Source organism: Pseudomonas sp. FR229a (genome assembly GCF_030209115.1).
GTDB lineage: Bacteria > Pseudomonadota > Gammaproteobacteria > Pseudomonadales > Pseudomonadaceae > Aquipseudomonas > Aquipseudomonas moraviensis_A.
Genome location: NZ_JARVSP010000032.1, coordinates 1 through 57,671, shown reverse-complemented (window position 1 = coordinate 57,671; position 57,671 = coordinate 1). Strand labels below are relative to the sequence as shown.

Annotated in this window: 42 protein-coding genes and 3 pseudogenes (1 of these 45 running past the window's edge); 29 read left to right on the top strand and 16 right to left on the bottom strand. The window is 60.8% G+C overall.

Annotated features, from left to right (window positions below):
- The 3 genes in view from QRN33_RS23760 to QRN33_RS23750 are tightly spaced (at most 44 nt apart) and all read left to right on the top strand, a layout consistent with a single transcriptional unit that may run on beyond the window.
- Positions 1-286: the final stretch of an acyl-CoA reductase gene (locus QRN33_RS23760; protein WP_285410477.1), read on the top strand. The gene continues 2,117 nt to the left of window position 1, outside the view; the window shows 286 of its 2,403 coding nt (coding positions 2,118-2,403); its start codon lies beyond the left edge, outside the window; its stop codon occupies positions 284-286.
- Positions 287-330: 44 nt separating this feature from the next.
- Positions 331-1,641 (top strand): phenylacetate--CoA ligase family protein, encoded by a 1,311-nt coding sequence (locus QRN33_RS23755; RefSeq protein WP_285410476.1) that lies wholly within the window; start codon positions 331-333, stop codon positions 1,639-1,641.
- Positions 1,610-2,545, top strand: coding sequence for a GNAT family N-acetyltransferase (locus QRN33_RS23750; RefSeq protein ID WP_285410474.1), 936 nt, complete (start codon positions 1,610-1,612; stop codon positions 2,543-2,545). Before QRN33_RS23755 ends, QRN33_RS23750 begins: the two co-directional genes overlap by 32 nt.
- 45 nt (positions 2,546-2,590) lie before the next feature.
- On the opposite strand, the gene QRN33_RS23745 is transcribed toward QRN33_RS23750, so the two are convergent.
- Positions 2,591-3,118: a hypothetical protein gene (locus QRN33_RS23745; protein WP_042609880.1), complete on the bottom strand. Its 528-nt coding sequence runs from the start codon at positions 3,116-3,118 to the stop codon at positions 2,591-2,593.
- A gap of 350 nt (positions 3,119-3,468) precedes the next feature.
- Between QRN33_RS23745 and QRN33_RS26795 the strand changes: the two are divergent.
- From QRN33_RS26795 to QRN33_RS23655, 19 genes and pseudogenes are all read left to right on the top strand, one after another.
- Positions 3,469-4,599: pseudogene (locus QRN33_RS26795) on the top strand (HAMP domain-containing protein); the annotation flags it as partial.
- Between the two features lie 333 nt (positions 4,600-4,932).
- A pseudogene (locus tag QRN33_RS26790) lies at positions 4,933-5,460 on the top strand (methyl-accepting chemotaxis protein); the annotation flags it as partial.
- A gap of 214 nt (positions 5,461-5,674) precedes the next feature.
- Positions 5,675-6,121 (top strand): DUF411 domain-containing protein, encoded by a 447-nt coding sequence (locus tag QRN33_RS23735; protein ID WP_042609878.1) that lies wholly within the window; start codon positions 5,675-5,677, stop codon positions 6,119-6,121.
- The gene (locus QRN33_RS23730; protein ID WP_285410467.1) at positions 6,121-6,555 is read left to right on the top strand and encodes a YqaA family protein; all 435 of its coding nucleotides are present in this window, start codon (positions 6,121-6,123) and stop codon (positions 6,553-6,555) included. The genes QRN33_RS23735 and QRN33_RS23730 overlap by 1 nt, the downstream gene beginning before the upstream one ends.
- 86 nt (positions 6,556-6,641) lie before the next feature.
- Complete coding sequence (locus QRN33_RS23725; RefSeq protein ID WP_042609876.1) at positions 6,642-7,688, top strand: alpha/beta fold hydrolase; 1,047 nt, start codon at positions 6,642-6,644, stop codon at positions 7,686-7,688.
- A gap of 12 nt (positions 7,689-7,700) precedes the next feature.
- Complete coding sequence (locus QRN33_RS23720) at positions 7,701-8,654, top strand: D-2-hydroxyacid dehydrogenase family protein (RefSeq protein ID WP_285410465.1); 954 nt, start codon at positions 7,701-7,703, stop codon at positions 8,652-8,654.
- 590 nt (positions 8,655-9,244) lie between these two features.
- Entirely contained in the window at positions 9,245-10,831 is a 1,587-nt protein-coding gene (gene glgA / locus QRN33_RS23715; RefSeq protein ID WP_042609874.1) for a glycogen synthase GlgA, read from the top strand.
- A gap of 17 nt (positions 10,832-10,848) precedes the next feature.
- On the top strand, positions 10,849-12,651 hold the full coding sequence (gene treZ / locus QRN33_RS23710; protein ID WP_285410464.1) for a malto-oligosyltrehalose trehalohydrolase: 1,803 nt from the start codon (positions 10,849-10,851) through the stop codon (positions 12,649-12,651).
- Positions 12,648-14,726 (top strand): 4-alpha-glucanotransferase, encoded by a 2,079-nt coding sequence (malQ, locus tag QRN33_RS23705; RefSeq protein WP_285410462.1) that lies wholly within the window; start codon positions 12,648-12,650, stop codon positions 14,724-14,726. Before treZ ends, malQ begins: the two co-directional genes overlap by 4 nt.
- Positions 14,723-17,497: a malto-oligosyltrehalose synthase gene (locus QRN33_RS23700; RefSeq protein WP_285410460.1), complete on the top strand. Its 2,775-nt coding sequence runs from the start codon at positions 14,723-14,725 to the stop codon at positions 17,495-17,497. Before malQ ends, QRN33_RS23700 begins: the two co-directional genes overlap by 4 nt.
- A 21-nt stretch (positions 17,498-17,518) precedes the next feature.
- On the top strand, positions 17,519-17,866 hold the full coding sequence (locus QRN33_RS23695; RefSeq protein WP_285410458.1) for a DUF2934 domain-containing protein: 348 nt from the start codon (positions 17,519-17,521) through the stop codon (positions 17,864-17,866).
- A 242-nt stretch (positions 17,867-18,108) separates the two neighbouring features.
- A complete protein-coding gene (glgX, locus tag QRN33_RS23690; protein WP_042609869.1) occupies positions 18,109-20,268 on the top strand; it encodes a glycogen debranching protein GlgX in 2,160 nt (719 codons plus the stop codon).
- Position 20,269: 1 nt separating this feature from the next.
- Positions 20,270-21,268, top strand: coding sequence for an acyl-CoA dehydrogenase family protein (locus tag QRN33_RS23685; RefSeq protein ID WP_042609868.1), 999 nt, complete (start codon positions 20,270-20,272; stop codon positions 21,266-21,268).
- Positions 21,265-22,023 (top strand): PIG-L deacetylase family protein, encoded by a 759-nt coding sequence (locus tag QRN33_RS23680; protein WP_042609867.1) that lies wholly within the window; start codon positions 21,265-21,267, stop codon positions 22,021-22,023. Before QRN33_RS23685 ends, QRN33_RS23680 begins: the two co-directional genes overlap by 4 nt.
- Positions 22,020-22,619: an SAM-dependent methyltransferase gene (locus QRN33_RS23675; RefSeq protein WP_285410455.1), complete on the top strand. Its 600-nt coding sequence runs from the start codon at positions 22,020-22,022 to the stop codon at positions 22,617-22,619. Before QRN33_RS23680 ends, QRN33_RS23675 begins: the two co-directional genes overlap by 4 nt.
- Positions 22,616-23,275 carry a glycosyltransferase family 2 protein gene (locus QRN33_RS23670; RefSeq protein WP_042609865.1) on the top strand — a complete coding sequence of 220 codons (660 nt, stop codon included), beginning with the start codon at positions 22,616-22,618 and terminating at the stop codon, positions 23,273-23,275. Before QRN33_RS23675 ends, QRN33_RS23670 begins: the two co-directional genes overlap by 4 nt.
- 178 nt (positions 23,276-23,453) lie before the next feature.
- Complete coding sequence (locus QRN33_RS23665) at positions 23,454-24,212, top strand: PIG-L deacetylase family protein (protein ID WP_042609864.1); 759 nt, start codon at positions 23,454-23,456, stop codon at positions 24,210-24,212.
- Between the two features lie 189 nt (positions 24,213-24,401).
- A complete protein-coding gene (locus QRN33_RS23660; protein WP_285410453.1) occupies positions 24,402-25,184 on the top strand; it encodes an endonuclease/exonuclease/phosphatase family protein in 783 nt (260 codons plus the stop codon).
- Between the two features lie 379 nt (positions 25,185-25,563).
- Positions 25,564-26,616: an autotransporter domain-containing protein gene (locus tag QRN33_RS23655; RefSeq protein WP_285410451.1), complete on the top strand. Its 1,053-nt coding sequence runs from the start codon at positions 25,564-25,566 to the stop codon at positions 26,614-26,616.
- A gap of 116 nt (positions 26,617-26,732) precedes the next feature.
- Here QRN33_RS23655 and glgB read toward each other — a convergent pair whose 3' ends face one another.
- From glgB to QRN33_RS23640, 3 genes are all read right to left on the bottom strand, one after another.
- The gene (gene glgB / locus QRN33_RS23650) at positions 26,733-28,964 is read right to left on the bottom strand and encodes a 1,4-alpha-glucan branching protein GlgB (protein ID WP_123420190.1); all 2,232 of its coding nucleotides are present in this window, start codon (positions 28,962-28,964) and stop codon (positions 26,733-26,735) included.
- A 2-nt stretch (positions 28,965-28,966) separates the two neighbouring features.
- Positions 28,967-32,308, bottom strand: a complete 3,342-nt coding sequence (treS, locus tag QRN33_RS23645) for a maltose alpha-D-glucosyltransferase (protein WP_285410448.1) — start codon at positions 32,306-32,308, stop codon at positions 28,967-28,969.
- 178 nt (positions 32,309-32,486) lie between these two features.
- Positions 32,487-34,484 carry an alpha-1,4-glucan--maltose-1-phosphate maltosyltransferase gene (locus tag QRN33_RS23640; protein WP_064362180.1) on the bottom strand — a complete coding sequence of 666 codons (1,998 nt, stop codon included), beginning with the start codon at positions 34,482-34,484 and terminating at the stop codon, positions 32,487-32,489.
- A 217-nt stretch (positions 34,485-34,701) separates the two neighbouring features.
- On the opposite strand from QRN33_RS23640, the gene QRN33_RS23635 reads away from it, so the two are divergent.
- The gene (locus tag QRN33_RS23635; protein WP_165839195.1) at positions 34,702-34,860 is read left to right on the top strand and encodes a hypothetical protein; all 159 of its coding nucleotides are present in this window, start codon (positions 34,702-34,704) and stop codon (positions 34,858-34,860) included.
- A 121-nt stretch (positions 34,861-34,981) separates the two neighbouring features.
- Here the strand turns inward: QRN33_RS23635 and QRN33_RS23630 are convergent, their stop codons facing one another.
- Positions 34,982-35,494 (bottom strand): MgtC/SapB family protein, encoded by a 513-nt coding sequence (locus QRN33_RS23630; RefSeq protein WP_042609858.1) that lies wholly within the window; start codon positions 35,492-35,494, stop codon positions 34,982-34,984.
- A gap of 124 nt (positions 35,495-35,618) precedes the next feature.
- Here QRN33_RS23630 and QRN33_RS23625 point away from each other — a divergent pair, with 124 nt between their 5' ends.
- The 3 genes from QRN33_RS23625 (at position 35,619) to mapR (ending at position 39,141) form a co-directional block, all read left to right on the top strand.
- Positions 35,619-35,867 carry a DUF3203 family protein gene (locus QRN33_RS23625; RefSeq protein WP_258641375.1) on the top strand — a complete coding sequence of 83 codons (249 nt, stop codon included), beginning with the start codon at positions 35,619-35,621 and terminating at the stop codon, positions 35,865-35,867.
- A 195-nt stretch (positions 35,868-36,062) separates the two neighbouring features.
- Positions 36,063-37,493, top strand: coding sequence for a cytochrome c oxidase accessory protein CcoG (gene ccoG, locus QRN33_RS23620; protein WP_285410444.1), 1,431 nt, complete (start codon positions 36,063-36,065; stop codon positions 37,491-37,493).
- A gap of 238 nt (positions 37,494-37,731) precedes the next feature.
- Positions 37,732-39,141: a GntR family transcriptional regulator MpaR gene (mapR, locus tag QRN33_RS23615; RefSeq protein ID WP_285410442.1), complete on the top strand. Its 1,410-nt coding sequence runs from the start codon at positions 37,732-37,734 to the stop codon at positions 39,139-39,141.
- Positions 39,142-39,266: 125 nt separating this feature from the next.
- Here mapR and QRN33_RS23610 read toward each other — a convergent pair whose 3' ends face one another.
- The 7 genes from QRN33_RS23610 to tpx form a co-directional block, all read right to left on the bottom strand.
- Positions 39,267-40,013, bottom strand: a complete 747-nt coding sequence (locus QRN33_RS23610; RefSeq protein WP_064362173.1) for an SDR family oxidoreductase — start codon at positions 40,011-40,013, stop codon at positions 39,267-39,269.
- Positions 40,014-40,256: 243 nt separating this feature from the next.
- On the bottom strand, positions 40,257-42,338 hold the full coding sequence (locus QRN33_RS23605) for a putative bifunctional diguanylate cyclase/phosphodiesterase (RefSeq protein WP_285410440.1): 2,082 nt from the start codon (positions 42,336-42,338) through the stop codon (positions 40,257-40,259).
- 402 nt (positions 42,339-42,740) lie between these two features.
- On the bottom strand, positions 42,741-44,210 hold the full coding sequence (locus QRN33_RS23600; RefSeq protein ID WP_285410438.1) for an efflux transporter outer membrane subunit: 1,470 nt from the start codon (positions 44,208-44,210) through the stop codon (positions 42,741-42,743).
- Positions 44,207-47,314: an efflux RND transporter permease subunit gene (locus QRN33_RS23595; RefSeq protein WP_285410436.1), complete on the bottom strand. Its 3,108-nt coding sequence runs from the start codon at positions 47,312-47,314 to the stop codon at positions 44,207-44,209. Before QRN33_RS23595 ends, QRN33_RS23600 begins: the two co-directional genes overlap by 4 nt.
- A 142-nt stretch (positions 47,315-47,456) precedes the next feature.
- Entirely contained in the window at positions 47,457-50,558 is a 3,102-nt protein-coding gene (locus QRN33_RS23590) for an MdtB/MuxB family multidrug efflux RND transporter permease subunit (protein WP_042609850.1), read from the bottom strand.
- Positions 50,555-51,859 carry an MdtA/MuxA family multidrug efflux RND transporter periplasmic adaptor subunit gene (locus QRN33_RS23585; protein WP_285410434.1) on the bottom strand — a complete coding sequence of 435 codons (1,305 nt, stop codon included), beginning with the start codon at positions 51,857-51,859 and terminating at the stop codon, positions 50,555-50,557. Before QRN33_RS23585 ends, QRN33_RS23590 begins: the two co-directional genes overlap by 4 nt.
- Before the next feature lie 174 nt (positions 51,860-52,033).
- Positions 52,034-52,534 (bottom strand): thiol peroxidase, encoded by a 501-nt coding sequence (gene tpx / locus QRN33_RS23580; protein WP_039760445.1) that lies wholly within the window; start codon positions 52,532-52,534, stop codon positions 52,034-52,036.
- 243 nt (positions 52,535-52,777) lie between these two features.
- Here tpx and QRN33_RS23575 point away from each other — a divergent pair.
- A pseudogene (locus QRN33_RS23575) lies at positions 52,778-52,864 on the top strand (YciI family protein); the annotation flags it as partial.
- Between the two features lie 138 nt (positions 52,865-53,002).
- Here the strand turns inward: QRN33_RS23575 and QRN33_RS23570 are convergent.
- From QRN33_RS23570 to QRN33_RS23560, 3 genes are all read right to left on the bottom strand, one after another.
- The gene (locus tag QRN33_RS23570; RefSeq protein ID WP_042609848.1) at positions 53,003-53,680 is read right to left on the bottom strand and encodes a DUF3313 domain-containing protein; all 678 of its coding nucleotides are present in this window, start codon (positions 53,678-53,680) and stop codon (positions 53,003-53,005) included.
- Positions 53,681-53,809: 129 nt separating this feature from the next.
- On the bottom strand, positions 53,810-54,784 hold the full coding sequence (locus tag QRN33_RS23565; RefSeq protein WP_285410431.1) for a hypothetical protein: 975 nt from the start codon (positions 54,782-54,784) through the stop codon (positions 53,810-53,812).
- A gap of 407 nt (positions 54,785-55,191) precedes the next feature.
- Complete coding sequence (locus tag QRN33_RS23560) at positions 55,192-55,683, bottom strand: hypothetical protein (protein ID WP_042609846.1); 492 nt, start codon at positions 55,681-55,683, stop codon at positions 55,192-55,194.
- Between the two features lie 136 nt (positions 55,684-55,819).
- Between QRN33_RS23560 and QRN33_RS23555 the strand changes: the two genes are divergently transcribed.
- Positions 55,820-56,512: an aspartate/glutamate racemase family protein gene (locus tag QRN33_RS23555; RefSeq protein ID WP_285410428.1), complete on the top strand. Its 693-nt coding sequence runs from the start codon at positions 55,820-55,822 to the stop codon at positions 56,510-56,512.
- Position 56,513: 1 nt separating this feature from the next.
- Here the strand turns inward: QRN33_RS23555 and QRN33_RS23550 are convergent, their stop codons facing one another.
- The gene (locus tag QRN33_RS23550; RefSeq protein WP_285410427.1) at positions 56,514-57,032 is read right to left on the bottom strand and encodes a GNAT family N-acetyltransferase; all 519 of its coding nucleotides are present in this window, start codon (positions 57,030-57,032) and stop codon (positions 56,514-56,516) included.
- Between the two features lie 394 nt (positions 57,033-57,426).
- On the opposite strand from QRN33_RS23550, the gene QRN33_RS23545 reads away from it, so the two are divergent.
- On the top strand, positions 57,427-57,671 hold a 245-nt coding region (locus tag QRN33_RS23545), incomplete at its 3' end, for a hypothetical protein (RefSeq protein WP_285410425.1).

The window sequence follows — 57,671 nt, the reverse complement described above, 5'->3', positions numbered from 1 at the left end:
GCTGCGTATCGGCACTTACTTTATCTCTCTGAGCGAACTGGCGACACGACTGCAAGTCCCGTTTCAGTTGCGTCTGGACCACAGCGCCGAGGGCATCGAGCGGCTGCAAGTGCACAGCGAACTTGCAGCCGACGCGGTCAGGGCACGGCTCGCCAATAATTCGACCCTGATGAGCGCCGTCGACACCGGAGTACTGGTTCTGCACATAGAACAATGCTCGCCCGTGGCTTTCATTCAGAACAAATACAGCGGCAAGACGCCGTTGGTCATTGACTCTCGCCGCTGACGTTCGAACGTGAGCTGGCTTATTCGAAACAAGAAGAAGACATCGTGAAAAAAAACCACCCGATTGGCGAATTGATGGGCTTTGTCCGTCAGCATTCGCCCTACTACAAGAACTGTCTCGCCGAGGTTCCAGAGGCGCTCAACCGACTGAGTGAATGGCCTGTGCTCGATCCTGCAGGATTCTGGACTGGCAGCGAGAACCTTGATGAATGGGCAGTCTTGACTGCCCCCGTACGGGCTGCGCTGGTCTTCAAGACCGGCGGGTCAACCGGTGGCGGCCGACTGTCGGTCTATACGCGCGCTGAATGGCAACGCACGGCCGAGGACTTCGGCCGCAGTCTCAGCGCGCAATTCAACCCCGGCGACCGAGTAGCCAATCTGTTTTTCGCCGGCGACCTCTATGCCAGTTTCCTGTTTATCCACGATTCCCTGGCCCAAGTTACACCGGCTGTCACCGAGTTTCCGTTTACCGGTGACGTTGACCCGGCGAGGCTGGCCGATGCCATCGGGCAACACCGGATCAACGTGCTGGCCGGCCCGCCCGCGCAGCTATTGAGCTTTGCCGGCTGGCTCAAGCAACACAACCGGGCATTGCCGTTGATTGACAGCGTGCTGTACGGCGGGGAGAGCCTGTTCGCCTCGCAACGGCAACTGCTCCGGCAAGTGCTGCCCAACGCGCGCATTGCCTCCATTGGCTACGCCAGCGTCGACGGTGGATTTATCGGTGCCAGCCACCGTGACTGCATGGAGGGCGAACACCGCACGCCTGACGGCCACGTCCTGCTGGAGATCATCGACCCGCACACAGGGGCACGGATCGAGGACTGCGACAAAACCGGTGTGCTGGTATTGACCAACCTCCATCGCCGTTTGATGCCGCTGATCCGCTATCCCGTGGGTGACCTGGCGTGCTGGCGCGAACCGGAGGGCACGGCGCAACGCAAATTCGCGCTGAGGGGCCGCAGCTGTAGCAGCCAGCGCGTGCGGGTCGGGATCCTGTCGCTGATGACAGATGAAATCAGCGACACCGTGAGGTGCACGACTGGCAGCGACGATTGGCAATTGGTGATTGAACAGGCAGACGACAGGGATGTGCTGACGTTGAAATACGTGGCGAACGAACGATCCGCCGGCATCGACGTGACACTCGAGGCTCGTTTGATCGGACTTTACCCGCAGATAACCCCACTGCGAGACGCTCGACTGCTGGAGCTGCGTATCCACAGCTGCGGCTACGAGGATCTCGTGCGCCATCCTCGCGCAGGTAAAAGCCTGCGAATCGTCGATCATCGCTGCTATGACCAACATGACAGGGAGGTGCGCGATGGAACCGTTGATCCTGCGCAATTACCGTGAGAGCGACGCCACGGCCGTCAGCGAGCTGTTTCGCGAGGTGTACGGCGATCATTACGTACAAAGCGATGTGTATCTGCCCTGCCTGATCAGTCAGAACCATGCCAAAAAACGCTGGCACTCACTGGTGGCGGTCGAGGGTGAACGGATTCGCGGCCATGCCACCTTGTACAGGCAAAGCGAAACCTCCCACGACGCTGAACTGGCGTTGAGCGCCGTCCATCCTGACACTCGCTGTCAGAACATCGCGACACGCCTGGGCGAGCAACTGCTGACTCATGCGCAGGCTTTGGGCTGTCGCAGCGTGTCGATCAAACAGGTGACCCATCACCCTTACAGCCAGCGCATGGCGCTGAGTCTGGGATTCCATAACACCGGCCTGTTGCCTGACTTTGTCCGCTCGCCTTTCGGCAGCAAGAAACCGGAGTCGATCGTACTGGGGGTCCGCGCCATCGACGGCTATCAGCGGCCGCTGCCGGAGCAGGCGTGGCCAGCCAGTTGTCGTGCATTCATGGAGCATCTGATGGCTGTGTTCGGTGCCGGCGCCAGCGCAGGGCGCTGGCGCGGAGGCGCGTTTCAGGTTGAGCAGCACGGCAGTCGCCATGAAATGTTGCTGGAAAAACTCGACCCGGAACTGCTGAACCAATTGAGAACGCTGCCCAGGCACTGGCTGATTTCGATCCGTCTGCAACTGTCCCGACAGTTCGCCGTGGATCTGCACAGCCTGAGCGCCATCGGTTTTGCCTTTACCGGTCTGGCGCCGGCGCAAGATAACCAGGGCGGCTGGCTGGCGTTGTTTCATCGCGGCTACCGCCCGCGCAAACTGGACTTGCATTGCCCGCACATGCAAGCACTGCATGATCAGACGCAACGGCAAATCACGGGCCGTGATTTACCGCGGGTGTGATCGTGCGCTGGTGAACCGGCATGAGCCTGCTCATTGCGGGCGGGCTTATGCCTTGGCTTTGATGCCCTTGTCGGACGGCACGGCAGCATTGCCTTCGCCGTACGTCTTGAGGTTCTGCAGGACGTAAATGGCTTTTTTGAATTCGGGAATCAGGCTCTTGCCGTAATAGTTGCCGTTCAGACTGTTGGTCTGGATGGCATCGAGCTGCGTGGCGAAATACTCCAGAGCATTGAACTTGGCCTCCGGGTCTTTCTGCACACCGAAACGATCGAACTTGTCGCCAGCATTGAGCAAGGTGATCGAAGTGATCTCGGAGATCAGGCCACGCCCGCGCAGGAATTCGCTGAGGTTACCCAACTGCTTGACGGACACGTTGGCCGGGTCGAATCCCTTGATCTGCTTGCGCAGACCCTGTTTGTCCATCTCCGCGACGTTCAGCGCGTTCGGGTCGTTACCGACCAGCGTCAGCATCTGCTGCACTTTGACGCTCTGCGAAACCTGCTTTTTGGCGCCGGTGTCGCGGACCATAACGCCCGCCTTGCTTTCCCAGGCGCCGGTATAACCGATTGTCATGCGAGAATTCCTTGTGCGATGAGCATGAAATGTCCTTGTACCAGCCATTCGAATGCGCGCAAGTATCGGCCGGCAACATGACAGTACCAACCTTTTTGTGTGCTTTTTTACAACTTTCGTACATTCCCGATACAAAGCGGACTACCAGCAAACGTTGCGTTAGAGCGGTCACGGGGATGCAACAAATGTCGTGCGCCGTGGTTGTGTACCCAAGCTGATACCAACCGGTCATCGCCCCGGGTGGTTTCGGCGGGCGAGCAGCTAAAGCTTCCGCCCGAAACGACGATACGCTGTGAACCCCGCCCTGTTTTGTTCCTCTCCGCCAACAACGCCGCTCAAGGATCAGTTCCATGCCCGCACTGCGCACTATTCAGGCTCGCTACACGCTGTTTCTGGTTCTGTTTATCCTGTTGTTGTCAGTGCTGACCGTGGTCGGCATCAGTCAATTGGTGGCGCCTACCCTGCGCGATACCGAAGAGAAGGTCGTGCTCAACCGCATCGCCGAGGTCGCCGTGCAGATCCAGGGCGAACTGAACAAGGTACAGGCGCAGCAACGCAGCATTACCCAGACCATCCCGCTGCTCGACAGCGCCGCCATCGACACGGTGTTGCCGGGCCTGGTGGATCAGTACGGCGAGCTGAAAGTCTTCGGCGGCGGCATCTGGCCTTTGCCGGGCCAGCGTGAAGCCGGGCGCAACAAATTCAGTACCTTCTGGCACCGCGACGCCTCGGGCCAGCTGACGGTCAACACCTTCTGGAACAGCGACGCCGCACCGAACTACTACGACCAGAGCTGGCACAAGGGCGGCATGGCCACCCCGCGCGGCCAATGCGCCTGGGCCGCCGCCTATAAAGATGACGCCAGTGCCGAGCCGCGCACCAACTGCGCCATGGCCATCTACAAGAACGGCAGTGCCTGGGGCGTTTCGACCATCGACGTGACGCTGGGCTTCTTCAACGATCTGGTGGCGCGCAAGGAAAAAGACCTCAACGCCGAGATGCTCATCGTCGAGGCTGACGGCAAGATCATCAGCAACAGCTCGCGCATCAGCGGCCCGATCGTGTTGAAGAACATCAGCGAACTGGCGGCCAGCTCGACTTTCGTCAATCAGATCAAGACCGGCTTGCAGAATCGGGATAAAGCGCAACGTGTCGAGTTCGATAACAACGGTGAAGACGCTACATTTTTCATGCGCCCTATCGAGGGCACACCGTGGTTCCTCGCCACCGCCCTGCCGACCAAAATGCTCACTGCCCAGCGCGACGACGTGCTCCACAGCTTGAGCCTGATCCAGATTCCGCTGGTGATCCTGCTGGTGCTGTTGCAGGTTTACGCGATTCGTAAACTGGTGCAGCGCATGAAGGCGCTGAAGGCCAACATCGATTCGCTGTCCAGCGGCGACGCAGACCTGACCCGCCGCATCACCATTCGCGCTGAAGACGAACTGGGTGCCATCGGCCATTCGGTCAACACCTTCATCGCCTATTTGCAGAACATGATCGGCGAAGTCACCCAGGCCACCGGCGCCATGGCTTCGAGCCTCGACAATCTGCAACGCACTTCGGCGCACACCAGCCAGATCCTGCTGCGTCACGCCTCGGAAACCGACCAGACTGTCACCGCGATCACCGAAATGAGCTCGACCGCCGAAAGCGTCGCGCAGAATGCCGCTGAAACCGCTGCGTTCACTCAACGTGCCAACGAGAACGCCGATCGCTCGCGCGTCGTGGTCGGTGAAGCGACCAACAGCGTAGTCGCGCTGATCGACGAAGTCGCCAGCGCTACACACAAAGTTGAAAACATGCAGCAGGACGCCCAGCGCATCACCGAAATCCTCGGCGTGATCGGCGCGATTGCCGGGCAGACCAACCTGCTCGCCCTCAACGCGGCCATTGAAGCGGCGCGTGCCGGTGAACAGGGTCGTGGCTTTGCGGTGGTAGCGGATGAAGTCCGTGCGCTCGCCGCCCGAACCCAGGCCAGCACCTCGGAAATCAACGAGATGCTGACCCGCCTGACCCAAGGCGTGAGCTCTTCGGTTAGCGCCATGGAAAACACCCAGGCCAGCTGTCAGTCCGCCGCTGACGCCACGGCTCGAGTCAACTCCGGGCTGGACGAAATGGCCGGTTCGGTCAGCCACATCAACAGCCTCAGCACCCAGATCGCCACCGCCGCCGAACAGCAAAGCGCAGTGACCGAAGAGATCAATCGCAGCATGGTGCAGATCCGCCACATGGTCGATGAACTGGTGCAGAGCGGCCAGGCCAGCGAGCTGAATACCCGGCAATTGCTGGAAGCCAACAGCCGCGTGAGTGCGATCATGGGACGCTTCAAGGTTATTTAAAGCCAACCGCAATACCTGTAGGAGTGAGCCTGCTCGCGATGGCGATTTGTCGGCCAAGAACTTTGTCGACTGGGATACCGCCATCGCGAGCAGGCTCACTCCTACACTGGTTAGCGTGTCTTGTAGCAACTGGAAACACTCAGTTGATGCCGGGGCGAAAAAACCGGTCAAAATGGGTTCTTTTTGACCGCCACCCGAGTCGAGAGCCCTTTCCATGCGAAGCCAACTGCGTCTGCTCGCCCTGAGCACCCTGTTCATCTCCTCCCTGGCGCAAGCCGCCGAATTGATCCCGATCGAAGTGCACCGCGATGCCAATTGCGGCTGCTGCAAAAAGTGGATCAGCCATCTCGAAGCCAATGGCTTCAAAGTCCAGGATCACGTCGAAAGCGACATGAGCCGCTTCAAACAGCAGCACGGCGTACCACCGCGTCTGGCGTCCTGTCACACGGCAATCATCAACGGCAAATTCGTCGAAGGTCATGTACCGGCCGATCAGGTGCTCGCGTTGAGCAAGCGCGACGATCTGCTCGGGGTTGCCGCGCCGGGCATGCCAATGGGCTCGCCGGGGATGGAAATGGATGGCATGAGTGACGCATACCAGGTCATCGGCCTGAAAAAGGACGGCGCTGATGTGGTGGTGGCGGACTACCCGGCCCGTTGATGGGGGCGGCTTACTTCGGCCTGTTCTTTGCGGCGTTTGGGGCGGCGACATTGCTGCCATTGCAGTCCGAGGCATTGCTGGTCGGGCTGATCGTCAGCGAGCGCTATTGGCTGTGGGGCCTGCTCGGGGTGGCGACGCTGGGCAATGTACTCGGTTCGCTGGTCAACTGGTGGCTGGGCCGTGGCATCGAGCGCTATCAGGATCGGCGCTGGTTTCCGGTCAGCCCTCGACACATGGCCAAGGCGCGCAAACATTACGAACGCTACGGGCACTGGTCGCTGCTGCTCAGTTGGCTGCCGGTGATCGGCGATCCGCTGACCTTGATTGCCGGCGTCATGCGCGAACCACTCGGGCGTTTTTTGTTGATCGTCACGCTGGCCAAAGGCGCGCGTTATGGCGTGCTGGCTTTGCTCACGCTGGGCTGGCTCGGTTGAACCAACCCTGCGTGTGATTGCCTTTGTTTAACGTCGGCGTAATCCCGGCCTTTCACAGTCGGCCAATTTTCAAGGAGTTTGTGCTTATGTCCGTCACGCTTTCCCGCTGGCTGCCCGGCCTCGTCCTCAGCGCTGCGTTGCCGCTAATGGCGCACGCCGCCACTGAAACCGCCCCTGCCGAAGGGCCGGCCTACGGCCCGGAACTCCAGGGTTTCCAGTATCCCTACACGCTTAAACACTTCGCCTTCGAATCCCAGGGCCAGAAACTGCAAATGGGCTACATGGACATCGCCGCCAATGGCAAGGCCAACGGTCGCACCGTGGTGCTGATGCACGGCAAGAATTTCTGCGCGGCGACCTGGGACAGTTCGATCAAGGCCTTGAGCGATGCCGGTTACCGCGTGATTGCGCCGGATCAGATCGGTTTCTGCACCTCCAGCAAACCTGAGCACTATCAATACAGCTTCCAGCAACTGGCCACCAACACCCAGCAATTGCTCAAAGCGCTGGGCATCCAGAAAGCCACTCTGCTCGGCCACTCCACCGGCGGCATGCTCGCCACCCGTTATGCGCTGCTGTTCCCTGAACAGGTCGATCAACTGGCGATGGTCAACCCGATCGGCCTGGAAGACTGGAAAGCCCTCGGCGTTCCGTATCGCACCGTCGATCAGTGGTACCAGCGCGAGTTGAAGGTCACGGCCAAGGGCATTCGCGACTATGAGCGCACCACTTATTACGATGGCCGCTGGAAGCCCGAATTCGATCGTTGGGTCGACATGCTCGCCGGCCTGAGCAAAGGCCCGGGCAAGACCCAGGTCGCGTGGAACTCGGCGCTGATCTACGACATGATCTTCACCCAGCCGGTGTACTACGAGTTCAAGGACCTGAAGATGCCGACCCTGCTGCTGATCGGCACATCCGACACCACCGCAATCGGCAAGGACCTCGCGCCACCGGAAGTGAAAGCCAGAATCGGCCACTACGAGGTGCTGGGCAAAGAAGTCGCCAAGCTGATTCCACAGTCGACGCTGATTGAATTTCCGGGCATGGGCCACGCGCCGCAAATGGAAGAACCGGAAAAATTCCATCAGGCGCTGCTCGGCTGGCTGGGCAAGACTCCTTCCGTTCCTTGATGAGGTATGGCGATGACGGTGCAGATTGCAGTGATCGACGACTGGCAGGACGTGGCCCGCGATGTGGTCGACTGGTCAGTGCTCGACGGTATCGGTGAAGTAACCTTCGTGCACGATTACCCGGCCGACAACGCCACGCTGGCCGAGCGCTTGGGCAAGTATCAAGTGATCTGCGTGATGCGCGAACGCACGCGATTCGACGCCGATCTGCTTGGACGCTTGCCTGAATTGAAGTTGCTGGTCACCGGCGGCATGCGCAATGCCGCGCTGGACATGCCTGCCGCAGCGGCGTTGGGCATCAAGGTCTGCGGCACGGACAGCTACAAACACGCCGCGCCGGAGCTGACCTGGGCGCTGATCATGGCGGCCACCCGTGATCTGGTGAAGGAAGCCAGCGCCCTGCGCGCCGGCCAGTGGCAACAGGGTCTGGGCGGTGATCTGCATGGCAAGACCCTGGGCATTCTCGGCTTGGGCAGCATTGGCCAGCGGGTCGCGCAGTTCGGTCAGGTGTTCGGCATGCGGGTGATTGCCTGGAGCGAAAACCTCACCGCCGAACGCGCTGAACAGGCCGGCGTGACTTACGTCAGCAAGCAGCAACTGTTCGAACAGGCCGACGTACTGTCGGTGCATCTGGTGCTCAGCGAGCGCAGTCGCGGTCTGGTCGATGCCCAGGCACTGGAATGGATGAAACCGACTGCACTGCTGGTCAACACCGCGCGCGGGCCGATCGTCGATGAAGCCGCGCTGATCAAGGCGTTACAGAAGCGGCGCATCGCCGGGGCGGCGCTGGATGTTTTCGATCAGGAGCCTTTGCCGGCCCTGCACCCGTTTCGCACGCTGGACAACGTCCTCGCCACGCCGCATGTGGGCTATGTCAGCCGGCAGAACTATGAGCAGTTTTTCCGGCAGATGATCGAGGATATTCAGGGTTGGGCGGCGGGAGAGCCGCTCCGTCTGTTGAACTGATATCAGCTCCAAGCGCACCTGTGACTCGGCCGACGCCATCGCGAGCAAGCTCACTCCTACAATTTGAAATGCGTTCCCCTGTAAGAGTGAGCCTGCTCGCGATATCGTCCTCACTGCCCCAAAGAATCAAACTGACTGCACCAGAACAGTGCAGACACCCCATCCCCTAGCACAAAATCGTGACTACCCAGTCACCGTTTTAGCCCACTCCAGACGAAAAACATGCCCTTCGTCGGAGCATTCCCTCCGCTAAACCCTCACTTACATCCCGACACAACCGATTGTCGAACAATTTACCCATTTGCCCTTACCCGCTCTAGGATCTGGCCTAGACTGATTTTTCAGTGGTTAAACCACTCGGTCATACCGACGAAAAAAAGTCGAAACTTTTGCTTCACGCCACAGGTCATCAGAACAACTGGGCGAAAGCGACTGGTGTAATCCTTGCAACGGCCTCACCACCCATTCTGCTTGCGCGTGTTGGGTCAGCATTTGCTCACCGATGCGTGGCGCCTTTGCGCCCGGCCACAGGACTTGGCCACGTAACAGCTTGTTCGAGACAAGAATCAGATCACACACGGGAGATACATATGATCAGTGCGGCATTGGATATTCAGGGAGAGCGTGCTCACCAGTCGCTTGGAGAATCGAGCACCGTCAGTGTTCCCGGCAGCCGACAGATCAACGTACCCGGCACCAAAGCGCTTGCTCCGGTAGCAAGCCAGAACCCCAACAAGAAAAAAGTATTGTTCGTCACTTCCGAAATCGCCGATCTGGTCAAGACCGGCGGTCTCGGTGACGTCTCCGCTGCCCTGCCCCGGGCCATGGCCCACCTGCATGACGTGCGTGTGCTGATCCCTGGTTACCCGCAGGTGGTGCACAGCGAAAACCCGATTCACATCATCGGCGAACTGGGTGGCCACGCCGCACTGCCACCTTGCAAGATCGGGCGCATGGACATGCCCGATGGTCTGGTGATCTACGTGTTGATCTGCCCTGAACTCTATGAGCGTGAAGGTGGCCCATACGGCGCCAACAACGGCCGGGACTGGCCGGACAACCATATTCGCTTCGCCCGTCTGGGTCTGGCCGCTGCCGACATCGCCGCCAACCTCGCACAAATCCACTGGCGCCCGGATCTGGTGCACGCCCACGACTGGCCTGCTGGCCTCGCGCCCGCTTACATGCACTGGCGCGGGCAGCGCACGCCGACCCTGTTCACTATTCACAACCTTGCCTATCAGGGCGTGACCAGCCTCGGTTCCTGCCCGGAGCTTGGGATTCCCGCCCACGCACTGCAACAGGAAGGCATGGAGTTCTACGGCAAGATGTCGTTCCTCAAGGCCGGCATGGCCTATTCGAGCCACATCACCACCGTCAGCGCCACGTATGCCCAGGAAATCACCACCCCGGACTTCGGCTGCGGCCTCGACGGTTTCCTCGCTGCCAAGACTCAGCAAGGTCTGCTCAGCGGCATTCCTAACGGCATTGACGAGAGCTGGGACTCGGCGACTGACCCGCACCTGTTCGCCCCTTTTGCCATCGGCGACTGGGAAGGCAAAGCGGTCAATGCCGCCCACGTCCGTGAGCTGTTTGGCCTGCACGATTCCACCGGTCCACTGTTCGCCGTGGTCTCGCGTCTGGTCTATCAGAAAGGCCTCGACCTCACCGAAGCGGTGTCCGAGTTCATCGTGCAGAACGGTGGCCAGATCGCGATCATCGGTCGCGGCGAGCCGGAAGAAGAACAAGCCATGCGCGAATTGGCCCTGCGTTTCCCAGGCCAGATCGGCGTGCGCATCGGCTTCAATGAAACCGATGCCCGGCGCATGTTCGCCGGCAGCGATTTCCTCCTGATGCCATCGCGCTACGAGCCGTGCGGCCTGAGCCAGATGTACGCCCAGCGTTTCGGCTCGTTGCCGGTCGCGCGCAACACCGGCGGTCTGGCCGACACCATTGAAAACGGCGTCACCGGCTTCCTTTTCGATGAATCCACCGTTGATAGCTATAAAGAAGCCCTGAGCCGCGCGTTCAAGGTCTTTGCCTTCCCGGAACTGCTCAATGCCATGCGTTGCCGGGCCATGGCCGCACCGTTCAACTGGAGCAAAGCAGTTGAACCCTACGCCGAACTTTACGAACAACTGGTCGCCAAGGCGTTGGGTAAAGCCAGCCACAAATAACCAGGGAGTTGCAAAAAATGCCGTCAAGGACCCAAGAAACCTGGCCCCACGGCGCGATCATGCTGGATGCCGAGCACACGCAATTTGCGTTGTGGGCGCCTGACGCGTTCTACGTCAGTGTGGAACTGGAGGATGGAAAATCGTTGCCGATGCTGCCACAGGGCGACGGTTGGTTTGTGATCAAGGCCAGCTGCCCGGCGGGCAGCCGCTACCGCTACTGCATCGATGGCGAGCTGGAGGTGCCGGACCCGGCCTCCAGAGCGCAGGATGGTGACCTTGACCGCCACAGTGTGGTGGTCGACCCGCATGCCTATCAATGGCGGCACACGACCTGGAATGGTCGGCCGTGGAGCGAAGCGGTGATCTACGAGTTGCACGTCGGTGCGCTCGGTGGTTTTGCCGAAGTCGAACGGCACCTCGCGCGGCTGGTGGCACTGGGTATTACCGCGATTGAACTGATGCCGCTGGCGCAATTCCCCGGTGATCGCAACTGGGGCTATGACGGGGTGCTGCCCTATTCGCCTCAAGCCTCCTATGGCACGCCCGAGCAACTCAAACACCTGATCGACACCGCCCACGGCCATGGCCTGGCGGTGATTCTCGACGTCGTCTACAACCACTTCGGGCCTGACGGCAACTATCTGCATCGCTACGCCAAGAGCTTTTTCCGCGAGGACAAGCACACGCCCTGGGGTGCGGCGATCGACTTCCGCCGCCCGGAAGTGCGTGAGTTCTTTATTGAAAACGCCTTGATGTGGTTGCTCGAGTACCGTTTCGACGGCCTGCGTCTGGACGCGGTGCACGCGATTGAAGACCCGGACTTTCTCAGCGATCTGGCCCGGCGTATTCGCCAGCAGATCGACCCGACCCGCTACGTCTGGCTGACCGTCGAGAACGAACTGAACCAGTCGAGCCTGTTGGAAACCGATTACGACGCGCAATGGAACGATGACGGTCATAACGCCTTGCACGTGCTACTGACCGGTGAAACCGATGCCTATTACGCCGACTACGCCGCGCAACCCACCGAGCAACTGGTTCGCTGCCTGAGTCAGGGCTTCGTATTCCAGGGCCACATCACCCGTCATGGCGAACCGCGCGGCGAGCCAAGCGAACATCTGCCCTCTACCGCGTTCGTGCTGTTTTTGCAGAACCATGACCAGATCGGCAATCGCGCTTTTGGCGAGCGTCTGCATCAGCTCGCCGACCCGCGTGCGGTGCAAGCGGCCACCGTGTTGTTGCTGCTGTCGCCAATGATTCCGCTGATCTTCATGGGCGACGAATTCGCCGCCGAGCAACCGTTTCTGTTTTTCACCAGCCACCACGGTGAACTGGCGGAACTGGTGCGTGAAGGTCGGCGCAACGAATTCGCCGCGTTCAGCGCGTTTACCGATCCGCACAAGCGCGAGCAGATCCCCGATCCGAATGCCGAGAACACCTTCCACGCCTCGCAGCCGCGACTGGTCGGCAGCGGCACACCGTTACAACAGCAGACCCAGGAGCTCTACCGGCAACTGCTGAAGTTGCGTCACCAGTACATCATTCCAAATCTCTCCGGGACCCAGGCGCTGGGTGCGCAAATGCTCGGCTACGGCGCGGTCAGCGCACGCTGGCGGCTGGGCGATGGCAGTGAGCTGCGAATTGACCTGAACCTCAGTGATACGCCAGTGGTCAACCCTGCACAGACCGATACCGAGTGGCTGTTTCAACAGCCAGCCGCCATCGAACTGTCGGACCCGAACCAACTGCCGGCGTACACCGCGCTCGTCAGCCTCACGGCCGCACCCCCTTTGCACCCCCTGAACGGAGAGCGCCTATGAGCGATGCGCAACTGGAAATACTCGCCAGCCGAGCCGGCCTCGCCGTCGACTGGATCGACGCCAACGGGCGTCAACAGAAAGTCGCTCCTGCTGTGCTGCGTAATGTCCTGATCGGACTCGGCCACCCGGCCAGCACTGCGCAAGAAATCGATGCCAGCCTGCTGGAATTGCAAGAGGTCCAGCAGGACCGCCATTTGCCGCCCCTGTTGACTTGCGACGTGGGCGTTGCCTTGAATCTGAGTCGCTATTTCTCACCGGAGACGCCCTGCGAGATTCATCTTGAAGATGGCTCGCAGATGAACCTCAAGCTGGATAACGAAGCGATGCTGCCCGGTCTGATTCCGGTCGGTTACCAGCAAGTGCACATCGGCGATCAGTATTTCACCCTGGCCGTGGCGCCCGAGCGTTGCTTCAGCGTCGGCGATGCCGTCGATAGTCCTATCCCCCGCGCCTGGGGTCTGAGCGCGCAGTTGTATGCCTTGCGTCGTCCCGGCGATGGTGGTTTCGGCGACACGCAGGCACTGGAAGAACTGGTGCGTGTGGCCGGCGAACGTGGTGCCGATGCCCTGGCGATCAGCCCGATGCACGCGATGTTCAGCGCCGACACTGGCCGCTACAGCCCCTACTCGCCCTCCAGTCGCCTGTTTCTCAATTCACTGTACGCCGCGCCGGGGAGCATTCTCGGCGAGCGCGCCTTGCGTGACGCGATCGACGCCAGCGGCCTGGCCGCGCAGTTCGAGCAGCTGGAAAATCTCAAGCTGATCGACTGGCCCGCTGCCGCCGAAGCCAAGCAGAAGCTGCTGCAAGCCTTGTATGACGGTTTTGTCGCTGGCGAGCATCCGCTGCACGCCGACTTCGCCAGTTTTCGCCACGCCGGCGGCGAAGCGCTGGAAAACCATTGCCGCTTCGAAGCGATTCAGGAAATGCGCGCCGCCCGTGGCGAAAGTCTCGACTGGCGCGAATGGCCGGAGCACTGGCACGACCCGCGCGGCTCTGCGCTGGCAGCTTTCGCCGAGGAATACGCCGAGCGCATCGGCTATTTCGCGTTCTGCCAATGGCTGATCCATCGTTGTCTGGAACGCGCGCAAACGGCCGCGCGCAGTGCCGGCATGGGCATCGGCCTGATCGCCGACCTCGCTGTCGGTGCTGACGGCGCTGGCAGTCAGGCCTGGAGTTTTCAGGACGAACTGCTCGCCTCGCTGACCGTGGGGGCGCCGCCGGACATCCTCAATCGCAGCGGCCAGGGTTGGGGCATTTCCGCGTTTTCGCCCGAAGGCCTGATCCGTAACGGTTTCCGCGCCTTCATCGACATGCTGCGCGCCAACTTCGCCCACGCCGGTGGTCTGCGCATCGACCATGTCATGGGGCTGCAACGTCTGTGGGTGATCCCCAACGGCGCTCATCCGGCCGACGGTGCCTATCTGTATTACCCGTTCGACGACATGCTGCGCCTGCTGACTCTCGAGTCGCATCGTCATCAGGCCATCGTGCTCGGCGAAGACCTCGGCACCGTGCCGGAAGGCCTGCGGGAAAAACTCGCCGCACGTTCGATCCTCGGCATGCGCGTGCTGTTGTTCGAACAGGACAACACTCGCTTCAAACCGATCCTCGACTGGCCGGATGACGCGCTGGCCACCACCAGCACCCATGACCTGCCGACGCTCAACGGCTGGTGGCATGGTCGCGATATCGACTGGAATGCGCGCCTTGGACTGGTCGATGCCAACGGCGAAATCGACTGGCGCCGGCACCGCGAGCGCGAACGCGAAGGCCTGCGCGATGCGCTGCGCCAGGACCCGCAGAATTTTCGCGAAGAATCCCACGAAGCCGATCAAGTGGTCGATGCCAGCTTGCGTTTCCTCGGCCACACCCGCGCGCCACTGGTGCTGTTGCCGCTGGAAGATGCCCTGGGGATCGATGAACAGGCAAATCTGCCCGGCACTACCGATTCACACCCGAACTGGTCGCGACGCTTGCCCGGTCCCAGCGAAGCGTTGCTGGACGGCCCCGATGCCGCCCGCCGCCTGGAACTGCTGGCCTGCGCGCGCCTTCAAGCCACTGAGCGTGACCAATGAATCAACAGCAAATCCAGCCACTGCGCGCCACCTTGCGCCTGCAATTTCACAAAGGATTTACCCTCGAACAAGCGGTGCCACTGGTGCCGTACTTCGCCCGACTCGGCATTAGCCATATCTACGCTTCGCCGCTGCTGGCGGCGCGAGCCGGTTCGATGCACGGCTACGACGTGGTCGACCCGACCCAGGTCAACCCTGAGCTGGGCGGCGAGCCGGCATTGCGCCGGTTGGTCAGCACCCTGCGCGAGCACAACATGGGGCTGATCCTCGACATCGTTTCCAACCACATGGCCGTGGGTGGCAACGACAACCCGTGGTGGCTCGACTTGCTGGAATGGGGACGCCTGAGCCCGTACGGCGAATTCTTCGACATCCAGTGGCACTCGCCGGATCCGTTGATGGAAGGCCAGTTGCTATTGCCCTTCCTCGGTAGCGACTACGGCGTGGCGTTACAGGACGGCACGCTCAAGCTCAAATTCAACCCGCAGGCCGGCAGTTTCTACGTCGAGCATTACGACCATCACTTCCCGATCTGCCCGAACAATTATGGCGAGTTGCTCAAATCCGACGACACGCTCAAGTCCCTGGCCGATCGCTTCAGTACGCTCAGTTACCAGACCGATGCCCACTCACTGGCGATCCCGCTGAAGCAGGAGCTGCGCGAGCTGGCCAGCGATCCGCGTGTTCTGGCCACCATCGAAAGCAACCTCGCTCAGTACGATTCCACCCGCGAAGAAGGCTTCCAGAAGCTTCACGAACTGCTTGAACGGCAAAGCTATCGCCTCGCCAGTTGGCGCACGGCGGCAGACGACATCAACTGGCGGCGTTTCTTCGACATCAATGAACTTGGCGGCCTGCGCGTCGAGCGTCCGGCGGTGTTCGAAGCGACCCACGGCAAAATCTTCCAATTGGTTGAAGAAGGTCTGGTCGACGGCTTGCGCATCGACCACATCGACGGCCTCGCCGACCCGCGCGGCTATTGCCGCAAACTGCGTCGGCGCCTTGATCATCTGGCACCGGGACGTCATCTACCCATCTATGTCGAGAAGATCCTCGGCGAGGGCGAAACCCTGCGCCGGGACTGGAGCGTTGACGGCACCACCGGTTACGAGTTCATGAATCAGCTGTCGCTGCTGCAACACGACCCGGACGGCGAACATGTACTCGGCGAACTCTGGCAGCGCCGCACCGAGCGCCCCGCCGCGTTCATCGAAGAAGCGCAACTGGCCCGTCAGCAGATCCTCAACGGTTCGCTGGCCAGTGACTTCGAAAGCGTCGCCCAGGCGCTGCACCAGGTCGCCCGTGATGATTTGATGACTCGCGATCTGACCCTGGGCGCAATCCGCCGCGTGCTGCACGCACTGATCGTGCACTTCCCGGTTTACCGCACCTACATCAGCGCCCTCGGCCGCTCGGAACAGGACGAAGCGATTTTCCAGCACGCCATGGAGGGTGCGCGGCAGACCCTCAGCGAGGCCGACTGGCCGGTGCTCGATTCAGTCGCCAGTTGGCTTGGCGGCACGCCGTGGCGGCGTAAGCCGCGCGGACGGTCGCGCAAGATCCTCAAGCATGCCTGCGTGCGCTTCCAGCAGTTGACCTCGCCGGCAGCGGCCAAGGCCGTGGAAGACACCGCGCTGTATCGCTCGGCGGTGCTGCTGTCGCGCAATGATGTCGGCTACAACACCGAGCAATTCAGCGCGCCGGTCAGCGAGTTCCATGAAGTGAATCAGCAGCGCATGGCGGAGTTTCCCGACAACCTGCTGGCCACCGCCACTCACGACCACAAGCGCGGCGAAGACACTCGCGCGCGGCTCGCCGTGCTCAGCGAACGCAGCCATTGGTACGCCGATCAGGTCGAACTGTGGCGCGCCCTCGCCCGCCCCGTGCGCATCGAAGATGACGCGCCGTCTGCCGGCGACGAACTGATCCTGTATCAGGCGTTGCTCGGCAGTTGGCCGCTGGATTTGCGGGACGATGACAAGGCCGGTTTCGCCGACTACGCCAAGCGCATCTGGCAATGGCAGCAGAAAGCCCTGCGCGAAGCCAAGTTGCAAAGCAGCTGGAGCGCGCCGAACGAAGCCTATGAAAATGCCGCGCAAGCCTTCACGGAAAAACTGCTGACCGGTGAGGAAGGCGAGCTGTTGCGCGCGGCGCTGAGCAAGACGGTCAACAGCATCGCCGCTGCCGGCGCGCTCAACGGGCTGGCGCAAACCTTGCTGCGCATGACCGTACCGGGGGTACCGGATCTGTATCAGGGCAACGAGTACTGGGATTTCAGCCTGGTCGACCCGGACAACCGTCGGCCGGTGGGTTACGCCGCCCGCGAGCAATCCTTGCAGGCATCCGTGCCGAATGCGCAACTGCTGAAAGAGTGGCGCGACGGGCGCGTCAAGCAGGCCCTGATCGGCGAAGTACTGAACCTGCGCAGGGACCACAGCGAGCTGTTCCGCCGTGGCGACTACCAGCCACTGCAAGTGCTGGGCAGTCAGGCGCACAACGTGCTGGCGTTCGCGCGTGAGCACGAGGGCGTGCGGGCCATTGTAGTGGTGCCGGTGCGCTGCGCGACGTTGCTGGAAAACAGTGCCATCCCGCAGGTCGATGCGCTGCGCTGGGGCGATACGCGGGTGGTTTTACCGTCTGCCGCTCCGGATGCAAACCTGAAGGGACTTTTTGCCAGCAGCGTAGTCACACAAAACAGGGAGCTGAATGTCAGCGAAGCGCTGGGGGATGTCCCGGTCAATCTCTTTATCCAACACTTAACACAAGCATGAGTTCAGTTCAGGAGCATTGCGATGAGCACCGACGATAAACGCATTCGCGAATTCGCCTATCAGATCTGGGAGTCGGAAGGTAAGCCTGAAGGCCAGGAAGAACGTCATTGGGAGATGGCGCGCAAACTGGCCGAGGCTGAGGCGCTTGCACCGAAGAAGCCACCGAAAGCGGCTGGCAGCAAGGTTGCCGGCAAGACCCCAGCGGCGAAGAACACCGAGGCCAAAGCGCTCGACGGCAAAACGCCGGCTCCCGCCAAAGCCAAACCAGCGGCGAAAGCCAAGCCTGCGGCCACGCCCAAGGTAGTCCCGCCGGGCGAAAAGGCTGCCGAGAAAAAGCCGCGAGTTGCGAAGAAGCCTCCGGCGAACTGACCTAGACCCGATTATTGAACTGAACAACTGTGTGGCGAGCTTGCTCGCCATAAGGGGTCTTTGCGCCCCGAAAAAAGCCCCTCTGGGGAAACACAACACATAACCCTGTGGGAGCGAGCCTGCTCGCGATTGCGGTATGTCTGTCGACATCCATGTTGAATCCGAAATAGCAATCGCGAGCAGGCTCACTCCTACAGGGGAACGTAGCCCACCAGAATTCCCGTTTTTTTGCAGGAGCAATCATGACCCGTCCAAAGAAAGCCGAACCCGTTGCGCACGCCGAACCGTCGAGAATCCGTGAAGGCCTGCCCTTCCCGCTCGGTGCGACCTGGGATGGTCTGGGGGTGAACTTTGCTCTGTTTTCCGCCAACGCCACCAAGGTCGAGCTGTGCATTTTCGACGACGCCGGCGAAGTCGAACTCGAGCGCATCGAGCTGCCGGAATACACCGATGAGATCTATCACGGCTACCTGCCGGACGCGCATCCTGGGCTGATCTATGGCTACCGCGTCTACGGGCCGTATGACCCGGCCAACGGCCATCGCTTCAACCACAACAAGCTGCTGATCGACCCGTACGCCAAGCAGTTGGTGGGTGAGCTGAAATGGTCCGAAGCGCTGTTCGGCTACACCATCGGCCACCCCGACGCCGACCTGAGTTTCGACGAACGCGACAGCGCGCCATTCGTGCCCAAGTGCAAGGTCATCGACCCGGCGCACACCTGGGGCAACGACCACCGGGTCAGCGTGCCGTGGGACAAGACCATCATTTATGAAACCCACGTGCGCGGCATCAGCATGCGTCACCCATCGGTACCGGAAAACCTGCGCGGCACTTTCGGCGGCCTGATGGTCGACGACGTGCTCGAGCACATCCGCAAACTTGGCGTGTCCTCCGTCGAGCTGCTGCCGATCCATGCCTTCGTCAACGATCAGCACCTGCTGCAAAAAGGCATGACGAACTATTGGGGCTACAACAGCATCGCGTTCTTCGCTCCGGACCCACGTTATCTGGCCAGTGGCAAGATCGCCGAATTCAAGGAGATGGTCGCGCATTTGCACGATGCCAACCTCGAGGTCATTCTCGACGTGGTCTACAACCACACGGCCGAAGGCAACGAGCAAGGCCCGACCCTGTCGATGCGCGGTATCGACAACGCCTCGTACTACCGCTTGATGCCGGATGACAAGCGCTACTACATCAACGACTCCGGCACCGGTAACACGCTGGACTTGAGTCACCCGTGCGTACTGCAAATGGTCACCGACTCCCTGCGCTATTGGGCCAGTGAGATGCACGTCGACGGTTTCCGCTTCGACCTGGCGACCATTCTTGGCCGTTACCACGATGGCTTCGACGAACGCCACAGCTTCCTAGTTGCCTGCCGTCAGGACCCGGTGCTGCGTCAGGTGAAAATGATCGCCGAGCCGTGGGACTGCGGCCCCGGCGGCTATCAGGTGGGCAACTTCCCGCCGGGCTGGGTCGAGTGGAACGACAAGTTCCGTGACACCGTGCGCGCCTTCTGGAAGGGTGACGACGCTCAGCTCGCTGATTTCGCCAGCCGCATGACGGCCTCGGGAGAGATGTTCAACCAGCGTGGGCGCCGGCCGTATTCGTCGGTGAATTTCATCACTGCCCACGACGGTTTCACTCTCAACGATCTGGTCTCGTACAACGACAAGCACAACGAAGCCAACGACGAGAACAATCAGGACGGCAGCAACAACAACCTGTCGTGGAACCACGGCGTCGAAGGCCCGACCGACGACCCGGAAATCAATGCGCTGCGCCACCGGCAGATGCGCAACTTCTTCGCCACCCTGCTGCTCGCTCAGGGCACGCCGATGATCGTTGCCGGTGACGAGTTCGCGCGTACCCAGGACGGCAACAACAATGCCTATTGCCAGGACAGCGAAATCGGCTGGGTCAACTGGGATCTGAGCGAGGACGGGAAGGCCCTGCTCAAGTTCGTCAAGCGCCTGATCAAGCTGCGCCTGACTTATCCGATCCTGCGTCGCGGCCGCTTCCTGGTCGGCGAATACAACGAAGACATCGGCGTCAAGGACGTCACCTGGCTGGCACCGGACGCCACCGAGATGACCACCGAGCACTGGCACGACGCGCACAATCGCTGCCTCGGCATGCTCCTCGATGGCCGCGCGCAGGAAACCGGGATTCGTCGCAAGGGCGCTGATGCGACCCTGTTGCTGGTGGTCAACGCGCATCACGACATCGTCAACTTCACACTGCCGGAAGTGCCGGACGGCGGCTTCTGGACCTGCATGATCGACACCAATCAACCGTCGATTCGCGGCCAGGAACGCTTCGACTTCGGCCATGAATATTCGGTGACCGGGCGTTCGTTGCTGTTGTTCGAACTGCAACGTGACGAAGAAGATTGATATGGACTTTCAACATTATCTGGCCCGCCGTCCGCCAGATTACGCCGACACCAACGCCCTCGGCCGTTGCCTGAGGGCAATGGTCGAGGCCGGCCTCGACCGCTTGCCGTTACCCGGCAGCGGTCACACGCTGGAGCGTTTTCAGCGTCTGTCGGAAGTGGGCGGACACGATCTGGGGCTGTGCAAACTTTACGAGGGTCACACCGACGCGCTGGCGATCATCGAGCAATTGGGCGGTACGCCAACGCCGGGCAGCACGTGGGGAATGTGGGCTGCCGAACCGCCGCAAGCGCGGGTGAGAGTCACGCCGGCCGGGCATATGGTCACGCTGAACGGGCGCAAGGCCTGGTGTTCTGGTGCGGCGGTGCTTAGTCACGCCTTGCTCACTGCGTGGGACGCTGATGATCAACAGCAACTGGTTGCAGTCGCGCTCGATCAACCGGGCGTGACTATCACCGATCAAGGCTGGCAAGCCGTGGGCATGGCAGCCACCGGCAGCGTCGAAGTGCTGTTCGACAACGCCGAAGCGCAGGCCATCGGCAATCCCGGTGATTACCTGCAACGGCCGGGTTTCTGGCAAGGCGGCATCGGCATCGCCGCGTGCTGGTATGGCGCATCGCGACGGATTGCCGAAGCGCTGCGTCAGCATTGCGCCCAACGCGACGAACCCCATGCCCTCGCCCACCTCGGCGCCACTGACACAGCACTGCAAGCGGCTGCCGATGTGTTGCGCTTCAGCGCGCTGCAAATCGATGCGCAACCCGAGGCCGACGCTGAATTGCTCGCTCGTCGCGCCCGCGCGGTGGTCGAACAGTCTGCCGAACAGGTCATGCGAGAAGTCGGTCGGGCGCTGGGTGCCGGGCCGTTTTGTCAGGATCGGCATTTTGCGCGATTGAGTGCGGACTTGCCGGTGTTCCTGCGCCAGAGTCACGCCGAACGCGACCTTGCTGCGCTGGGCCAGCAAATTGCCGGTCAATCCCGCGAGGTCTGGGCGTTATGAAGGACAACCCGATCGTCGGCCAGGGCACTTCGCTGCAGCAATGGCAGGGTTCGCGGCGCCTGGCCGAGTTGCCCGCCATCGACATCCTTGACCTCGTACCGCTGGGATCGCGGGCGGTGATCGTCGCACCGCATCCGGATGACGAAGTGCTCGGTTGCGGCGGCATCATGCAGTTGCTGGCGGCAGCCGGACGTCCGTTGCAGTTGATCTCGGTCACCGATGGCAGCGCCAGTCACCCCGGCTCGCAACGCTGGCCGGTCGAGCGTTTGAGCGTGGTGCGTCCGCAGGAATCGGCCGAAGCCCTGCGTCGCCTCGGTTTGCCGATGCACAGCCTGAAATGGCTGCGCGGCGGTTTTACCGACACCCAAGTGGCGGCTCAGGAAACCGGGTTGAGCGACTTCATCGCCAGTTATCTGCATGCCAGTGACGTGGTCTTCACCACCTGGCGCGAGGATGGCCATAGCGATCACGAGGCCGTCGGTCGCGCCAGTGTCGAAGCGGCGCGCCGCGTCGGGGCTGCCTGTCATGAACTGCCGGTCTGGACGTGGCACTGGGCGACCCCGGAGGACGCCTCGGTGCCTTGGGATCGGGCGCGCAAGATTCTGCTGTCACCGACGCACATCGCCCGCAAACGCCACGCGGCGCATGCGTTCGCCAGCCAGTTGGAAGGTGATCGCGACGTCGGGCTCGGGCCAGTGCTGGCGCCTTATGTGCTCGATCGTTTGTTGCAACCTTTTGAAGTGGTGTTCCTGTGAGCGTCGATGACCGCTATTTCGATGGACTGTTCGCCGGCAATGACGACCCTTGGGCATTCCGTCAGCGCTGGTACGAGCAGCGCAAACGCGCGATAACCCTCGCTGCCCTGCCCCGTCCGCGCTACCGGGCGGTGTTCGAACCGGGTTGCGCCAATGGCGAACTGAGTGCGGAACTGGCACCGCGTTGCGACCGCCTGCTGTGCTGCGACACTGCAAGCGCGGCAGTGAAGCTCGCGCGTACTCGCTTGAGTGTCTTCGAGCATGCCGAAGTCCGCCAGGGCCGTCTTCCGGGTGACTGGCCGGAGGAAAAATTCGACCTGATTGTATTTAGCGAAATCGGCTACTACCTCGATGAGAACGATCTGACAGAAATGATCCGCCGCATCAGTGAATCGCTGACGGCCGACGGCCAATTGCTGGCCTGCCACTGGCGCCCGCCGATTGAGGGCTGCCCGCTGAATGCGCGTCAGGTACACGATCAGATCCACGATCAATTGGCATTGCCGCGTCTGGTACTGCATCAGGAGGCGGATTTCATTCTCGAACTGTGGAGCCGCGAGCCACGCTCGGTGGCGGCGCTGGAGGGCTTGCGTTGATCGGTATTGTGATTCCCGCGCACAACGAAGAGGCGCTGCTCGATGAATGTCTGCGCGCCGCCCTGCGGGCTGGCGAACATGCGCAACTGGCCGGCGAGCCGGTGGAAATCCTCGTGGTGCTCGACAGTTGCAGCGATGGTTCGGCGCAGATCGTCAGTGCTTATCCGGTGCTGAGCCTGCAGATCGAAGCACGCAACGTTGGCGAAGCCCGTGCCGCCGGTGCGCGCCTGCTGCTTGAACGCGGTGCACGCTGGATCGCCTGCACCGACGCCGACAGCCGCGTCGCCGATGACTGGCTGGCGGCGCAACTGGGGCTGGAGGCTGACGCGGTGTGCGGCACGGTCACGGTCGAGCATTGGCATGAGTCGTTCGATGAAGCGGCGCAGATTCGCTACCACCGCCACTATCAGGCTCGCGATGGCCATCGACATATTCATGGGGCCAACCTCGGCGTCAGTGCCGAGGCCTATCGTCTGGTGGGTGGATTCAAACCGCTGACCTGTGACGAGGACGTGCAACTGGTGCGCGCGCTGGAGCGCAGCGGTGCCAACATCGCCTGGAGTCACCGCCCACAGGTGCACACCAGCGCCCGTCTCGACAGTCGGGCCAAGGGCGGATTCGGTGACTTTCTGCGCAATCTGGCACAGCTGGAATAAAAAAATACGGTTCAGATTGATCTGTGACGCGACGAATCCGCTGTCTTGAGCAATACTCTGCCTCGCAGTAATCCAAGGGTTGGAGCACTGCACCGTTGCTATTCTTTTGCCTTCACGGGCCGCGACCAGCATTGGCTGCTCACGACTGAGGGCGAGACACTACAAGGACGTCGCACTCATGAAACCGTCATTGCTCAACGAACACGGGCTGCCAGCACAGATCTGGAACAGCGCCCCGCAACTCGACAATATTCCCGTCATCAATACCCACAGTCTGGTACCCGCCGGGGCCCGCGCCGTGGTCATCGCCCCGCATCCGGGTGATGAAGTCGTCACCTGTGGCGGTTTGCTGCAGTTACTCTCCAGTCTTGGCCACCCGCTGCAATTGCTCTCCATCACCGACGGCAGCGCCAGCCACCCCGGCTCGCGGCAATGGTCGGAACAACGCCTGAGCGTCTTCCGCCCGCAGGAAAGCGTCGAAGCCCTGCGCCGCCTCGGTTTGCCGATGCACAGCCTGAAGTGGGTGCGTGGCGGATTTACCGACAACGCGCTGAGTGATCAGCAAAGCCAACTGACTGAATTCATCGGCCGCTACCTGCGGCCGGGCGACGTGGTGTTCAGCACCTGGCGCGAGGATGGTCCGGCGGATCATGAGGTGGTTGGCCGGGCCAGTTTCGACGCGGCACTGAAAGCCGGGGCGACCTATCACGACGTGCCGGTGTGGGCCTGGCACTGGCCGGAGCGCGAGCAGCGCATGATCCCGTGGGAGCGTGCGCGCAAGCTGCGCCTCGACACCTGGACCGTGGCGCGCAAGAGCCATGCCACTCACGCCTATGCCAGCCAGCTCAAGGGCGAACCGGCCATCGGCATTGCGCCGCTGCTGCCGCCGGTGCTGCTGGAAAGAATGCGCTTGCCGTATGAAATCGTCTTTGTCTAGACACCACATCCCCCCTGTAGGAGTGAGCCTGCTCGCGATAGCAATCTGTCAGTTGATGCAGGGTTGACTGACACTGCGCCATCGCGAGCAGGCTCACTCCTACATTGCCTGGCGTCGCTCAGAAAACGGAACTGCCACCCCCTCAAACCAGTCGCATGAACAGGCATGGCCCAATTCAGAGGAGTGAACGTGTCCAGCGATCCCAAGCGTCAAGCGGTCGACGCGCCAGTCATTCATCGCCTGCGGGTACTCACGGTCAACACCCACAAAGGCTTCACCGCATTGAATAGGCGGTTCGTCCTCCCGGAGCTGCGCGAAGCGATGCGCAGTACCTCGGCCGACCTGGTGTTTCTGCAGGAAGTGGTGGGTGAACACGAACGTCATTCGAGTCGCTACAACGACTGGCCGCAGACCTCGCAATACGAATTCCTCGCCGACAGCATGTGGAGCGATTTTGCCTACGGGCGCAACGCCGTTTATCCCGATGGTCATCACGGCAATGCACTGCTGTCGAAATACCCGATCCGCGAATATCGCAATCTCGATGTCTCGATCACCGGCCCGGAACGTCGCGGGTTGTTGCACTGCATCCTCGATGTGCCCGGGCATGCCGAGGTGCATGCGATCTGTGTGCATTTGAGCTTGCTGGAAAGCCATCGGCAATTGCAGCTGCAGCTGCTTTGCCAGTTGCTCGAATCACTGCCGGACGACGCGCCGGTGATCATTGCCGGCGATTTCAATGACTGGCAGTTGCAGGGCAACGCTGCCCTTGCCCGTCGCGACTATTTGCACGAAGCCTTCGAGCGTCATCATGGGCGTCCGGCGAGAACCTATCCCGCACGTTTTCCACTGCTGCGCCTGGACCGGATTTATCTGCGCAATGCCAGCAGCCATGATCCGAGGATTCTCGGCAACAAACCATGGACGCATCTCTCGGATCACCTTCCTCTGGCGGTTGAAGTGCATCTGTAGGTGCATTTTTGACAGCAGGTAAATGACAGGTCGTTCCGGCTACTCCCGGTCGGAATGACCTTTCGTCGGCGGCAGAAAACCGTCAGCCGAACATTTCGTAAGCGTTTTTCCATGCAAACAATCACTTAGTTATGTGCAGAAAAACAAACGCTTGCGAAGGCTGATTTATGCACGCCATTCATCGTGCATTTTCTTGACGCGCAGGCGTCACTCTTCTTATCTCTACCTTACTACCCCCGGAATCACTACTGGGGCTGACCTTCCGGCACTCGCGAAATCGAGCAGCCGCGGTTCGCCCCGCTCTATTCGGTCGCCCCTCGTTCGGGGTAGGAGAGACGCCAGACTCGAGATGACGCATGCGCTTGCAAGGTAGACCCCCATGAAAACTTCACTGACCCCACACGAATTGAAAATCACCTTTTGCACAGTGTCAGGTTCGCTGTTGCTGTGCTCGTCCATGGAGGCGCATGCGGGATCTGCGGCGGATGAAACCACGTGGTATCGCGCCGATATGCCTGTGATGACGTTGCCGGTAACCGTGATAACGCCCGGACCACTGCCGTTGCGTCAGCAAAGTTCACGCCTGATCACCGAAGATCTCGCGCCCTCCGCGTGGGATGAGTTGTACGGCAGAAGCGCTCGCCGCGCGCAGACCGATGCGCTGGCCTCTGGCTACGCGATGCCCGGCGGCGAGTTCAAAGGTCCGGCGGTGATCACCTTGAAAAGCGCCAATGGCGCGACCCAGACCCTGGGCCTGATCGGCGGTGACGATCAGATTCAACTGAGTGCCGGTGGTGCATTGAACCGCCGCGCCCTCGCGGACCGCAGCACTGACAGCCTGAGCCTGCAAGGTCAGAGCCTGGGCGCCTATTACAGTCTTGTGGGCGCGCAGGGTTGGCACGTCGACCTGTCGGCCAGCGGCGGTCGCGTCAGCGGTTTCAGTCGTACGCCGCAAGGTAATCGGCAGGCCGCCGAAGGCAGTGCGATGACGTTTTCGGTCGAAGGTGGCTATCCGATTGGTTTGAGTGAGAACTGGGTGGTAGAACCGCAGGCGCAATTGATCAACCAACGCATCAGCCTCGATGCTCCGTATGCAGGCGCGGGCAATGCCTCTTCGACCGACCTGACCGCGTGGAGTGGCCGCGTCGGTGCGCGATTGAAAGGCAGTTATGACTTGAATGGCTTACCGGTAGAGCCGTATGTGCGCACCAACCTTTGGCACACGGTGTACACCGGCAGCACGGTAACGCTGGATCAGGTCGACAAGATCAGCAGCAGCCGCAAGTCTTCAACAGTGGAATTGGGTTTGGGGCTGGTGGCGCGGGTCACACCGGCAGTAAGCCTGTACATGAGCGCCGATTACAGCAGCGATGTGGATGACAATGACCTGAACGGCATCATCGGCAGCCTTGGGGGGCGGATGCGCTGGTGATCTGCTGATCACTGAAAAACCTTGTGGGAGCGAGCCTGCTCGCGGAAGTGGTGCCACCTTCAACATCATCGTTGACTGACATGGCGCCTTCGCGAGCAGGCTCGCTCCCACAGGTGCTAGCCCTGCGGCTTGAGGATCAACACTGCCAACGGTGGCAGATTCAGTTCCAGCGACAAGGATTGACCATGGCTAGGCACTTCTTCGGTCAACGCTCCGCCGCCATTGCCGTAATTTGAGCCGGCATAAATGTCAGCGTCACTGTTGAACAACTCGGTCCAGCGCCCGGCAAACGGTACCCCGACCCGATACGACTGGCGCGGTACCGGTGTGAAGTTCGCAACCACCAGCACTGGCGAACCGTCCTTGCTCCAGCGCAGCCAGGCGTAGACGCTGTTGATCGCATCATCACCAATCAACCACTGGAAGCCCTGCGGCGCGTCGTCCTGATCGTGCAACGCCGGCTCTTCGCGATACAGCCGATTGAGATCGCCGACCAGTTTCTGCACACCTTTGTGCTCGGAGTACTGCAGCAGGTACCAGTCCAGCTGCTGATCGTGGTTCCACTCGCGCCATTGGCCAAACTCACAGCCCATGAACAACAACTTCTTGCCCGGGTGAGTCCACATGAAGCTCAGATAGGCGCGCAGGTTGGCAAATTTCTGCCAGCGATCACCGGGCATCTTGTCGATCAGCGAGTGCTTACCGTGCACCACTTCGTCGTGGGAGATCGGCAGGATGAAGCGTTCGGACCAGGCGTAGACCAGACCAAAGCTCAACTCGTTGTGGTGATGGGCGCGATACACCGGATCCTGCTGGATGTAGTGCAGCGAATCGTGCATCCAGCCCATGTTCCATTTGTAGGAGAAGCCTAGGCCACCCTGCTGGGTGCTTTGGCTGACCCCGGGCCATGCGGTGGACTCTTCGGCAATCACCAGCGCACCCGGAGCTTCCAGCTCAACCACATCATTCAAATGACGCAGGAAGTCGATGGCTTCGAGGTTCTCGCGCCCACCGTGACGGTTCGGTACCCATTCGCCAGCCTTGCGCGAATAGTCGCGATACAGCATCGACGCCACCGCATCGACACGCAGGCCATCGATATGGAAGTGCTTCAGCCAGTGCAGCGCCGAGGCGAGCATGTAGCCGTGCACTTCGGTGCGACCGAGGTTGTAGATCAGCGTGTCCCAATCCTGGTGGAAGCCTTCCAGCGGGTTGCCATATTCGTACAGCGCGGTGCCGTCGAACTGTGCCAGACCGTGGGTATCAGTCGGGAAATGCGCCGGCACCCAGTCGAGAATCACACCGATGTCGGCCTGGTGACAGGCATTGACGAAAGCGGCGAACTGATCCGGCGTGCCGTAGCGCGCGCTTGGGGCAAATTGCGAGAGCAACTGATAGCCCCAGGAACCGCCGAACGGGTGCTCCATGATCGGCATCAATTCGATGTGAGTGAAGCCCAGCTCTTTGACGTAAGGAATCAGCCGCTCAGCCAGTTCCGGCCAGGTGTACTGACGCGCCACTTCACCCAGATCATCCAGTTCGCACTGCCAGGAACCGGCGTGCAACTCGTAGATCGACAGAGGCTTGGAGCGCTGCTGGCGATCCTGGCGGGCATTCATCCAGTCGTGATCCTGCCAGTCGATCTGCAGCGGCGAGGCAACTTTCGACGCGGTGTCCGGCGGCAGGCTGGTAGCCAGCGCCATCGGGTCGGCCTTGAGTGGCAGAATGCCGTGGGCACCGAGTATTTCGTACTTGTACAACTCCCCCGCTTGCAGGCGCGGGATGAACAACTCCCAGACGCCGGAAGGATGGCGCAGGCGCATCGGGTGACGGCGCCCGTCCCAGACGTTGAAATCACCGACCACCGACACCCGGCGGGCATTCGGCGCCCACACGGCAAAACGCACACCGTCAACACCATCAACGGTTTTCAGCTGCGCACCGAGGCACGCGCTGAGGTCGCGGTGATTGCCTTCGGCGAACAGATACAAATCCATCTCGCCGAGCAACTGGCCAAAGCTGTACGGATCTTCGGCAACCTGCTCGCCACCGGCCCAGCGCGTGCGCAGCAGGTACCGGCGCGCCTGATCGAAATGGCCGACAAACAGCCCCGGCGTTTCGGTCATCTGCAGCGGACCGATTTCCTCACCGCTGTCCTTGTCCAGCACCGAGACACTCAGCGCGCCCGGCAGATAGGCCCGGATGAACTGCCCACCGGCGCCATCGCCGTGCGGGCCGAGGATCGAAAACGGGTCCTGATGTTCAGCGCGTACCAAGGCATCGATGTCGCGTGCCGAGGGTAACAATGCTTCCTTTACCACACCCTGTTCCTTGTTCGAGAAACTCATGACTACTCTCCACCAAGATCGGAAAAGGGTTTAAGCCCAGTCAATAATCCATACAAGCCGTGCAATGGCACGGGCAGCCACGTTGGGCGGTTTTCCGCTTCGTAGGCCACTTCATAAGCGGCTTTTTCCAGGCCGAACAACGCCAGCGCGGCGTCGGCGCCTTGAGGATCCTGCCAAGCATGCTCAAGACTAGCTGCCGCCTCGCGATATGCCTGCACAAATGCCTCGCGTGCCTCGCGCAGATAACGCTCAGCGACGCGTTTGCGCGCTGTTTCAGCTTCAGTGCTGTTATCAACGTTGTGCACGTTGATAGTCATCGCCGCTGCGTAATCGAACGAGCGCAATACACCGCTGACGTCCTTGTACGGGCTGTGCTTGCCGCGACGTTCGCTCAACGGCCGCGCCGGTTCGCCCTCGAAGTCGATCAGGTAGGCATCGCCCTTGATCACCAGTACCTGACCCAAATGCAAGTCGCCGTGCACCCGGATGCGCAAACCACCGGTGGCTTTCTTCGCCAGGTCCTGCACATGGGCAAGAATGGTTTTCTTCTCATCGAGCAGACGCTTGACCAGTTTCTGATCCGCGGCGTTCAACTCGCCTTGATGCTGCTTGAGCAATTTCAAGGCATGTTCAACCTGCGCGGTGACGTCCTTGCTTGTCGCGGCCATGTCCTTGCTCGACGACACCTGCGGAGCAAAGTCGGCGTTGTCGGTTGGTGCAGCAAGCACCTGATGCATCTCGCCAAGACGCTGGCCGAGCATGCCGGCGAAGTCTTTCAGCTCGCCCAAGGCGTTGTAATGCTGCTCCTGCTCGGACATGGCGTCGGCCAGTTCGTCGCGCAGCGCCCGCTCGAGGTTGTTTTGCGTCCATTCCCACGCGTCGCCCTGATTGCTCAGATAGCCCTGGGCGATCATCAGCAGGTTATCTTCGCCCTGTGCGTCACGGCGAATCACCGAACCGAGCAGTGGAGAGATATTGGCAAACCCGGCCTCGGTCAGGTAAGCGCTCATCTCCAGTTCCGGGTGTACGCCTGAAGCGACTTTGCGTATCAGCTTAAGCACCAGGCTGTTGCCGATCACCACCGAACTGTTCGATTGCTCGGCGGACAGGTAGCGCACATCCGACTCGGCGCCAAGGCCAAGTTTTTCCAGATGCGGGGTCTGTTCAAAGCGGATTTCGCCTTCGATCGACTCCAATACCGTGTTGTTCTGCATGCCTTGCAGCACCGCGCGGACAAAGGTTTCCAGACTGAATGCATCAGTGATCAAGCCAACCTGACGCACACGGCGTACACGCGACAGCGCCAATTGCTGCGGTAACGGCGGGCCGACGTGGTCTTCGGCAATGAAGCCGAACGGCAGTTGATAACGATTGGTCTGGCCGCCACTGGTGACCTCGACTTCGCTGAGCAGCACCGGATGCTGGGCATCGCCGAAGCGCACACCGTAAGCCAGATTGACCTTTTCGATACCCGCGTCCTTGCCGGCGAACCAGCGACGGTTCTGCAGCCAGCTCGGCAGGATGCTTTGCTCCAGCGTCGTACGCGACGGCGCTTCGAGCAGTTCTTCCATGCGTTTTTTCAGCACCAGCGTAGTGAAGTCCGGCAGGCTCTGCGCCGGCTCGACGTGCCAGCTCGGCATCTGGTTTTCCGCTGCCAGGGCGAACCAATAGAAGCCGTACGGCGCCAGGGTCAGGAGGAAATTCAACTGGCCGATCGGCGGGAACGCGTTACCGCCAAGCATTTCCACCGGCACCATGCCGACGTAAGCCGACAGATCCAGTTCGACCGCTTGCGCACTGCGCGAGACGTTGGCCACGCACAGAATGATCTCGTGCTTGCCGTCGGCGTCGGTGTATTCACGGGTGTAGGCCAGCACGCGACGGTTGCTCGGCGAGAGCATTTTCAACGTGCCACGGCCGAACGCCTTCGACTGCTTGCGCACCGCCAGCAGACGCCGCGTCCAGTTCAACAGCGAATGCGGGTCGCCGGACTGGGTTTCGACGTTGACCGACTGATAGCCATACTGCGGATCCATGATCGGCGGCAGCACCAGACTCGCCGGATCAGCGCGGGAGAAACCACCGTTGCGGTCGATCGACCATTGCATCGGCGTACGCACGCCGTCGCGGTCGCCGAGGTAGATGTTGTCGCCCATACCGATTTCGTCGCCGTAATACAGGGTCGGCGTGCCGGGCATCGACAGCAACAGGCTGTTGAGCAGCTCAATACGGCGGCGGTCGCGCTCCATCAACGGCGCGAGACGACGTCGAATGCCGAGGTTGATCCGCGCGCGACGGTCAGCCGCGTAGTAATTCCACAGATAATCGCGCTCGCGATCGGTGACCATTTCCAGGGTCAGCTCATCGTGGTTGCGCAGGAAAATCGCCCACTGGCAGTTCGCTGGGATTTCCGGGGTCTGGCGGAGGATGTCGGTGATCGGGAAACGGTCTTCCTGGGCCAGTGCCATGTACATGCGCGGCATCAGCGGGAAGTGGAACGCCATGTGGCATTCGTCGCCATTCAACCCAGCAGCATCGGTGTCACCGAAATACAGCTGAGTGTCTTCCGGCCATTGGTTGGCCTCGGCCAGCAGCATGCGATCGGGATAGTTGGCGTCGATCTCGGCACGGATCTGCTTGAGGACGTCGTGGGTCTCGGGCAGGTTTTCGTTGTTGGTGCCGTCGCGCTCGATCAGGTACGGAATCGCGTCGAGGCGCAGACCGTCGATGCCCATGTCCAGCCAGTAACGCATCACCGACAGCACGGCTTTCATTACTTGCGGGTTGTCGAAGTTCAGATCCGGCTGGTGGGAATAGAAACGGTGCCAGAAATACTGGCCGGCTACCGGATCCCAGGTCCAGTTGGACTTCTCGGTGTCGAGGAAAATGATCCGCGTGCCGTCGTATTTCTGGTCGTCATCGGACCAGACATAGAAGTCCCGTGCCGCTGAACCGGGCTTGGCTTTGCGTGCACGCTGGAACCACGGGTGCTGGTCGGAAGTGTGGTTGATGACCAGCTCGGTGATCACCCGCAGCCCGCGCTTGTGCGCTTCGGCGATGAAACGCTTGGCGTCGGCCATCGTCCCGTAGTCGCTGTGCACACCACGGTATTCGGCGATGTCGTAACCGTCGTCGCGGCGTGGCGAGGGATAGAACGGCAGCAACCAGATGGTGTTTACGCCGAGGTCGGCAATGTAATCGAGTTTGGCGATAAGCCCGGGAAAGTCGCCGATCCCGTCATTGTTGGAGTCGAAAAACGATTTGACGTGAACCTGGTAGATCACCGCGTCCTTGTACCAGAGCGGGTCTTTGATGAAGGCGGCTGCCTTGGGTTTCTTCGCCATGTGGAACTCCTGTTGAATGCTGAAAGCCACAGCAGAAACCCTGTGGCGAGGGAGCTTGCTCCCGCTGGGTTGCGAAGCAACCCCCAATGCATTGATACGAACTTACGGTGCCTGCGGGCTTTGCGACTGCTGTGCAGTCGAGCGGGAGCGAGCTCCCTCGCCACAGGTGCGCCATTTACTACGTAGCGCTGATCCGCCAAATCCCGAACGGCTGATACGCCGGGTCGATGCGCATGAACTGGTACTTGCCGTGCCAGTCCCAGCGATGGCCGTTCATCAGGTCTTCGCCGTGGGTGGTGGCGTCGTCCGGCAGGCCCATTTCCCACAACGGCAGTTCGAAATTCGCTTCCTGCACGTTATGCGGGTCAAGGCTGACTGCGACCAGAATGAAGTTGCTGCCATCAGCGCTGCGCTTGCCGAAGTACAGAATGTTGTCGTTCCAGGCGTTGTAGATTTTCAGGCCCAGATGCGTATGCAGCGCCGGGTTCTGCCGACGAATACGGTTGAGCTGGGCGATCTCGGCAATAATGTTGCCCGGGGCGGTAAAATCGCGGACGCGGATTTCATACTTCTCCGAATCCAGATATTCCTCTTTGCCCGGCACCGGTGCCGATTCGCACAACTCGAAGCCGGAATACATGCCCCACAGACCGGAGCCCATGGTTGCCAATGCAGCACGGATGAGGAAACCGGGACGGCCTGACTCGTGCAGGAACGCCGGGTTGATGTCCGGGGTATTGACGAAGAAATTCGGTCGGTAGCATTCGCGCCATGGCGACTGGTTTAGCTCGGTGAAATATTCCGCCAGCTCGGCCTTAGTATTGCGCCAGGTGAAATAGGTGTAGCTCTGCGAGTAACCGACCTTGCCCAGACGCGCCATCATCGCCGGCGTGGTGAAGGCCTCGGCGAGGAAGATCACTTCCGGATACAGGGTGCGCACATCGGCAATCAGCCATTGCCAGAACGGCAGCGGTTTGGTGTGCGGGTTGTCGACGCGGAAGATTTTTACGCCCTCCTTGACCCAGCCGACGACAATGTCGCGCAACTCGACCCACAGGCTCGGAATCGCATCCGGCGCGTAGAAGTCGACGTTGACGATGTCCTGGTATTTCTTCGGCGGGTTTTCGGCGTATTTGATCGTGCCGTCCGGGCGCCAGTTGAACCATCCCGGATGTTCCTTGAGCCACGGGTGATCCTGGGAACACTGGATGGCGAAGTCGAGAGCGATTTCCAGCCCATGATCGGCAGCAGCAGCCACCAACCGGCGGAAATCTTCACGGGTGCCGAGCTGCGAGTGAATCGCTTCGTGACCGCCCTCCTCGCTGCCGATCGCGTACGGGCTGCCTGGATCGTCTGGCCCGGCGGTGAGGGAATTGTTGCGGCCCTTGCGGTGGGCGCGGCCGATCGGATGAATCGGCGTGAAGTACAACACGTCGAAGCCCATGTCCTGAATCATCGGCAGGCGCGAGTGAACGTCGTTGAACGTGCCGTGCCGCTTGGGATCGTCGGTAATCGAGCGCGGAAACAGCTCGTACCAACTAGCGAACTCGGCGAGTTCGCGCTCGACGTCCATTGGAAATTCCGCACTGATGCTCAGATAGGCGCGGTGGTCGGCCTGAGCCATCAAATCCGCACTGCGCGAGTGCAGAAACAGCGCGACCTGCTCGGTTTCGAGCAGGCCGGACAATTCATGGTGCAGCGCCGCCAGCTGCTCGCTGAGCTGACCTTCGCTGCGCTCGGCGGCCTGTTGCACCATGGTCCGGCCTTCCTGCAGTTCCAGAGACACCGGCACCGCAGCGTTGTGTTTCTTCTCCAGTTCGTACTGGAAGCTGGCGAAATGGTCGATCCACGCTTCTATGCAATATAGATAGCGGCCCTGTTCCTCGGGACGGAACTGGCCTTGCCAGGTGTTGTTGCCCTGATCGGACATGACCTCGGTCTGCCAGGTTTCCTGGCCTTCCTCGCGCCAGCGGATGCGTACGGCGAGCTTGTCATGGCCGTCGGCAAACACCTTGCTGGTCACCACCACTTCGCGCCCGGCAATCGACTTGACGGCAAACTGGCCGCCGTCGAGGGTCGGCATGGTGTTTTCGATGACGATACGTGGCAGCAGTAATGCCTGCGACAGCGGCATGTGCGGGTTGTAACTCAGCTCTGAAGGTCTTTCAGCAGTCATTGAGCATCTCTCCTTAACGCCCCAAGGACGCTCTTGTGCCGGAACAGTATTCGCGACAAAGCGCCGGCCCTGTCATGAACTCACTTAGGTTCCGAGCAACCGGCGCGGGGAAAAGTTCAGATGAAATTAACAAGACAAAGCCGCGGATCGAATTTGCCGTGGCCGGGTCAACTCACTTAAGCACGTCCCACGCCATGTGCCATAAGGAGGTCACCAGATGAGCATCCCGATCCCGGCCCACACGCCTGATCCGAACATCGACAAACCCACCCTGCCTGAGACCGAGCCGCCACCGGTGCCCGAGCAAGAACCGCCCGGCACCACGCCACCGCCAAAGGAAGAACCGCCGAGCACCATGCCACCGGTTATCCTCTGACCACTGCATGTCTCTCTGCCATCCCTGTAGGAGCTGCCGAAGGCTGCGATTCATTTTTGCCGCGCTGCAAATGAAAAAGATCGCAGCCTTCGGCAGCTCCTACACGGGACCGAGCGATCGGCTAGAGGTGGTCGTTCTTGTCGACATCCTTTTCGAACACTCTCACCACGTGCGGCATCACATTGAAGATCGCCAGCGCCAGGATGGTGCTGAGCAATGCCGTCGCTTCCTTGCCCAGCCCCGCCGCCACGCCGATCGCCGCCGTCATCCATAAACCGGCAGCTGTGGTCAGGCCTTTGACATGAGCTTCATCGCCCTGCTGATTTTTCAGAATCGTGCCGGCGCCGAGGAAGCCGATCCCGGCAATCACACCCTGCAACACGCGACTCATCGCATCGGATTCTGCGCCCGAGGTCTGCGGCACCAGAACAAACAGCGCTGCCCCCAAGGCCACCAGCATGTGCGTGCGCACCCCGGCGGCCTTGCCTTTATGTTCACGCTCGAAACCGAGAATCCCACCGAGTAATGCCGCCATCACCAGACGTACGGTGATCCGCGTCAATTGCGAGGCATCACCGATGTCGGCAAATTCGGCTTGCATCGTTGCCCACACTTCATCCCACCAGTCTTCCATCGTGCTTCCCTTGTTATTGGTTCGATAATCGATGGACAACAGCGACCATTAATCGGTTGCGCAGAACGATCGGCACGCTGCGCGTCCTAACGTGCAGACCTCCCTGCAAAAAAGGACTGCCGACATGCCCGTGCGAATCGATGAATCCAACCCTGAGCAGAAAGTGTGTTTTTTCACCGTCGAACACGGCGAGGAAATCCGCATCTGCGACACCCTCGAAGTCATGACCGATAGCGAAAAAGCCATGTCGTACGTGGACATCGAAGGTAAACGCACCTACATCACTGAAGCCGAGGCTGACGCCTTGACCGTCGCCGGGGCCAGGGACGGGCGCAAACACCTGAAGGCTGATGACACTGATTCGGTGGTTTGACTGATCTCGCTCAATACTCGGCGCAAATGCCTGCGCCAGGCGTTTGCGCCGCGCCCGGCCTGATGCTTCAAGTTGTCGCAGGCCTTGCGCCAAAACTCATCTGATCCGCTTTTTATTGCCAGACCTGAATCTGTTCTGCTAACAGATCGGCGCTCATAGTGCATCAGCCTGATGGAGGCTGATGAGCGAACGACCATGAGCGAGCAAATCCCCGTCCGAACCGTAGAAGCATCGCCGACGATAAAAAACGTCCCCGCGCGCCCGCTGAGGGCAATTGCCCAATCCAGCGACAAGCAGATCCACACCCGCAGTTTCACCGGTCTGTTCCGCAACTTGCGCATAAGCGGCGCCGGGTTTTTGTTTGTGTTGTTCTTCGGCACTGTCTGGCTCAACTGGGGCGGCCGCCAGGCGGTGCTGTGGGATTTGTCGGAAAGCAAATTCCACATTTTCGGCGCGACATTCTGGCCGCAGGATTTCATTCTGCTTTCGGCGCTGCTGATCATCGCCGCGTTCGGTCTGTTCGCGATTACCGTGTTCGCCGGGCGGGTATGGTGCGGTTACACCTGCCCGCAGAGTTCGTGGACCTGGATCTTCATGTGGTGCGAGAAGATCACCGAAGGCGAGCGCAACCAGCGGATCAAACTGCAAGCCGCGCCGTGGGGCCTTAACAAACTGGCGCGCCGCGCGGCCAAGCACACGCTGTGGCTGGCAATCAGCGTGATGACCGGCCTGACCTTCGTCGGCTACTTCACTCCTATCCGGCCATTGGCCGAAGAATTGCTGACCCTGCAAATCGGTGGCGTCAGCCTGTTCTGGGTGCTGTTTTTCGCTGCCGCCACCTACATCAACGCCGGTTGGCTGCGCGAAGCGGTGTGCATGCACATGTGCCCATATGCGCGATTCCAGAGTGTGATGTTCGACAAGGACACGCTGACCATTGCCTACGACGCCGCCCGTGGCGAAAACCGTGGCCCGCGCAAGCGTGACGTGCGCCCGGTCGAAGCAGGCCTGGGCGACTGCATCGACTGCCAGTTGTGCGTGCAGGTCTGCCCGACCGGCATCGACATCCGCGACGGTTTGCAAATGGAATGCATCGGCTGCGCGGCGTGCATCGATGCCTGCGACTCGATCATGGACAAAATGCATTACCCGCGCGGCTTGATCCGCTACAGTTCCGAGCGCGAACTGCAGGGCGGCAAGACCCATCTGCTGCGTCCGCGTCTGATTGGCTACACGGCGGTGCTGGTGGTGATGATTGGAGCGTTGGTGCTGGCCTTGATCGAGCGTCCAATGGTGTCACTGGACGTGACCAAGGATCGCGGGTTGTTCCGCGAGAATGCTCAGGGGCAGATCGAGAATATCTACTCGCTCAAGGTGATCAACAAGACTCAGCAGCGCCAGGAGTATCGGTTGAGTCTGGTGGATGGCGATGGGTTTGAATTGCAGGGCAAAACGCAACTGAGCCTGGCGCCGGGAGAGATTGTCGATGTGCCGGTGTCGGTGGCGATGACTTCAGAGCGCCCGGCCAGTAGTTCGCAGACGTTGAGTTTCAGGATTGAAGACAGTGACGAGCCGCGGGTTTACAGCGTGGCGAAGAGCCGGTTTGTGGCGCCGATGAATCGTTGAGGAGCTGGCATTGCTGCCCTCACCCCAGCCCTCTCCCGGAGGGAGAGGGAGCCGACCGAGGTGTCTGTCGCTATGCATCGACCTGAAAGACCGAGTCGATTATGGATTCGGCAAAGCACTGTCAGGTCGGCGTATTTCATCAGCATCCCCCAATCAGTCCCCTCTCCCTCTGGGAGAGGGCTAGGGTGAGGGCTCCTTCCCTGACACCCCACACAATCAAGTCCACCAAGGCCCACCGATGAAACGCTACGAAAAATTCGCCGACGACATCGCTGAACTGATTCGCTCTGGCGTGCTCGGTCCCGGCCAGCGCGTGCCGTCGGTGCGCTATGCCAGCCAGACTTACGGGGTCAGCCCGTCGACGGTGTTCCAAGCCTATTACCTGCTCGAACGCCGCGGCCTGATCCGCGCCCGGCCGCGTTCCGGGTACTTCGTCAACGCCCATACGCCGAACACGTTCTCCGAGCCGGTCATCAGCAGCCAGGTCAACGAATCAACCGAAGTCGACGTCAGCGAACTGGTGTTCTCGGTACTTGACTCGATCAAGGATCCGAACACCGTGCCGTTCGGCTCGGCATTCCCCAGTCCGACCCTGTTCCCGCTGCAGCGTCTGTCGCGCTCCCTGGCCAGCGCCGCGCGGGAGATGGATCCGCGCATGGTCGTCACCGACATGTCGCCGGGCAACCCGCAACTGCGTCGACAGATCGCCCTGCGCTACATGGTCGGCGGGCTGATGCTGCCAATGGAAGAATTGCTCATCACCAACGGCGCGCTCGAAGCGCTAAACCTGTGCCTGCAAGCGGTGACCGAACCCGGTGATCTGGTGGCCATCGAAGCCCCGGCATTCTACGCCAGCCTGCAAGTGCTCGAGCGTCTGAAGCTCAAAGCGGTGGAGATCCCCGTGCACCCGCGTGACGGCATCGACCTTGGCGTGCTCGCGCAAACCCTGGAACGTCATCCGATCAAGGCCTGCTGGTGCATGACCAGTTTCCAGAATCCGATGGGCGCGAGCATGCCCGAGGCGAAAAAACAGGAACTGGTCGGACTGCTGCGTCAGCATCAGGTGCCGTTGATCGAGGACGATGTCTACGCCGAACTCTATTACGGTCAGCAGGCGCCGAAACCGGCCAAGGCCTTCGACACCGAAGGACTGGTCATGCATTGCGGCTCGTTCGCCAAGAGCCTCGCCCCCGGCTATCGCGTTGGCTGGGTCGCCGCCGGGCGTTATGCGCAGAAAGTCGAACGGCTGAAATTGATGACCTCGCTGTGCGCGTCGATGCCGGCGCAAGCGGCGATCGCCGACTATCTGCAACACGGCGGCTACGATCGGCACCTGCGCAAGCTGCGTTATGCCCTGGAAGAACAGCAGCGCGCGATGCTCGCAGCGATCGCCCGTTACTTCCCCGCGCAGACCCGGGTCAGCCAACCGGCCGGCGGCTATTTTCTGTGGCTGGAATTGCCGGAGCAGATGGATTCGCTGAAATTGTTTCAAATGGCGCTGGCACAAGGCATCAGCATCGCGCCGGGGCCGATTTTCTCGCCGACCCAGCGCTTCAGGAATTGTATTCGCTTGAACTACGGCAGCCCGTGGACCGAGGAATCGGAGAAGGCCATGGAGACGTTGGGGCGGATTGTGCGGTCGTTTTGATGATTATGTGTTGGCCGGGCCATTGCTATCGCGAGCAAGCTCACTCCTACATTTGAATTGCGATTCCCTTGTAGGAGTGAGCCTGCTCGCGATGGCGCCAAACCAGACAACACAAACCCAAAGCCCTAGCGCCCACCCCCCAAATCAACAAACGTCCCGGTCGCATACGAAGCCTTGTCCGACAGCAACCAGACAATCGCCTCGGCCACTTCATCCGGCCGCCCGCCCCGGGCCATGGGAATCGCCGACTCAAGCTTGCTGACCCGATCCGGATCGCCGCTCAAGGCATGGAAGTCGGTATAGATGTAGCCCGGACGCACGGCATTAACGCGAATCCCCTCGCCGGCGACTTCCTTGGACAGACCCACCGTGAACGTGTCCAGCGCACCTTTGGACGCGGCGTAATCGACGTACTCGTTCGGCGAACCGAGCCGTGCGGCGACTGAGGAGACGTTGACGATACTTCCGCCCTGCCCGCCATGTTTGGGCGACATGCGCAGGATCGCGTGTTTGGCGCAGAGGATCGGCGCCAGCACGTTGGTTTTCATGATTTTGAGGATGCGGAATTCGGACATTTCATCGACTCGCGACTTCTGTCCGACGGTGCCGGCGTTGTTGACCAGCGCGGTGACCCGGCCCAGTTCGCTGTCGACGCGCTGAAACATCGCGATCACTTCGTCTTCGATACTGACATCGGCGCGAACCGCAATGGCCTGGGCGCCCAAGGCTCGAACCTGCTCGAGCACGCTGTGTGCGGCCTGTTCATCCGACTGATAGTTGATGCAGATCCGGTAGCCCTGTGCGGCTGCCAACAAAGCCGTGGCAGCGCCGATTCCGCGCCCGCCACCGGTGATGACAATGACTTTATCCATGCTGGCCTTCTCCCACGTGCACACGTAACAGTCGGGGCCAAGAATAACTGCGAATGACGGGTTTTGCATGGGCTGTGTCAATGGCCCGAATCTTGATCCCGTCTGCAGGTTCACGACATTGTGGCGAGGGAGCTTGCTCCCGCTTGAGTGCGCAGCGCTCACAAAATTCTGAGGGCGCTACGCACCCAGCGGGAGCAAGCTCCCTCGCCACAAACAGTCTTGTCGGCAGATCTGTCTGTGGTCTCAGACCACCGCCAGCCTTTGCCCGCGCACGATGTCCTGCATGAAGCGCTCCGCCGGCATGGGGTGGCCGAGCAGATAGCCCTGCAGCGAATCACAGCCCAATTTGGTCAGGAAATCCTGCTGCGCGCCGGTCTCGACGCCCTCGGCGACAATCCGCAGATCCAGGGCCTGTCCCAGCGCGACGATCGCCGAAACGATCGCAGCGTCATCGCTGTCGTGCTCCAGATCCCGGACGAAACCACGGTCGATCTTCAACTCATTGGCTGGCAGGCGTTTGAGGTACATGAGGCTGGAATAACCGGTGCCGAAGTCGTCGATCGACAGGTCGACGCCCATGTCCGACAGCTCTTGCAGCACGGTCATGCTCGCGTCAGCGTCGCTCATGGCGGTGGTTTCAGTGATTTCCAGGGTCAGGCTGTTGGCCGGCAAATGGTGGGTCGCCAAGGCCTTGGCCACACTCTGCACCAGCCCGGCATGACAGAACTGCAATGCCGAGAGGTTCACGGCAATGCGCCAGTCGGTGTAACCGAGCACGTACCACTCGCGCATCTGCCGGCAGGCTTCGTTAAGCACCCATTCGCCCATCGGGATGATCAGCCCGGTTTTCTCCGCCAGATCGATGAACTTGTCCGGCATCAACATGCCATGCAGTGGATGCGCCCAGCGCAGCAGCGCTTCGGCGCCGACCGGGCGACCGTTGGCGGCGTCGAATTTCGGCTGGTAATGCAGGCAGAACTGGTTGTGCTCGATGGCCGCGCGCAGGTCCTGCAACAATTGCAATTGTTTGCGCGCGTTGGTGTTCATCGACGCATCGAAGAAGCTGTAGCCGTTCTTGCCGCCGCCCTTGGCGTGGTACATCGCCGCGTCGGCGTTCATCAGCAGCTCTTGAGCGTTGTCACCGTTGCCCGGATACAAAGCAATGCCGACACTGGCGGAAATCTGCAGGTCATGTTCAGCGACGCGGAACGTGCGGCCGATCAGGCCGACCTGGCGTGCGGCCAGACCCAGAGCATCGTTGCGCTCGCTCAGCCGCACGAGCAGGACAAATTCATCGCCACCGATCCGCGCCAGAGTGTCCTGGCTGCGCAAGTCTTCACGCAGACGCACGCCGACTTCGCGCAGCAACTGGTCGCCCATGTGATGGCCGAACGCGTCGTTGACCGGTTTGAAGCCGTCGAGATCAATGAACATCAAGGCGAAGCAGCCGCCCTGTTCCTCGACTTTTCTGATCGCCTGATTGATCCGGTCATCGAGCAGCATGCGGTTCGGCAGGCCGGTGAGCGGATCGTGCAAGGCCAATTGAGTGAGTTCGCGGTTGGCTACGGTCAGGGAGTGCGCCAGATCAGCGGTGCGCGCTTCGAGACGGGCGTCGAGAATCGAGGTCAGCAAGGCAATCGACAGCACCGCCAGCGTAGTGACCACCACCAGACTGTCGAGACCGTTGCCCTTCAAACCATTCAGCGTCGCGCCGCAGAAACTGCCATCGGGAAATTGCGCCGCCGCCATGCCGGTGTAATGCATGCCGACAATCGCCACACCCATGATCACCGCTGCGCCGGCGCGAATCAGTCGCACATAGGGCGACTGCTGGCGCAACCGAAAGGCAATCCACAACGCCGCTGCCGAAGCGCCGACGGCAATCAGCAAAGAGGCGCTGAACAACGTCGGGTCGTAATCGATGCCCGGGGTCATGCGCAGCGCGGCCATGCCGGTGTAATGCATGGCGCTGATGCCCGCCCCCATGATCAAGGCGCCGAAAGCCAGTTGCGCCAGTGGCAGCTTCGGCTGGCTGACCAGCCATAAGGCAAAGCCGCAAGAGAGCACCGCAATCAATAACGACAACGCGGTCAGGGCGAAGTTATAGCCCAGGTCGATCGGTAATTTGAAGGCGAGCATGCCGATGAAATGCATCGACCACACGCCAACGCCCATCGCCAACGCCCCGCCCGCCGTCCAGAAATGCACGGCCCTACCTTTCGCCGTGGCGATGCGTCCGGTCAGGTCAAGCGCCGTGTAGGAAGCCAGAATGGCCACGCACAACGAGATGAGAACCAGGGTGAAGGAGTAACTGCCGATGAGCATGGACGTTCTCGTAACGAGCCGAAACCGTACTGCTTCCATTCTCGGTCGGGCAAATGCGGCGATTGTACTGATTGCGCAGAAGAACGCACTGACAAAGTAACCAAATTGCCATCAAGCCGATGAAACGCTTGTTCGATCGTCCTACAAGGCTCTGCGGTGGGCTTTAAGCTCACCCCTGTGGGAGCGAGCCTACTCGCGAAGCCGGTGGGTCAGTCGAGTGAAATGCTGGCTGACTTACTCCTATCGCGAGCAGGCTCACTCCTACATTGGCCTGTGTTACCGGTAATCCCGCGCCAGGCACAGATCCCCTGTAGGAGCGAGCCTGCTCGCGATGGCGTCGGCACAGCCAGCATTTCGCTCGACTGACCCACCGCTTTCGCGAGCAGGCTCGCTCCTACACGTTCAGCGGTTATCGCTGACGTCGAGTTGGCCGTCCCAACCGCCGCCGAGTGCGGCAATCAGTTGCACGCTGGCGATCAGTCGGTTCTGCAGGATATTCAGCACACTGCGTTCGTTGCTCAGCGCCGTGGCCTGCACCACCACCACGTCGATATAGGCGATCAGGCCGGCCTTGTACTGGTTTTCGGTGAGGCGCAGGGAATCGCGCGCGGCGTCCAGTGCTTCCTGGCGCACCGCTGCTTCGTCTTCATACACCTTGAGCTGGACCAAGTAGTTTTCCACTTCGCGGAAGCCGTCGAGCACGGTCTGGCGGTAGCGAGCGACGGTTTCGTCATAGGCCGCTTCGCTGCGGTCGACCTCGGCGGAACGAATGCCGCCGTCGAACAACGGCAAGGAAAGCTGCGGGCCGACCGACCAGAAACGGTTTGGCAGGCTGATCAGGTTTTTCGACGTGCTGCTGCTGTAGCCGCCGCTCAGACTCAGGGTCAGGTCCGGGTAATACGCAGCTTTCGCCACGCCGACGTTGGCGTTGGCGGCGATCACCGAGCGCTCGGCCGCAGCGATGTCGGGACGGCGTTCCAGCAGCTGCGAAGGCAGGCTCAGCGGTACTTGCGGCAGGTTCGGGATGCTCTGGCTTTCGGCGATGCTGAAGTTCGCTGGCGCTTCGCCGGTGAGTACCGCGATGGCGTTTTCAAACTGTGCGCGCTGCCAGATCAGATCGACCAGATCGGCCTGGGTGCTTTTCAACTGGGTTTGCGCCTGCGCCACCGCATCGCGCCCGGAAACCCCGGCGCGGTACTGGTTCTGGGTCATTTTCAGCGAGCGTTCGTACGCGGCAACGGTGGCCTCGAGCAGGCGCTTCTGCTGATCGATGACCCGCAGTTGCAGGTAGTTCTGCACCAGTTCCGATTGCTGGCTCAGACGCATCGCCGCCAGATCGGCAAAACTCGCCTGGGCATTGGCCTCATCGGCCTCCAGCCCACGGCGCAGCTTGCCCCACACGTCGGCTTCCCAACTGACGCCCAGTTGCGCGGTATAAGTGTCACGAATACCGCTTGAGGAACTGCTCAGGCTCGAACTGCTGCTGCCGGTGCCCTGACTCGAACGGTTCTTGCCCAGACTCAGGTCGACGCTCGGGTAAAACGCCCCGCGCGCACTGCGCACCAGAGCCTGCGCCTGACGGAACTGCGCTTCGGACTGGGCGACGGTCTGGTTGGCGCTGTTGAGTTTATCGATCAAGGCGTTGAGCTGCTGATCGCCGTACAACTCCCACCAGGCACCGCGAGCCAGCGAGTCGCTCGGGTTGGCCTGACGCCAGCCTTCGGCTTCCTTGAACTGAGCGATTTCGGCGGTTTGCGGACGCTGGTAGTCCGGGCCGACGGCGCAAGCGCTGATCAGCGCCACGCACAACGACAGGCTCAACAGGCGCGAGCCGCGTGCGGTGGCCAATTGGATAAGCGAACGGTCAGTCATAGCGGAGTTTCCAGAACGGCATCAGTGCGCACGCCACGCCATTTGTTGAAACGATGGCGCAGCTTGTCGAGATAGAGGTAAACCACCGGGGTGGTGTAAAGGGTCAGGACCTGGCTGAACACCAGGCCGCCAATGATCGTCAGGCCTAGCGGCTGGCGCATTTCCGCCCCTTCGGCGCGGCCGAGCAGCAGCGGCAAGGCACCGAGAATCGCCGCCAGCGTAGTCATCAGGATCGGCCGCAGCCGTTGCAGGCAGGCGCTGCGAATCGACTCCAGCGGCGACAGGCCCTGATGCCGCTCCAGTTGCAGCGCGAGGTCGATCATCAGAATGGCGTTTTTCTTCACCACGCCGATCAGCAGGAATATTCCCAGCAGGGAAATCAGGCTGAACTCACCGCCCAGCGCGTAAATCGACAACAGCGCGCCGACCCCGGCCGAAGGCAAGGTCGAGAGGATGGTCAGCGGGTGGATGTAGCTTTCATACAGCACACCGAGCACCAGATACACCGCCAGCAATGCACCGAGGATCATGAACGGCTGGCTCTTCTGTGTGGCCGCAAAGGCGTCAGCGGTACCGGCCATTTTCGCGATGACATCTTCCGGCAGGCCGACTTTGGCGATCGCCCGTTCAATGGCAGCACTGCCCTGCTCCACGGTCACGCCTTCGGCCATATCAAAGGAAATGCTCTCGGAAGCAAACTGGCCTTCGTGGCTGACCCGGTCGTTTTCCAGACTGTTTTCGTAATGGGCGAACGTCGACAGCGGCACCCGCGCGCCGTCAGCGGTAATCACTTCGACCTGCTTGAGTGTCACCGGATCCTGGGCGTATTTCGGGTTGACCTCCATCACCACCTGATACTGATTGAGGCTGTCGTAGATCGTCGAAATCTGCCGCTGGCTGTAGGCGTTGTTGAGCACGGCGGTGACCATGTTCATATCGACCCCGAGGCGTTTGGCCTGATCCCGGTCAACAATCAACGTCACCTGCTGCGCCCCGGCACCTTCGCGGGCATCGATGGCGGTCAGCTCGGGCAAGGCCCGCAACGCGGTGACCACTTTCGGAAACCACTTGCGCAGCTCGGCGAGGTCGCCGCTTTGCAGGATGTAGGTGTACTGCGAACTGGTCTGCTCGCGGCCGCCGCCAAATTGCAGGTCCTGGTCGGCCATCAGCATCAACTGCGCCCCGGGCACCTTGGGCATTTCCTTGCGCAGACGCTCGATGACTTTCTGCGCCGACAGCTGGCGCTCCTTGATCGGTTTCAGGCGCACGATCATGAAAGCGTTGTTGGTACCGTTGTTGCCGCCAATGAACCCGGCCACGCTTTCCACCGCTTCATCCTTGAGCACGGCGCGGCGGAAGGTTTCCATTTTCGGCTGCATGACATTGAACGACAGACCGTCGTCGCCGCGCACAAATCCAATCAACTGGCCGGTGTCCTGCTGCGGCAGAAAGGTTTTCGGCACCACCACATAGAGCGCAATGTTGACCCCGACGGTGAGCAGCAGGCTGAGCAAGGTCAGACGCCGATGACGCAACACCCAGTCGAGGCTGGTGGCGTATTTGCCGACCATCCAGTCGTTGGTCTTCTGACTCCAGCGTTGCAGACGGTTTTCCTGCCCTGGCGTGTGTGGCTTGAGCCAGCGCGCGCAGAGCATCGGAGTCAGTGTGAGGGAAACCACCAGCGACACCACAATTGCCGCCGCCAGGGTGATGGAGAATTCGCGAAACAGGCTTTCGACCAGCCCGCCCATGAACAGGATCGACAGAAACACCGCCACCAGCGACACGTTCATCGACAACAGGGTGAAGCCGACTTCCTTGGCGCCGAGATACGCGGCCTGCATCGGTTTCACGCCTTCGTCGATGTGCCGGGAAATGTTTTCCAGCACCACAATGGCGTCGTCCACCACCAGACCGGTGGCCAGGATCAGGGCCATCAGCGACAGGTTGTTCAGCGAGAAACCATAGAGGTACATCACTGCAAACGTGCCGACCAGCGACACCGGCACCGCCAGGGTCGGTATCAGCGAGGCGCGGAAGTTACCGAGAAACAGGTACACCACCAGCACCACCAGGGCGACGGCGATCAGCAAGGTCATCTCGGCTTCGTGCAGCGTGGCCTTGATCACCGGCGAGCGATCCATGGCCAGATTGAGTTTGACGCTGGCCGGCAGCACCGCTTGCAGGGCGGGCAATTGCGCCTTGATCTCGTTGACCGTCTCGATGATGTTGGCGCCGGCCTGACGGTTGATCACCAACAAAACCGCCGCGTCATCGTTGAAGAAACCGCTGTTGTAACGATCTTCGACGCCATCGCTGACTTTCGCCACGTCCTTGAGACGCAGCGCGGCGCCGTCGGCGTAGTGAATGATCAGCGACTCGTAATCCTTGGCTTTCTCCAACTGGTCGTTGGCCTGGATCTGCCACAAACGCTGACCGTCCTCGACCGAGCCCTTGGGCCGGCGCACGTTGGCGTCAGCGATGGTCTTGCGCACATCGTCGAGGGCCACGCCGTACTGGTTCAGCGCCTGCGGCTCGAGTTCGATGCGCACCGCGGGCAGCGAACTGCCGCCGATCTGCACTTCACCGACACCCTGCACCTGTGAAAGGCTTTGCGAAAGAATGGTCGAGGCCAGGTCGTAGAGCTGGCCCTTTTCCAGCACATCCGAAGTCAGCGACAGCACCATGATCGGCGCCTGCGACGGGTTGACCTTTTTATAGGTCGGCATGCTGCGCATCCCGCTTGGCAGCAGATTGCGCGAGGCATTGATCGCCGCCTGCACTTCCCGCGCCGCGCCATTGATGTCGCGGTCGAGGTCGAATTGCAGAATGACCCGCGTCGAACCCTGACTGGAGCGGCTGCTCATGGTGTTGACGCCGGCAATCGCACCGAACGACCGCTCCAGCGGCGTCGCCACCGTCGAAGCCATGACCTCGGGACTGGCGCCCGGCAGACTGGCCTGGACGACGATCACCGGGAAATCCATCTGCGGCAACGGCGATACCGGCAAGAGACCGAAACTGACACCGCCGAGCAACATGATTGCCAGAGAGAGAAGCATGGTTGCGACTGGGCGCTTGATGAAAGGGCCTGAAAGATTCATCGAACGCGATCCCCAACTTCACGCGAATCCCCTGTAGGAGTGAGCCTGCTCGCGATAGCGGTGTGTCTGTCTACCGTGATGGTGCAGGTGCCGGCCTCATCGCGAGCAGGCTCACTCCTACACAAGTTTTGCGTTCCGCCAGTCATACCGCGACCTCTTCACCATCAGCCTTGGCCTTGCCAAAGCGCCTTCCGAGGCGGTCGAAGTACAGGTAAATCACTGGCGTGGTGAACAGCGTCAACACCTGGCTCACCAGCAAACCGCCAACCATCACCAGACCCAACGGCTGACGCAACTCAGCCCCGGAACCGGTGGCCAGCATCAGTGGCACCGCGCCAAACAACGCCGCCAGCGTGGTCATCAGGATCGGTCGGAAGCGCAGCAGCGCCGCCTGATAGATCGCCTCCGCCGGCGCCATGCCCTGGGTACGTTCGGCGTCGAGGGCGAAGTCGATCATCATGATCGCGTTCTTCTTGACGATACCGATCAGCAGGATGATGCCGATGATCGCGATCATCCCTAGATCGTTGCCGCTGAGCAGCAACGCCAGCAAGGCACCCACCGCGGCGGACGGCAAGGTCGAGAGAATGGTGATCGGATGGATGTAGCTCTCGTAGAGCACGCCGAGCACGATGTACATGGTTACCACCGCCGCCAGAATCAGCAGCAAGGTGCTCGACAGCGACGCCTGGAACGCCTGCGCCGCGCCCTGGAACTGAGTCTGCACGCCGACCGGCATGCCGATGTCCTGCTGGACCTGCTCGATGATGTCCACGGCATGCCCCAACGCCACGCCAGGCGCGAGGTTGAACGACATCATCACCGCCGGGAACTGGCCGATGTGGGTGATCGCCAATTGCGCCTGACGTTCTTCGACGTGCGCCAGACTCGACAGACGTACCTGCGCGCCATCGGTGGTCTTGACGTGAATCTGATCCAGCGCCTGCGGGCCGATCTTCTCCCCCGCCTGGGCTTGCAGCACCACGCGGTACTGGCTGGCCTGGGTGTAAATGGTCGAAATCTGTCGTTGGCCGAACGCGTCGTACAGCGCATCGGTGATGTTCGCCACCGACACGCCAAGGCGCGAAGCGGCGTCGCGGTCGATCACCAGATAGACCTGCAAGCCTTTGTCCTGCAGATCACTGGCAACGTCGGTCAACTCCGGCCGCTGCGCCAACGCCTCGACCAGACGACCGCTCCACTGGCTGAGCAGTTCGGAATCCGGCGACGACATGCTGAACTGGTACTGGGTGCGGCTGACCCGATCCTCGATGGTCAGGTCCTGTACCGGCTGCATGAACAGCCGAATGCCGACCAGTTTGTCCAGTTGCGGTTGCAGGCGCGTGATCACTTCACCGGCGCTCAGATCACGCTCGCTATGGGGCTTGAGGTTGATCAGCAAACGGCCGCTATTGAGCGTAGCGTTGTCGCCGTCGACACCAATGTAGGACGACAGACTCTGCACCGCAGGATCTTCGAGAATGATCTTCGCCAGTTGCTGCTGGCGCTCGCCCATCGCCGCGAAGGATATCGACTGCGGTGCTTCGGAAATGCCCTGAATCACCCCGGTGTCCTGCACCGGAAAAAAGCCCTTCGGCACGATCACATAAAGAAACACGGTCAACGCCAGTGTGCCGATCGCGACCAGCAAGGTCAGCGGCTGATGCTTGAGCACCCAGCGCAGCATCCGCCCGTATTCGTTGATCATCCAGTCGATGAACGCACCGCTGGCACGATAGAACCGGCCCTGCTCGTGTTCCTGCGGTTCACGCTTGAGCAGGCGCGCGCACATCATCGGCGTCAGGGTCAGCGACACGACCAGGGAAATCAGGATCGCCACGGCCAGGGTGATGGCGAATTCGCGGAACAGGCGCCCCACCACGTCGGCCATGAACAGCAGCGGAATCAGTACGGCGATCAGCGACAGGGTCAGGGAAATCAGGGTAAAACCGATCTGTTTCGCGCCCTTGAGCGCGGCCTGCATCGGACTGTCGCCCTCCTCGATGAAGCGCGAAATATTCTCGAGCATGACGATGGCGTCGTCGACCACGAAACCGGTGGCAATGGTCAGCGCCATCAGGGTCAGGTTGTTCACCGAGAACCCGGCGAGGTACATCACGCCGAAGGTACCGATCAGCGACAGCGGCACGGCCACTGACGGGATGATCGTCGCACTGGCGCGGCGCAGAAACAGGAACGTGACCATGACCACCAGCGCGATGGCGATCAGCAGTTCGTGTTGCACGTCGGTGACCGAGGCGCGGATGGTCTGGGTGCGATCCGTCAGCACAGTGACATCGAGGCCGGCCGGCAGGTTGTCGGTGATGCTCGGCAGCAAGGCCTTGATGCGGTCGACCACTTCGATGACGTTGGCACCGGGCTGACGCTGGATGTTCAGCAGCACCGCCTGATTCTGATTGGCCCACGCGGCGAGGCGCTCGTTTTCAGCGCCATCGACGATTTCCGCGACGTCCTTGAGCCGCAACGGCGCGCCGTTTTTGTAGGTCAGGATCAGGTTGGCGTAGTCCTCGGGCGAGGTCAGCTGGTCGTTGGCATCGAGCATCGACACCCGGGTCGGGCCATCGAAGTTGCCTTTCGGCTGGTTGACGTTGGAAGCGCCGATCAGCGTGCGCACGTCCGACAGGTTGAGGCTGTTGGCCGCCAGCGCTTCGGGGTTGACCTTGATCCGCACGGCCTGACGCTGACCGCCGGCAATGCTGACCATGCCGACGCCGCTGATCTGGGCGATTTTCTGCGCCATGCGCGTATCGACCAGATCATTGAGCTTGGGCAGCAGCATGGTTTTCGAGGTGATGGCCAGGGTCAGCACCGGGGTGTCCGCCGGGTTGACCTTGTTGTACACCGGCGGCGCCGGCAGGTCGGTCGGCAGCAGATTGGTCGCAGCGTTGATCGCGGCCTGCACCTGCTGCTCGGCGACATCCATGTTGATGTCGAGGCTGAAACGCAGGGTCAGCACCGAAGCGCCGCCGGAGCTGGTCGAAGCCATTTGCGTGAGACCGGGCATTTGCCCGAACTGGCGTTCAAGCGGCGCGGTGACGGCGCTGGTCATGACGTCAGGGCTGGCGCCCGGGTACAGGGTCATGACGCGGATGGTTGGGTAATCGACCTGCGGCAAGGCCGAAACCGGCAGCAGGCGATAAGCGATCAGGCCGGCCAGAACAATGGCCAGCATGCTCAGGGTGGTGGCTACCGGACGGAGAATGAACAGCCGCGAGATGTTCATGCGCCCTTCTTGGCCTTGTCAGCGCTGGTCGCGTCCGGATTGGCGGCGGACTTGCCTTGCAGGTGTTCGGTCGGCGAGGTTGGCACTTCGCTGCTGTCATTGACCACTTCGACTTCGCTGCCCTCCTTCAGGCGGTCGGTGCCTTCGAGCACCACGCGATCGCCAGCGGCGAGACCTTCGGTGACCACGGTATTGTCACCGTCGCTGGCACCGATTTTCAGTTGGCGAATGGTGACTTTCTTGTCGCCGTCCAGCGCATAGACAAAGGTGCCGTTGGTGCCGAACTGAATAGCGGCGGACGGTGCCAGCACCACGCCTTTCAGCGTGTCGGCCAGCAGGTGGACGTTGACGAACTGGTTGGGAAACAGCGACTGGTCGCGGTTATCGTAGCGAGCCTTGAACTTGAGCGTGCCGGTAGCCACGTCGATCTGGTTGTCGAGGCTTTGCAGCACGCCGGTGGCCTGCAACTTGGTGTCGCCACGGTCCCAGGCTTCGGCAGGCAGCCTGGCGCCGCTGCGGTAACGGGCCAGCACGGTGTCGAGGCTGTTTTCCGGCAAAGTGAAGGCAACGCTGATCGGTTGCGTCTGGGTGATCACTGCGAGGAAGGTGGTGTCGTTGGCCGCGACGAGGTTGCCGACATCGACCTGACGCAGACCGACGCGGCCGGCAATCGGCGCGCGGATCTTGGTGAATTCGAGATTGAGCTTGGCGTCGTTGACCGCCGCCTGATTGGTCTTGACCGTGCCCAGGTACTGGCCGACCAGCGCTTCGGCGGTGTCGAGGGTCTGTTTGGCGATGCTGTCTTCTTTATACAGACCGCGATAGCGCTCGACGTCGACCTGGGCGTTTTTCAGCTGGGCCTGGTTCTGCAGCAACGTGCCTTCAGCCTGGAGCAAGGCGTTCTGGTAAGGACGCGGATCGATCTCGGCCAGCAAATCGCCCGCCTTGACCATCTGGCCTTCCTCGAAATGGATCTTGACCAGTTCACCGCCCACCCGGCTGCGAACATTGATGGTGTTCAGCGCCGTGACCGTGCCCAGCGCCTTGTAATACAGCGGGAAGTCGCCTTTCACCGCCGGCGCCACGCGCACTGGAATCGGACCGGTACCCCCGCCGAAGCCTGGGCGCGCCATCCCCGAGCGCCCGGTATGCCCGGCAGTCGCCTTGTCGCCGCCCGCCTTGTCAGCAGAGCCGGCGGGCCAGAATTTCCAGCACAGGACGGCGATCACCAACAGGACAAGCAGGCTGATCAGCCAGCGACGGGACTTGCGGGGGGACGATTGCATGGAGTAATTGACCATTGGGCGCGTGGGCTTCTATTACGGGAGGCTGAACGATAAGCACTGAGTGGATTTAAGCAAAGCAGCTTTACCGGCAATTTACCTTCCACTTACGTTTCAAGGTGTAAGGCAAAACCCTGATACACAAATGAAAACGGCCTGGACAGGGCCAGGCCGTTAACAATTGTAAAAGCCTTACTTGAGAACGGACAGTGCCGCTTCGTAGTTAGGCTCTTCAGCGATTTCCTTGACCAGTTCGCTGTGCAGGACGTTGTCGTTTTCATCCAGCACCACAACCGCGCGAGCGGTCAGGCCTTTCAGCGGGCCGTCAGCAATGGCGACGCCGTAGTTTTCGATGAACTCGCTGCCACGCAGGGTCGACAGGTTCTGGACGTTTTCCAGGCCTTCGGCACCGCAGAAGCGCGCCTGGGCGAACGGCAGGTCAGCGGAAATGCACAGCACCACGGTGTTGCTGATGTCGTTGGCCTGAGCGTTGAACTTGCGCACGGAAGTGGCGCAGGTCGGGGTGTCGACGCTTGGGAAGATGTTCAGGACTTTGCGCTTGCCGGCGAAGTCTTGCAGGGTGACGTCGGACAGATTGCCGGCTACCAGGGAAAAGGCTGGCGCCTTGGAACCGGCTTGTGGCAACTGGCCGTTGACTTGAACCGGATTGCCTTTGAGGGTGACTTGAGCCATGACTTGAGTCCTTCTGATGGGTGATTGGAAAGCGTGCAAGAAGCGGAAGTTAACCACGAAATCGGCTGACGACCTATGCCCTGTTGGAAATTGTTGGGTGCTGGCCCACACGATTGTATACAACCCACTAGAGATCCCCTGTAGGAGTGAGCCTGCTCGCGATAGCGGTCTATCAGTGCCATCTACATTGGCTGACACAACGCTATCGCGAGCAGGCTCACTCCTACAGAAAAGCGGATTTATATTTCGGCTGAGGATTTTGGCGCGTTACTGACGCCGGATTTGCGCGAGCAGGAAGAGCGCATCCGCGAGCAAGCGAAAAAAAGCTGAAATGGTTGGTGCCTGCCAGGCCGCCTTCGCGAGCAGGCTCGCTCCCACACTGTCCGGTGTCGTACCGATAGTCCCGACCCCGGCACCAATCCCTGTGGGAGTGAGCCTGCTCACGAAGAGGCCATCAGCCCCGCGGCATCATTTGGCTTCCGCCTTCAGTTTCAAATACGACTGGTGCAGGTCGCTCGCCCAGCCATCGATCACCGCTTTCATGTCATCGGCTTTCATCACCTGGGAAGCGTTTTCCAGCGGTTTGCCGGTGCCCTTGCGCACCACCTGCGCGATGACCTGATTGGTCGCGCCGTCCATGAACACCGCTTCGGTCGCCAGCGTGGTTTCCTGGTCGCGGATACCGCTGGCCGTGCTCACCGCTGCGGCGACCAGTGCAATCGGGATCACCTCATAGACTTGCAGGCCTTCGGTCTTGCTGCTGACCGCGGTAATCGCCGGCCGTACCACGATCACACCCGGCCCGGGGCCTGCGGCCAACGGCAGTGACTTGCCGAGTTCGCGCTTGAGCGCCTGATCGTAATAACTCGTGATGCCGTTGAGCGTCTGCTGGGGGATTTTCTCGGTGGCTTGCGGCTTTGGATACAGCTGGCTCGGCTCCACGTAAACGCTGGTGAATTTGTTGATGTCGAGTTTCGGGTCCATCCAGCGCATCACCTCGGCACCTGAAGGTGACTTGGCCTCCTTCAGTTGGCTGTAATCCTTGAGAAAGCCGGAATACTGGTCAGGCTCGACGGTTTTGCTGGAGCAACCCACCACGCCGAGGGTGGCAATGCACAGCGTGCCCATCATGACGGCTAGCTTCATGCTGTAATTCCTTTGAGAAGGCCAAGACATTTTGCATAGGGGAAATACAGGTATAGCCAAAACCCCGGCAAATGCGATGGCCAATTACAAAGTTCACATCCGACAGCGCGAGTGCCTCGCCAACCGGTATTACCAGGACGATGTCTCTCCACTGCGCAGTGCCATCTCCCGCCGGCTGTTGGCGCGCATCGCTTTGACCAGCGACACCGTCCCTGCCAGCAAAATCGCCGCACCGAACAGAAAATCGATGTTGTACAGCTGGAAATCCTCCACCGGCCCGATCAGCAATGTGCGCACCACCGCAATTCCCACCAGCGTCGCGAGAAAGTCGATTCCCGGCTCATCGCGGTAGAACACCAGCATCAACGGCAGGCACAGCACCAGCAGCAGCAACAACACCACGACCTTGAACGAACCTTTGCGCTCGACGCTGAACGCGCATTCGTGCGCCCCGTAAGGTTTGTAATCCTCGTCGCGGATCATCGAGTTTTTCTCGTTGATGTAATCGGCGCGGTTGTACTTCTGGATCGGCGTGAAGGTGTTGGACATCTCCATCAGGGTGGTGATGTTCTTGAAGCGCAGGTCGACGCGCTCGCCGCCCTTGAGGTAATACAGCACCGGTTTGTAACCGTAGCGATAGGTGTCGAACGGGAACGCGGCGGTCTGGGCGTGCACGCCGATCGGCCGTGGCTCAAGCTCGGCGAATGCGCTTTTGTTGGTGGACGAGAGGTTGCGGCTCAGCGGCTGCACCTTGACCTGCTCAAGGAAGATTGGCGTGACGCCGAAGGACCATTGCAGCGGCTCCAGACGCAGGCGCAGTTCGTTGCGGCCCAGGTCGTAGCGGTTGAAGGTGCGTTCGGAGACCACCACCGAACCGCCGACCATGAATTCGCCACGCAGGTTGTTGGTGACGCGCAAGGTCAGTTGATCCTTGCCCAGCAACGCCGCTTCGCTGGTCGGAGGTGTGCCGCACCACGCGGTGCTTTCGCCGACACTGCCGAGCTGGCCGTTGCGGTTTTCCTTGAATACATAAAAGTAACTGGCCCACAGCGTCAGCAGCAAAAGCGACGCCGTGAGACCGAGGATTTTTTTGCTCGGACTCACTGATAAGACTCCCTTCTTCGGTTCCATCGTCCAGCCGAAAACCCGCTGGCGACGGCGACTCTACCAAAAGGCCATCAGTGACCCAAGGAGAAATGCCGCATTAGCGGCGAACCTAAGGGTTTCCCCGGTATTCGCGTCAATCCGTGTAGGAGTGAGCCTGCTCGCGAAAGCGGCGTCGGAGGAAGTGAAGCCGGGGTGGGTGAATCCGGATATGTGAGGTGTGTCAGTGGACTGCCCTCACCCTAGCCCTCTCCCAGAGGGAGAGGGGACTGACCCGGGTGTTTGTTCGAGTTACATCGAATTGGGATATCGCGTCGAACTCTGGTTTTGAACAGCACTCGGTCTGCCCCCTTTCCCCCTCGCCCCCTTGGGGGAGAGGGCTGGGGTGAGGGGGTAAGCTTTTGATCTTAACCGCGATCCCGAGGAATCAACCCCTGCAATTGCTGGGCGAGGAAATTGGCGTCGAAAGCAAAGGTATCCGGATCCTTGAGCCCATTGGTCTTGCGCCACTGCCACGCGCCATCCGCCAACCCGACCAGCGAAATACTCCCGTACCGCGCCGCCGTCAGCCCCATCACCGCCAGCGAAATCTGCCCGCCGCTGCCCATCACATCCGGCACGAACTCCACTGGCTTACCGGCAATCACGATGCTCAGCTTCTCTGTCATGAAGGTCGAGGTCTCCACTGGCACGCTCGGCCCGGACGCGACGTAGGTCTCGCGGCTCACCTCCAGCAGATTCGGCGCCTTGACCGGCTCAAGCCATTGCTCGATCTGGTCGAACAACGCACCAATCCGAGTGGCCCACGCGGCCGATTGCGTAGTGAACAGTTGCTTCTTGTGCGCTTCGCTCTCGGCATAGTGACGAAGCATTTCGCCCAGTTGCTGTACGTCGTTCATGGCGGTGTTCCTTGAAGAGTGCTGCGGACACCGAGCATGGCAGATGCGTGGCAACGGCAGGCGTAAATTTTTGATGGATCAAATTCCCGATCCAAACGACACTCACCGCAAAGCCCCATCAACACAGGAGCACCGCATGCGCACCATCGGCCTTATCGGCGGTATGAGCTGGGAATCCAGCGCCGAATATTATCGACTCATCAATAAGCAAGTCCGTGATCGTCTTGGCCCTTTGCGCTCTGCGCAGCTGTTGATGTACAGCGTCGACTTCGGCCCGGTCGAACAGGCCCAGCACGCTGGGCGCTGGGACGATGCGGCGGCGATTCTGGTGGATGCCGCGCGCAGGCTTGAAGCCGGTGGCGCCGAATGCGTGGTGCTGTGTACCAACACCATGCACAAGGTCGCCGAGCAGATTCAGGCGGCGATCAGTATTCCGTTTCTGCATATTGCCGAACCGGCCGCACAGGCTGCACTCGAAATCGATGCGCGCACGGTCGGGCTGCTCGGCACCGCGTTCACCATGGAACAGGACTTCCTCAAGCAGCGTTTGATTGCCCAAGGCTTGACCGTTTTGGTGCCGGACGAAACAGAGCGCAAGGATGTGCACCGGATCATCTACGACGAACTCTGTGTCGGCGTGATCAATGAACAGTCGCGGCAAATCTATCGGCGGGTGATCGAATCCCTCACCAAGCGCGGTGCGCAGGCCATCATTCTCGGTTGCACGGAAATCGGCCTGTTGATTAAACCCGAACACAGCGCCCTGCCCCTGCTCGACACCACCGAACTGCATGCACAGTCGGCGGTGGCGTTCGCCTTGGGCGACTGAGTCAGTCTTTCGAACGACTGCGCAGACGGGCCATGCTCAGAGTGTCGACCCATTGCCCATCGCGAACGGCGTAGTCGCGGAACAGGCCTTCGGTCTCGAAACCGAATTTGCGGTAGAGACCGATGGCCGCTTCGTTGTCGGCATACACGGTCAGTTCGACGCGATGCAGATTCATCCAGTTATCGGCAACATCCAGCGCCGCCGCCAACAACTGCGAACCGACACCCTTGCCCTGCCATGCCACTGCGACGGCCATGCCGATGCTGCCGGCGTGGGCGCGGCGCATCCTTGAATAGGCCTCCAGGCCAAGATTGCCGACCACAACACCCTGGTGCAGCGCCACCAGCTTCAGTGCGCGCTCGTTGTCGGCCTGCAATCGCTGGCGCCAGACCTCAACCGCCTGAAACGGCATCTGCAGCACCTGCCGCGCGACGGCGGGGTCGTTGTAGAGCGCGGTGATGCCTTCGAGGTGGAAATCGCTGGAGCGTTCGAGGTGGACGGTGGGGGTCGGGTCTGCCATGGGATCGGTCCGTGATCAAGGTATGGCTGGTCACTCTAAACCGCTGATCCGGAATCTGGCGAGATGAAATTTTGGTAGCGAGCCTGCTCGCGATAGCGGCCTCACCACCAACGCCTCTTGCCCGGCAGAAAACGTCTGCCGTACGGTCGCCAATTTTTTCCTCTTAAACTCCGATGTTCAAAGACAGCTGCCGACTCGCCTTTCAGGCTACACAACCTTGCTCGGGACAGGCGCCGGGTAAGGCGCTGCAACCGCCCATGCCTTCGCAGGCGAGCCTGCTCGATAAGTGCACCACCCGTCGGATTTCCGCCCGCACCTGTCAGATCTGACAGGTGCGCAATCTCCCTTTTAGCCGTTCAATCACTCCATCGCTCAAGCCCACGGAGTGGCCAGCATGTCCGACAACGACTCAATCAACGACGCTCCGCAGCTGCTACAGGAACTCAAAATCCCCGGCCGTACGGGTCCAGTGTCATCGACGCCCCTGAGGTGGGGCATCAATCTCGCCGCGGCGAAGCTCAACTTTCCTCGTCAGGGCCTGCTCTGCCAGGCCGGGCCTTGGGGGACGATGGGTAACCGCGACTCGTTGCGCATCTTGCGGGACTCCGATCTGCAGATAGCGGTGGAAATCGTTGATGA

Coding starts and splice junctions, on each gene's coding strand:
- QRN33_RS23750 (WP_285410474.1), top strand. CDS start 1,610: ATGGAACCGTTGATCCTGCGCAATTACCGTGAGAGCGACGCCACGGCC.
- QRN33_RS23745 (WP_042609880.1), bottom strand. CDS start 3,118: ATGACAATCGGTTATACCGGCGCCTGGGAAAGCAAGGCGGGCGTTATG.
- QRN33_RS23735 (WP_042609878.1), top strand. CDS start 5,675: ATGCGAAGCCAACTGCGTCTGCTCGCCCTGAGCACCCTGTTCATCTCC.
- QRN33_RS23730 (WP_285410467.1), top strand. CDS start 6,121: ATGGGGGCGGCTTACTTCGGCCTGTTCTTTGCGGCGTTTGGGGCGGCG.
- QRN33_RS23725 (WP_042609876.1), top strand. CDS start 6,642: ATGTCCGTCACGCTTTCCCGCTGGCTGCCCGGCCTCGTCCTCAGCGCT.
- QRN33_RS23720 (WP_285410465.1), top strand. CDS start 7,701: ATGACGGTGCAGATTGCAGTGATCGACGACTGGCAGGACGTGGCCCGC.
- glgA (WP_042609874.1), top strand. CDS start 9,245: ATGATCAGTGCGGCATTGGATATTCAGGGAGAGCGTGCTCACCAGTCG.
- treZ (WP_285410464.1), top strand. CDS start 10,849: ATGCCGTCAAGGACCCAAGAAACCTGGCCCCACGGCGCGATCATGCTG.
- malQ (WP_285410462.1), top strand. CDS start 12,648: ATGAGCGATGCGCAACTGGAAATACTCGCCAGCCGAGCCGGCCTCGCC.
- QRN33_RS23700 (WP_285410460.1), top strand. CDS start 14,723: ATGAATCAACAGCAAATCCAGCCACTGCGCGCCACCTTGCGCCTGCAA.
- QRN33_RS23695 (WP_285410458.1), top strand. CDS start 17,519: ATGAGCACCGACGATAAACGCATTCGCGAATTCGCCTATCAGATCTGG.
- glgX (WP_042609869.1), top strand. CDS start 18,109: ATGACCCGTCCAAAGAAAGCCGAACCCGTTGCGCACGCCGAACCGTCG.
- QRN33_RS23685 (WP_042609868.1), top strand. CDS start 20,270: ATGGACTTTCAACATTATCTGGCCCGCCGTCCGCCAGATTACGCCGAC.
- QRN33_RS23680 (WP_042609867.1), top strand. CDS start 21,265: ATGAAGGACAACCCGATCGTCGGCCAGGGCACTTCGCTGCAGCAATGG.
- QRN33_RS23665 (WP_042609864.1), top strand. CDS start 23,454: ATGAAACCGTCATTGCTCAACGAACACGGGCTGCCAGCACAGATCTGG.
- QRN33_RS23655 (WP_285410451.1), top strand. CDS start 25,564: ATGAAAACTTCACTGACCCCACACGAATTGAAAATCACCTTTTGCACA.
- glgB (WP_123420190.1), bottom strand. CDS start 28,964: ATGAGTTTCTCGAACAAGGAACAGGGTGTGGTAAAGGAAGCATTGTTA.
- treS (WP_285410448.1), bottom strand. CDS start 32,308: ATGGCGAAGAAACCCAAGGCAGCCGCCTTCATCAAAGACCCGCTCTGG.
- QRN33_RS23640 (WP_064362180.1), bottom strand. CDS start 34,484: ATGACTGCTGAAAGACCTTCAGAGCTGAGTTACAACCCGCACATGCCG.
- QRN33_RS23635 (WP_165839195.1), top strand. CDS start 34,702: ATGAGCATCCCGATCCCGGCCCACACGCCTGATCCGAACATCGACAAA.
- QRN33_RS23630 (WP_042609858.1), bottom strand. CDS start 35,494: ATGGAAGACTGGTGGGATGAAGTGTGGGCAACGATGCAAGCCGAATTT.
- QRN33_RS23625 (WP_258641375.1), top strand. CDS start 35,619: ATGCCCGTGCGAATCGATGAATCCAACCCTGAGCAGAAAGTGTGTTTT.
- ccoG (WP_285410444.1), top strand. CDS start 36,063: ATGAGCGAGCAAATCCCCGTCCGAACCGTAGAAGCATCGCCGACGATA.
- mapR (WP_285410442.1), top strand. CDS start 37,732: ATGAAACGCTACGAAAAATTCGCCGACGACATCGCTGAACTGATTCGC.
- QRN33_RS23610 (WP_064362173.1), bottom strand. CDS start 40,013: ATGGATAAAGTCATTGTCATCACCGGTGGCGGGCGCGGAATCGGCGCT.
- QRN33_RS23605 (WP_285410440.1), bottom strand. CDS start 42,338: ATGCTCATCGGCAGTTACTCCTTCACCCTGGTTCTCATCTCGTTGTGC.
- QRN33_RS23600 (WP_285410438.1), bottom strand. CDS start 44,210: ATGACTGACCGTTCGCTTATCCAATTGGCCACCGCACGCGGCTCGCGC.
- QRN33_RS23595 (WP_285410436.1), bottom strand. CDS start 47,314: ATGAATCTTTCAGGCCCTTTCATCAAGCGCCCAGTCGCAACCATGCTT.
- QRN33_RS23590 (WP_042609850.1), bottom strand. CDS start 50,558: ATGAACATCTCGCGGCTGTTCATTCTCCGTCCGGTAGCCACCACCCTG.
- QRN33_RS23585 (WP_285410434.1), bottom strand. CDS start 51,859: ATGGTCAATTACTCCATGCAATCGTCCCCCCGCAAGTCCCGTCGCTGG.
- tpx (WP_039760445.1), bottom strand. CDS start 52,534: ATGGCTCAAGTCACCCTCAAAGGCAATCCGGTTCAAGTCAACGGCCAG.
- QRN33_RS23570 (WP_042609848.1), bottom strand. CDS start 53,680: ATGAAGCTAGCCGTCATGATGGGCACGCTGTGCATTGCCACCCTCGGC.
- QRN33_RS23560 (WP_042609846.1), bottom strand. CDS start 55,683: ATGAACGACGTACAGCAACTGGGCGAAATGCTTCGTCACTATGCCGAG.
- QRN33_RS23555 (WP_285410428.1), top strand. CDS start 55,820: ATGCGCACCATCGGCCTTATCGGCGGTATGAGCTGGGAATCCAGCGCC.
- QRN33_RS23550 (WP_285410427.1), bottom strand. CDS start 57,032: ATGGCAGACCCGACCCCCACCGTCCACCTCGAACGCTCCAGCGATTTC.